At 37.3% G+C, this 57,671-nt stretch carries 54 protein-coding genes, 2 tRNA genes and 1 pseudogene (2 of these 57 only partly in view); 43 read left to right on the plus strand and 14 right to left on the minus strand.

The genetic code is table 11. The annotated features are described in order from the left end of the window. Positions 1-102, plus strand: partial view of a leucine--tRNA ligase gene (gene leuS / locus O0236_RS04310; protein WP_268912886.1) — the final stretch only. Its footprint begins 2,319 nt before the window's first position; 102 of the gene's 2,421 nt are visible here — the last part of the coding sequence; its start codon lies off the left edge, out of view; the stop codon is at positions 100-102. 40 nt (positions 103-142) lie between these two features. Here leuS and O0236_RS04315 read toward each other — a convergent pair whose 3' ends face one another. Then, on the minus strand, positions 143-1,099 hold the full coding sequence (locus O0236_RS04315) for an alpha/beta hydrolase (RefSeq protein ID WP_268912887.1): 957 nt from the start codon (positions 1,097-1,099) through the stop codon (positions 143-145). Position 1,100: 1 nt separating this feature from the next. Next, positions 1,101-2,132, minus strand: a complete 1,032-nt coding sequence (locus O0236_RS04320; protein ID WP_268912888.1) for an acyltransferase family protein — start codon at positions 2,130-2,132, stop codon at positions 1,101-1,103. Positions 2,133-2,340: 208 nt separating this feature from the next. On the opposite strand from O0236_RS04320, the gene O0236_RS04325 reads away from it, so the two are divergent. Then, complete coding sequence (locus O0236_RS04325; RefSeq protein ID WP_268912889.1) at positions 2,341-3,990, plus strand: polysaccharide biosynthesis protein; 1,650 nt, start codon at positions 2,341-2,343, stop codon at positions 3,988-3,990. Positions 3,991-4,033: 43 nt separating this feature from the next. Here the strand turns inward: O0236_RS04325 and O0236_RS04330 are convergent, their stop codons facing one another. After that, the gene (locus tag O0236_RS04330) at positions 4,034-4,861 is read right to left on the minus strand and encodes an NAD(P)H-hydrate dehydratase (protein ID WP_268912890.1); all 828 of its coding nucleotides are present in this window, start codon (positions 4,859-4,861) and stop codon (positions 4,034-4,036) included. Between the two features lie 110 nt (positions 4,862-4,971). On the opposite strand from O0236_RS04330, the gene pepV reads away from it, so the two are divergent. Both pepV and O0236_RS04340 read left to right on the plus strand, forming a co-directional pair. Then, positions 4,972-6,360 carry a dipeptidase PepV gene (gene pepV / locus O0236_RS04335; RefSeq protein WP_268912891.1) on the plus strand — a complete coding sequence of 463 codons (1,389 nt, stop codon included), beginning with the start codon at positions 4,972-4,974 and terminating at the stop codon, positions 6,358-6,360. A 19-nt stretch (positions 6,361-6,379) separates the two neighbouring features. After that, on the plus strand, positions 6,380-6,856 hold the full coding sequence (locus tag O0236_RS04340; protein WP_268912892.1) for a universal stress protein: 477 nt from the start codon (positions 6,380-6,382) through the stop codon (positions 6,854-6,856). 134 nt (positions 6,857-6,990) lie between these two features. On the opposite strand, the gene O0236_RS04345 is transcribed toward O0236_RS04340, so the two are convergent. Next, positions 6,991-7,644, minus strand: a complete 654-nt coding sequence (locus tag O0236_RS04345) for a deoxynucleoside kinase (protein WP_268912893.1) — start codon at positions 7,642-7,644, stop codon at positions 6,991-6,993. A gap of 152 nt (positions 7,645-7,796) precedes the next feature. Between O0236_RS04345 and O0236_RS04350 the strand changes: the two genes are divergently transcribed. Next, a complete protein-coding gene (locus tag O0236_RS04350) occupies positions 7,797-8,567 on the plus strand; it encodes a Cof-type HAD-IIB family hydrolase (RefSeq protein ID WP_268912894.1) in 771 nt (256 codons plus the stop codon). 67 nt (positions 8,568-8,634) lie between these two features. On the opposite strand, the gene pgmB is transcribed toward O0236_RS04350, so the two are convergent. From pgmB to mscL, 3 genes are all read right to left on the minus strand, one after another. Continuing rightward, positions 8,635-9,306 (minus strand): beta-phosphoglucomutase, encoded by a 672-nt coding sequence (gene pgmB / locus O0236_RS04355; RefSeq protein WP_268912895.1) that lies wholly within the window; start codon positions 9,304-9,306, stop codon positions 8,635-8,637. A 15-nt stretch (positions 9,307-9,321) separates the two neighbouring features. Continuing rightward, positions 9,322-12,036: a glycoside hydrolase family 65 protein gene (locus O0236_RS04360; RefSeq protein ID WP_268912896.1), complete on the minus strand. Its 2,715-nt coding sequence runs from the start codon at positions 12,034-12,036 to the stop codon at positions 9,322-9,324. A 102-nt stretch (positions 12,037-12,138) separates the two neighbouring features. Further along, positions 12,139-12,516, minus strand: coding sequence for a large-conductance mechanosensitive channel protein MscL (gene mscL / locus O0236_RS04365; RefSeq protein WP_268912897.1), 378 nt, complete (start codon positions 12,514-12,516; stop codon positions 12,139-12,141). A gap of 149 nt (positions 12,517-12,665) precedes the next feature. Between mscL and O0236_RS04370 the strand changes: the two genes are divergently transcribed. From O0236_RS04370 to O0236_RS04415, 10 genes are all read left to right on the plus strand, one after another. After that, on the plus strand, positions 12,666-12,860 hold the full coding sequence (locus O0236_RS04370; protein WP_268912898.1) for a hypothetical protein: 195 nt from the start codon (positions 12,666-12,668) through the stop codon (positions 12,858-12,860). A gap of 9 nt (positions 12,861-12,869) precedes the next feature. Beyond that, positions 12,870-14,717, plus strand: coding sequence for a protease pro-enzyme activation domain-containing protein (locus tag O0236_RS04375; RefSeq protein WP_268912899.1), 1,848 nt, complete (start codon positions 12,870-12,872; stop codon positions 14,715-14,717). A gap of 12 nt (positions 14,718-14,729) precedes the next feature. Beyond that, on the plus strand, positions 14,730-15,437 hold the full coding sequence (locus O0236_RS04380; protein WP_268912900.1) for a CPBP family intramembrane glutamic endopeptidase: 708 nt from the start codon (positions 14,730-14,732) through the stop codon (positions 15,435-15,437). A 119-nt stretch (positions 15,438-15,556) separates the two neighbouring features. Further along, a complete protein-coding gene (locus O0236_RS04385) occupies positions 15,557-16,666 on the plus strand; it encodes a P1 family peptidase (RefSeq protein WP_268912901.1) in 1,110 nt (369 codons plus the stop codon). Then, entirely contained in the window at positions 16,666-17,211 is a 546-nt protein-coding gene (locus tag O0236_RS04390; RefSeq protein ID WP_268912902.1) for a C39 family peptidase, read from the plus strand. Before O0236_RS04385 ends, O0236_RS04390 begins: the two co-directional genes overlap by 1 nt. Before the next feature lie 96 nt (positions 17,212-17,307). Continuing rightward, entirely contained in the window at positions 17,308-18,933 is a 1,626-nt protein-coding gene (locus tag O0236_RS04395) for a peptide ABC transporter substrate-binding protein (protein WP_268912903.1), read from the plus strand. Between the two features lie 9 nt (positions 18,934-18,942). Continuing rightward, complete coding sequence (locus O0236_RS04400) at positions 18,943-20,013, plus strand: dipeptide epimerase (protein ID WP_268912904.1); 1,071 nt, start codon at positions 18,943-18,945, stop codon at positions 20,011-20,013. Between the two features lie 136 nt (positions 20,014-20,149). After that, positions 20,150-21,034, plus strand: a complete 885-nt coding sequence (locus O0236_RS04405) for a C40 family peptidase (RefSeq protein WP_268912905.1) — start codon at positions 20,150-20,152, stop codon at positions 21,032-21,034. Then, positions 21,034-21,789, plus strand: a complete 756-nt coding sequence (locus O0236_RS04410; RefSeq protein WP_268912906.1) for a serine hydrolase — start codon at positions 21,034-21,036, stop codon at positions 21,787-21,789. The genes O0236_RS04405 and O0236_RS04410 overlap by 1 nt, the downstream gene beginning before the upstream one ends. Before the next feature lie 100 nt (positions 21,790-21,889). After that, the gene (locus O0236_RS04415) at positions 21,890-22,873 is read left to right on the plus strand and encodes a DUF1002 domain-containing protein (protein ID WP_268912907.1); all 984 of its coding nucleotides are present in this window, start codon (positions 21,890-21,892) and stop codon (positions 22,871-22,873) included. Between the two features lie 52 nt (positions 22,874-22,925). Here the strand turns inward: O0236_RS04415 and O0236_RS04420 are convergent, their stop codons facing one another. Further along, positions 22,926-23,381 carry a MarR family winged helix-turn-helix transcriptional regulator gene (locus O0236_RS04420; RefSeq protein ID WP_268912908.1) on the minus strand — a complete coding sequence of 152 codons (456 nt, stop codon included), beginning with the start codon at positions 23,379-23,381 and terminating at the stop codon, positions 22,926-22,928. 113 nt (positions 23,382-23,494) lie between these two features. Between O0236_RS04420 and O0236_RS04425 the strand changes: the two genes are divergently transcribed. Then, entirely contained in the window at positions 23,495-24,193 is a 699-nt protein-coding gene (locus O0236_RS04425; RefSeq protein WP_268912909.1) for a hypothetical protein, read from the plus strand. A 21-nt stretch (positions 24,194-24,214) separates the two neighbouring features. Then, a tRNA-Leu gene (locus O0236_RS04430) sits at positions 24,215-24,298 on the plus strand. Positions 24,299-24,364: 66 nt separating this feature from the next. Here the strand turns inward: O0236_RS04430 and O0236_RS04435 are convergent. Then, the gene (locus O0236_RS04435; protein WP_268912910.1) at positions 24,365-24,490 is read right to left on the minus strand and encodes a hypothetical protein; all 126 of its coding nucleotides are present in this window, start codon (positions 24,488-24,490) and stop codon (positions 24,365-24,367) included. 199 nt (positions 24,491-24,689) lie between these two features. Between O0236_RS04435 and O0236_RS04440 the strand changes: the two genes are divergently transcribed. After that, the gene (locus tag O0236_RS04440) at positions 24,690-25,136 is read left to right on the plus strand and encodes a universal stress protein (RefSeq protein ID WP_268912911.1); all 447 of its coding nucleotides are present in this window, start codon (positions 24,690-24,692) and stop codon (positions 25,134-25,136) included. 54 nt (positions 25,137-25,190) lie between these two features. On the opposite strand, the gene O0236_RS04445 is transcribed toward O0236_RS04440, so the two are convergent. After that, entirely contained in the window at positions 25,191-25,427 is a 237-nt protein-coding gene (locus O0236_RS04445; RefSeq protein ID WP_268912912.1) for a hypothetical protein, read from the minus strand. A 198-nt stretch (positions 25,428-25,625) separates the two neighbouring features. Here O0236_RS04445 and asnB point away from each other — a divergent pair, with 198 nt between their 5' ends. The 4 genes from asnB (at position 25,626) to O0236_RS04465 (ending at position 31,046) form a co-directional block, all read left to right on the plus strand. Continuing rightward, positions 25,626-27,506 (plus strand): asparagine synthase (glutamine-hydrolyzing), encoded by a 1,881-nt coding sequence (gene asnB / locus O0236_RS04450; RefSeq protein ID WP_268912913.1) that lies wholly within the window; start codon positions 25,626-25,628, stop codon positions 27,504-27,506. Between the two features lie 25 nt (positions 27,507-27,531). Continuing rightward, positions 27,532-29,061: a UDP-N-acetylmuramoyl-L-alanyl-D-glutamate--2,6-diaminopimelate ligase gene (locus O0236_RS04455; RefSeq protein ID WP_268912914.1), complete on the plus strand. Its 1,530-nt coding sequence runs from the start codon at positions 27,532-27,534 to the stop codon at positions 29,059-29,061. A gap of 65 nt (positions 29,062-29,126) precedes the next feature. Beyond that, the gene (locus tag O0236_RS04460) at positions 29,127-30,314 is read left to right on the plus strand and encodes a carboxylate--amine ligase (protein WP_268913305.1); all 1,188 of its coding nucleotides are present in this window, start codon (positions 29,127-29,129) and stop codon (positions 30,312-30,314) included. Positions 30,315-30,332: 18 nt separating this feature from the next. After that, on the plus strand, positions 30,333-31,046 hold the full coding sequence (locus O0236_RS04465; RefSeq protein WP_268912915.1) for an aspartate/glutamate racemase family protein: 714 nt from the start codon (positions 30,333-30,335) through the stop codon (positions 31,044-31,046). Here O0236_RS04465 and O0236_RS04470 read toward each other — a convergent pair. Continuing rightward, positions 31,036-31,374 (minus strand): DUF1516 family protein, encoded by a 339-nt coding sequence (locus O0236_RS04470; RefSeq protein WP_268912916.1) that lies wholly within the window; start codon positions 31,372-31,374, stop codon positions 31,036-31,038. The genes O0236_RS04465 and O0236_RS04470 overlap by 11 nt on opposite strands. 110 nt (positions 31,375-31,484) lie before the next feature. Between O0236_RS04470 and O0236_RS04475 the strand changes: the two genes are divergently transcribed. Beyond that, positions 31,485-31,555 (plus strand) — tRNA-Gly (locus O0236_RS04475). Between the two features lie 273 nt (positions 31,556-31,828). On the opposite strand, the gene O0236_RS04480 is transcribed toward O0236_RS04475, so the two are convergent. Then, positions 31,829-33,172, minus strand: a complete 1,344-nt coding sequence (locus O0236_RS04480; RefSeq protein WP_268912917.1) for a dihydrolipoyl dehydrogenase family protein — start codon at positions 33,170-33,172, stop codon at positions 31,829-31,831. 707 nt (positions 33,173-33,879) lie between these two features. On the opposite strand from O0236_RS04480, the gene O0236_RS04485 reads away from it, so the two are divergent. Together O0236_RS04485 and O0236_RS04490 are read left to right on the plus strand one after the other, a co-directional pair. Continuing rightward, entirely contained in the window at positions 33,880-34,443 is a 564-nt protein-coding gene (locus tag O0236_RS04485) for a TetR/AcrR family transcriptional regulator (RefSeq protein WP_268912918.1), read from the plus strand. 89 nt (positions 34,444-34,532) lie between these two features. Then, entirely contained in the window at positions 34,533-35,477 is a 945-nt protein-coding gene (locus tag O0236_RS04490) for an SDR family NAD(P)-dependent oxidoreductase (RefSeq protein ID WP_268912919.1), read from the plus strand. A 99-nt stretch (positions 35,478-35,576) separates the two neighbouring features. Here the strand turns inward: O0236_RS04490 and O0236_RS04495 are convergent, their stop codons facing one another. Next, positions 35,577-36,134: a LysE family transporter gene (locus O0236_RS04495; protein WP_268912920.1), complete on the minus strand. Its 558-nt coding sequence runs from the start codon at positions 36,132-36,134 to the stop codon at positions 35,577-35,579. A gap of 122 nt (positions 36,135-36,256) precedes the next feature. Between O0236_RS04495 and O0236_RS04500 the strand changes: the two genes are divergently transcribed. The 3 genes from O0236_RS04500 (at position 36,257) to O0236_RS04510 (ending at position 38,327) form a co-directional block, all read left to right on the plus strand. After that, positions 36,257-36,658: a MarR family winged helix-turn-helix transcriptional regulator gene (locus O0236_RS04500; protein WP_268912921.1), complete on the plus strand. Its 402-nt coding sequence runs from the start codon at positions 36,257-36,259 to the stop codon at positions 36,656-36,658. A gap of 157 nt (positions 36,659-36,815) precedes the next feature. Beyond that, positions 36,816-37,391, plus strand: a complete 576-nt coding sequence (locus tag O0236_RS04505; RefSeq protein ID WP_268912922.1) for a TetR/AcrR family transcriptional regulator — start codon at positions 36,816-36,818, stop codon at positions 37,389-37,391. 105 nt (positions 37,392-37,496) lie between these two features. Next, positions 37,497-38,327, plus strand: a complete 831-nt coding sequence (locus tag O0236_RS04510) for an SDR family NAD(P)-dependent oxidoreductase (protein ID WP_268912923.1) — start codon at positions 37,497-37,499, stop codon at positions 38,325-38,327. Positions 38,328-38,444: 117 nt separating this feature from the next. On the opposite strand, the gene O0236_RS04515 is transcribed toward O0236_RS04510, so the two are convergent. After that, positions 38,445-39,020 carry a TetR/AcrR family transcriptional regulator gene (locus tag O0236_RS04515; RefSeq protein WP_268912924.1) on the minus strand — a complete coding sequence of 192 codons (576 nt, stop codon included), beginning with the start codon at positions 39,018-39,020 and terminating at the stop codon, positions 38,445-38,447. A gap of 158 nt (positions 39,021-39,178) precedes the next feature. Between O0236_RS04515 and O0236_RS04520 the strand changes: the two genes are divergently transcribed. The 15 genes and pseudogenes from O0236_RS04520 to O0236_RS04590 form a co-directional block, all read left to right on the plus strand. Further along, positions 39,179-39,766: an HXXEE domain-containing protein gene (locus O0236_RS04520; protein WP_268912925.1), complete on the plus strand. Its 588-nt coding sequence runs from the start codon at positions 39,179-39,181 to the stop codon at positions 39,764-39,766. A gap of 1 nt (position 39,767) precedes the next feature. Continuing rightward, on the plus strand, positions 39,768-41,036 hold the full coding sequence (locus tag O0236_RS04525) for a YhgE/Pip domain-containing protein (RefSeq protein WP_268912926.1): 1,269 nt from the start codon (positions 39,768-39,770) through the stop codon (positions 41,034-41,036). 125 nt (positions 41,037-41,161) lie between these two features. Then, entirely contained in the window at positions 41,162-41,785 is a 624-nt protein-coding gene (locus O0236_RS04530) for a GyrI-like domain-containing protein (RefSeq protein WP_268912927.1), read from the plus strand. 287 nt (positions 41,786-42,072) lie between these two features. Next, on the plus strand, positions 42,073-43,245 hold the full coding sequence (locus O0236_RS04535; RefSeq protein WP_268912928.1) for an NADH-dependent flavin oxidoreductase: 1,173 nt from the start codon (positions 42,073-42,075) through the stop codon (positions 43,243-43,245). A gap of 409 nt (positions 43,246-43,654) precedes the next feature. Then, on the plus strand, positions 43,655-44,596 hold the full coding sequence (locus O0236_RS04540) for an ATP-binding cassette domain-containing protein (protein WP_268912929.1): 942 nt from the start codon (positions 43,655-43,657) through the stop codon (positions 44,594-44,596). Continuing rightward, entirely contained in the window at positions 44,586-46,196 is a 1,611-nt protein-coding gene (locus tag O0236_RS04545; protein WP_268912930.1) for an ABC transporter permease, read from the plus strand. Before O0236_RS04540 ends, O0236_RS04545 begins: the two co-directional genes overlap by 11 nt. 12 nt (positions 46,197-46,208) lie before the next feature. Then, positions 46,209-46,850: a TetR/AcrR family transcriptional regulator gene (locus O0236_RS04550; protein ID WP_268912931.1), complete on the plus strand. Its 642-nt coding sequence runs from the start codon at positions 46,209-46,211 to the stop codon at positions 46,848-46,850. Positions 46,851-46,960: 110 nt separating this feature from the next. Beyond that, a pseudogene (locus O0236_RS04555) lies at positions 46,961-47,422 on the plus strand (GNAT family N-acetyltransferase). 184 nt (positions 47,423-47,606) lie between these two features. Continuing rightward, a complete protein-coding gene (locus tag O0236_RS04560) occupies positions 47,607-48,962 on the plus strand; it encodes a threonine/serine ThrE exporter family protein (protein ID WP_268912932.1) in 1,356 nt (451 codons plus the stop codon). Between the two features lie 403 nt (positions 48,963-49,365). Further along, a complete protein-coding gene (gene argS, locus O0236_RS04565; RefSeq protein WP_268912933.1) occupies positions 49,366-51,057 on the plus strand; it encodes an arginine--tRNA ligase in 1,692 nt (563 codons plus the stop codon). A gap of 147 nt (positions 51,058-51,204) precedes the next feature. Then, complete coding sequence (locus O0236_RS04570; RefSeq protein WP_268912934.1) at positions 51,205-53,313, plus strand: PBP1A family penicillin-binding protein; 2,109 nt, start codon at positions 51,205-51,207, stop codon at positions 53,311-53,313. A gap of 66 nt (positions 53,314-53,379) precedes the next feature. Further along, a complete protein-coding gene (locus O0236_RS04575; protein ID WP_268912935.1) occupies positions 53,380-53,724 on the plus strand; it encodes a YlbF family regulator in 345 nt (114 codons plus the stop codon). Between the two features lie 75 nt (positions 53,725-53,799). After that, positions 53,800-55,029 (plus strand): metallophosphoesterase family protein, encoded by a 1,230-nt coding sequence (locus O0236_RS04580; protein WP_268912936.1) that lies wholly within the window; start codon positions 53,800-53,802, stop codon positions 55,027-55,029. Further along, entirely contained in the window at positions 55,026-57,548 is a 2,523-nt protein-coding gene (locus tag O0236_RS04585; RefSeq protein ID WP_268912937.1) for an AAA family ATPase, read from the plus strand. Before O0236_RS04580 ends, O0236_RS04585 begins: the two co-directional genes overlap by 4 nt. A gap of 33 nt (positions 57,549-57,581) precedes the next feature. Then, positions 57,582-57,671, plus strand: the beginning of a protein-coding gene (locus tag O0236_RS04590; RefSeq protein ID WP_268912938.1) for a 3'-5' exoribonuclease YhaM family protein. 861 nt of this gene lie beyond the right edge of the window; only the first 90 of its 951 coding nucleotides appear in the window; its start codon is at positions 57,582-57,584; the stop codon falls past the right edge of the window.

Here is a 57,671-nt window from a genome sequence, read left to right on the forward strand (position 1 = left end):
ATTGCTTTATCTGATGAAAAAGTTAAAGAATTTACTGATGGTAAGACAGTACGTAAAGTAATTGTTGTACCAAACAAAATTGTTAATATCGTTGCTAACTAATAAAAAAGAACCTTGAGAATTCTCTCGAGGTTCTTTTTTTTTATTGCTGTAAGTCGTTAGGCGCTCCAGGTTGATAATTCTTGGCCCAAATAAATTCAGTTAATTGGCGATTAACGGCTAAGTTATTATCATGAAGAGCGGAATGTTGTGACTTGGCACCAAATGATTCAAATGTTTGATAGAAGTTGACTTTGTCTCTCAAAATATATCGTAGTGATAGTGCTGAGGTCGCAGTTACGACACCGTCTGAATTTGAGCCATCACCAATGTTGCCAAAGATATTAAGGACTCGCACTTGATGAGGAAAATTATTGCGTAGCCTGTACAGTTTCTTGTATTCAGGATGAATGATCTTGGGACGGCCATCTGCTAACAACCGGTTTTGGTTGGGCTTATCGTCCCACAAAGTCTTAAGTGGACCCGAAGTCGGTTGATTAGCCTTGTGATTATCGATGATGCCATCATATGGACCAGCGATCAGACACATTTTTTGGGTTCTCGGAAGGTCACTTTGATTGCCGTTTAATAAGTTGTAGTACACGGCAGCGTAAGCACCCATGGAGTGACCAACAAAGTTTAAATTATTCACATGGTATTTTGCCTTTAATAATTTACAGACTTTAGTTAGCCAGTGAGCATATTGAACTTCGCCGGCACGATTATTGTCAAATTGCAACATGATGATTGGATTGCGCATCCATTTTTTGATGTCTCCCGTGACGAGAATCTTACCATTGGAACGAACTCTGATGATCATCCGTTTTCTAGCCACTCCACGCACCTCAGCAGAAGTTACCATATCACGTTCAGCCATTAAACTACTAGACCAACCGTGAATAAATATTGTCGGCGTATTGTTGCTAACAAAACCATTGTCAGGAGCCTTTAATTCCTGAGGACGGGAATGCCAGAGCGCAAAGACGGAGATGACAATTATAATTATTCCAATGATGAAGTATAGGAAACGAAAGCTAATAAAACGGAATTTTTCGAACATATTATTCTCTTGCCACCTTGTTCATTCTTGATAATCTAATTCGATTTAGGAAATACATGTAAATATACGACAGGATAAAGGATACTGCAAGAGCAATTATAGTTCTGATGTATGGAGATGAAACACCTAGATTTCCCGAAACATCAAGGAGAATTTTGTGCAGATACATAATTCCTAGGGTTTGTTGGCCAAGGACTTGTAATCCGTGGACAATAAATTGTGGACAGTATTCTGATAGATAGTAACAGAATCCAAATACTACTAGACATACTAAGATTGGAATGATGGCTACGTAAGAAACCCTGGATAAAGCAATATGATGATATGAAGCATGGATTAACCGTGATTTTAAGAAAAAACCGAAGTTGAATCTATCAGTGTATTGCATGAATACTAACCACAGAGTAATCATTGTTGCAGGAATCAAGAACCATAAATTTTTGACAATTTGTTGGATATTCTTGAAGTATAAATATCCAAACAAGACAAAGAACGTTACAATCAAAACTACATCAAAATCCCATGGAGTATATTTCCAATTGAGAAAATGAATATGCTTATAACTAGTCCCGACGATTAATGATAGAAAACCAACGATAATCAAGAATTCTCTTTTTTGAATGTATGTAATTAGGAATGTGACAAATAATATCGTTAACAGATACACGTTAATATACCAAAATACACTGGTGTAATGGTTTAAAGTCTGACCACCATAAACTAGACGCACGAAATAAAACAAGGTATATTTCCATGATTCGTTACGCAGAAAGTGGGAAACCATAATTACTAACGTTCCACAAAACGCATAAGATATTAATAGGGGATAGATCCGCTTTTTAAAGAATTCAGGCCAGTGTCCAGGCTTGACTGGTTTTAAGAAGAAGCCACCCATGATAAAGAAGATTGGCATATGCCACCAATACAAAGTATGAAAAAGTGTGCCATGATAGGTTAACGAATGACCCAACACCACGGCGATAATTCCAATTGCCTTGGCAACATCGATCCATTCAATCCGTTTCTTGCTCAAGATATTCACCTCAATAAATTTAATGTCAAAAATGACCTATTAATAATATTTTAGAGCATTTACTAATTTTAATACAATACTTTTTTATTACAGATAAAACTTAGTTAATAAAGATTTATAAATACATTCAATGAAAGATTGATAATAATTCATTTCTTGATAAAATAGTACGAGTGTATTAAATCGATGAAAGTGGGATTTTTAAAAAATGAATGAGATTGATAATTCTCAAGGAGATGCTTCTAGAGATAAAATGCTATCTGGTTCAGCATGGATGACAGCCGGCAGTATTTTTTCTAGAATTCTAGGAGCAATTTACATAATACCTTGGCGTCAATGGTTCGGTGAATATTTCTATCGTGGAAATGCTTTGTATGGTTTCGGATATAACATCTATAGTTTTGTGTTGATCGTGGCAATCGCCGGAATCCCTTCAGCAATTGCTAAGCAAGTTTCTCATTACAATGCGATGAACGAATATGGAGTTGGAATTAGAATCTATAAACGTGGATTGATTCTTTCCGCGGCGTTAGGAATAATCTCGGCGTTAGTTCTTTATTTTGGGGCACCGTTATTAGATGGTGGTAATGAGAACGTGGTTCCTGTCCTGCATTCACTAGCATGGGCAGTTTTGATTATTCCGACAATGAGTTTGACTCGTGGCTACTTCCAAGGGTATCAAGAAATGGCTCCTTCAGCGATTTCGCAATTCGTTGAACAACTAGCCAGAGTTTTGTACATGTTGGCAACAGCCTACATTATCATGGAAGTTATGCATGGTAACTGGATCACTGCAGTTTCACAATCAACATTTGCGGCCTTCATTGGTGCATTGTTTGGAACTTTGACTTTAGGGTTCTACTATTTAAAACGTAGAAAACACTTTAGAAGCTTAGTTGCCAATAGTGATAATCAGATTAGAGTATCTCCAAAGCAGTTATATCAAGAGATAATCGCTCAATCCGTTCCGTTCATTATTTTGGGAGCCGGAATTACGATCTTTCAATTAATTGATCAATATACTTTCTTTCCAATTATGACCAGTTTAAAAATCTTTACCGCAACTCAGGTTAGTGACTTATTTGCAATGTTTGCTGCTAACTCAAACAAATTAATTATGATTTCTATTTCGTTGGCATCAGCATTGGCAGTTACTGCTGTGCCACTACTTTCTGAAGCTTTGACCAATAATCGTAAGGAAGAAATCAAGGCGCAAAACACAAATGTATTATCAATGTTTATGTTTACGATGATTCCTGCTGCCTTGGGAATGGCAGCCATTGCTGGACCACTTAATCGAGCCTTTTATGGTATCGAATACCATGGCTTGGCAGCTAACGTCTTAACGGTTTCTTCAATCGTTTCAATTCTGATGGGATTGTTTGTGGTGGCCTCAGCTGTCATGCAAGGACTTTCAGAAAACAAACGCGCGGTGAAGTATTTCTTCATTGGCACAGCTGTTAAATTAATTGTCCAGTGGCCATGTGTTCATTTCCTAGGGGTATTTGGTCCGCTAGTTTCTACGGCAATTGGACTTTTAGTAGCGAACTTCTTAATCATTGGTTTTTTAAAAAATCGATTCGGTTATGATATGCCACAAATTAGAAGAACTTTAGTTAACGTTGGAATTGCGGCATTAGTAATGTACGTTGTGGCACTCGTAATGGTTTATATTGGCAACATGGTGATGTCATTATTCACTGATCCATTTGGTGGCTTGGCCAGCGTGATCGTCGCAGTTATCGCTGCAGTTATTGGTGGTTTTGTCTACGTTTACTTAACGTTAAGAACCAGAACTGCCGACTTAGTTCTTGGGGCTAGAAGTAATAGTTTAAGAGCTAAATTAAGAATAAAATAGTTTTATAAAAACACCGAGGCAGTCTTAGCTACCTCGGTGTTTTTTAATGTTCATGCTTTTTCATGAATTTGGGTAATGCCATTGAGATTTGGTGAGGCAATACCACGTATTGATTTTTAGCGATTTCGTCAGCCATTGCACTGTGAGTATAAACGGCGGCTTCAACAGTCCGCACATCATTACCAAACTGACAGAGAAAGCCCCCGATCATTCCAGCTAATGTATCTCCCATACCTCCAGTTGCTTGAGCAGGGGTCCCAACAGTATTTTCGGCTGGTTCAGTATTTGGACTATAGACTTGTGTCCTGCTAGATTTAACTACTGCGATGGCATTAAGGCGATTGGTAGCTTGCTGATTAAGTTCTGGATTTTGTTGTGCGATGGGGATATTTGAAACTCGTTGCCATTCCATTTGGTGAGGAGTTAAAACATTGGTTGAAGTAGTTGGTAGGGATAAATGTTCCTGTGCCATCAATGTGAGTGCTGAGCCATCCACGACCAATGTTTGTTTATCAGTGACATTTTTAAAAACGGCGGTCAAAACTTGTTTGCTATTTTCTTCAGTCCCTAAGCCAGGGCCAATGACGATGACATTAGCTTGGCTAACTAATGCCAGCACTTGCGGAAGTTCATTAATATCTTGAAACATGGCTTCAGGTACCTGACTATGTAAGCTAACTTGATTAGAATTGTCGGTTACTGTCGTGACTAGACCGGCACCGGAATAAACTGCTGCCATGGTGGCCATGATAATTGCACCACCGAAATTGGCGTTGCCACCAATTAATACAATTTTGCCAAAAGTTCCTTTATAACTGTTTACGGGTCGGCTTTTAATGATGCTTAAAATGTCTTCAGTAATTTTTTTCATAATGATGCCTCCTACATTTAAAGTATATCATTTTCGGATTAGATAAATTTAACGGAACCCGTCTGGATATGATAAAATATTAGCAAACAAGGTAGAAAGAGAGCGCAATTATGACAATTGATTGGAAAGCTTTAGCAAACAATTATAGAGATGCGTATTTAGACGATTTAAAGTCATTAATTGAAATTGAAAGTGTTCGTGATGATGAGCATGCCACAGATGAATATCCTTTAGGTGAAGGCCCTACAAAAGCAATGGAACGATTTCTTGCTATGGGTGATAGAGATGGTTTTAAGACCGTCAAATTGGATAACACAGTTGGATATATTGAATATGGTGAAGGTGATAAGACCTTAGCCATTCAATCACATGCTGACGTTATGCCAGCTGGTGATGGCTGGAAGACTGATCCCTTTGAACTAACTATTAAAGATAATAAAGTTTTTGGTCGTGGAACTTCAGATGATAAGGGACCAGGTTTAGCTGCGTACTATGGTTTGAAGATGCTTAAAGATCAAAAAATCGAACCTAAACTTAAGATCAGATTGATTATTGGTACTGATGAAGAAAGTGATTGGACAGGGATGAAACATTACTTTGAAGTTGAACCTCAACCAACTTTTGGATTCTCACCGGATGCAGAGTTCCCACTGATCAATGGTGAAAAAGGAAATGGTACTTACGAAATCAAGTTTGGTAACCAAAATGGTGAAGAATTTGTTTTGAAGACTTTTGATTCAGGTTTGAGAACTAACATGGTTCCCGGCAAGGCAGTGGCTTTTGTGGAAACTGATGATAATGAAGCCTTTGTTGAGAAATTTACTGATTTCTTGGATAACAATCCTGTTGCTGGAGAAATCGAAGCTACTGACGAAGGTGTAAAAGTCTTAGTGACTGGTAAGCAAGCTCATGCAATGGAACCTAAAAATGGTATCAACGCCGGAACTTATTTAGCCAATTTCTTAAACCAATTTGATTTTGAAAAGGATGCCAAGGCATTCCTTAACTTAGCTGGAGACGTATTACACGACGATTCCAGAGCTCATAAAATTCGTGCTAACTACACTGATGATATCATGGGTGATGTGACCATGAACGTTGGTATCTTGAAGTTTGACCAAGCCAATGGTGGAATGATCAATACTAACTTCAGATATCCTAAGGGTAGTTCAGATGAAATTATTTTAGAGGCCTTGAAGAAGGTCGCAAATAACGTCACTGAACTTTCACACATGGTTCCACATTACGTTGAAAAAGATGATCCAATTGTTTCAACTTTATTGGGAGTCTATGAACGTCAAACTGGTGAAAAGAACGTTGAACCAGAAGTTGTTGGTGGCGGAACTTATGCTCGTCTAATGGATCGTGGAGTTGCTTTTGGCGCTTTGTTCCCAGGAGTTGAAGACACAATGCATCAAGCTAATGAATTCCAACCCATTGATGATTTGATCAAGGCAATGTCAATCTACGGTGAATCAATTTATGAACTGTCTAAGTAAGACGGAAGTGAGGTAGGAGATGGCTAATTTTAATTATTCAAACGTTGTAGTTGGAGTCGATGGCTCTAAAGCGTCTGGTTTGGCTTTTAAGAAGGCTTTACAAATTGCCACTAACAATCACGCACGTTTGGTCATAGTGGCCGTTATCAACGAACGTAACCTGGTTAGGATCAACAAAGAGGCATCTGTCGGTTTTGGGGCCATTAGTCCACGAACTATTGAGACTTTAAAAATCGATGTTGAAGCTAGGGTTAGCAATTATGTTCAAATTGCCAAGGATGCCGGTATTGAAGCAATTGGTACAGTTGACTATGGTGATCCGCGAGACATTTTGACTGATAAAATCGTTGAGGATTATGGTGCAGACCTGTTGGTAGTTGGTGCCACTGGTGCCGGCCCTGTAACTAGATTGATGATGGGTTCAACGGCAACATACGTGGTTAGTCATGCTCCTGTAGATGTGATCGTAGTAAGAACAGAACTAGCAAACAAATAAGTGAATAAAAACGAAGAACCCAATCTATTTTTAGATGGGTTCTTTTTTGAATCAAATTAATTTTGTGGCCAAATAAAAATCCCTAACTTTAAATGAGTTATCAAAGTTAGGGAATGTTTATTAATAAATGTGTTTTAAATGGCTTCTTCTTCTGGTTTTCTGATAGTAGCTAGTTTCTCATCGATTTGGCCAAGAACGATATCTACATTACCAGGAACTGATAAGTCATATTTTTGAAGATCAATTTTCATCTTTGGACTAACATCATATTCATCGAACCACTTTTTGTAAGCAGTCCACATCTTGAAGTAGTATTTCTCTAGATCAGGATTGTCATCAAATTGTTCGTAATCACGACCACGTTTCTTGATCCGATATTTGATGGTGTCGAAATCACTATCAGCATATACCAAAAGGTCTGGTGCCTTTTTAGGCATTTGGTCAAGCTCATTCATCATATTATCAAGCAATGTTAGATAAACTGATAATTCAGTATCAGTAATATTACCTTCAGCGTTATTTTCTCTAGTGAAGAGTGCATCCTCGTAGATTGAACGATCAAGCACGTTGTTATCATCACTAAGCGCTTGTTTGATCATTGAAAAACGCTTGTTAAGGAAGTAGATCTGTAACAAAAAGCCGTATTGTTTCTGGTCTGAATAGTAAAGTGGCAGTACTGGATTATCGCCTACTGGTTCAAAGAACGCCTTTGTTCCTAAATGTTCCGCAATTTTGCCAGTAAGGGTAGTCTTACCAACACCAATCATTCCTGCTGTAATTATCACCATATTAGCCCCTCTTTTGTTAAATTTACAATATATAGTGTACCATAAATTTGGCACCACAATATATCCAATTTCACTGAATTTTTGAATAGGAATCATTTCGGAAACTGGTGTACAATTATAGGTGGAAGAATAATTTACTGGAGGGGATCAATTTGTATAAAGGTGTAGTATTTTTTGACTTAGATGGAACCTTATTTGATGATGATAAAAATGTTTCGCAACAAAATATTGATGCAATTCAAGAATTAAAGCGTAACCAAATTCTACCAATTATTTCGACCGGAAGAAATATCTTCGAGATTAATTACGTACTTGATAGTACTAAGATTAATTCGATTGTCAGTGCCAATGGTAGTTACGTTCAGTATGAGGGTAAAAAACTTGATGCTGAAGTAATTCCACAAAATGTCATTGAAGATCTTTTGGAGTTTGCTCATCGACAAAGAGACGTTGTAGCATTTTATAACCATGAAGAATTGGCATTGACTGCCAATAACGATTTGACTGATGAAAACTACCGAATTTTAAGATTACATACCAAAGTTGATCCTAAATGGTATCTTACACATGACGTTAACTTTATGTGTGTGTTTAACTATGATAAAGATAAAAGATACCAAGATAAATTCGCTGGTGAATTATCACTTGTTAGAAACAATCCGCGTTGTATGGATACAATGAACTGGGGAGTCTCAAAACAAACTGGGATTCAGACTTTAATGAAGCGTGCAGGACTTCAAGGAGTGCCATCATATGCCTTTGGAGATCAATTGAATGATTTACAAATGTTTGCAGAAGTCGATCATCCAATCGCAATGGGTAATGGGCATGACAAGGCTAAGGCGGCGGCTGAATTCGTTACTGATACTAATATGGACGGTGGAATCGTCAAAGGTTTAAGACATTACGGATTGATCAAATAACAAATAATTAGAGATTAAAAGAGGGCTTACTATCATCAACTAGTAAGTCCTCTTTTTTGATTGTTGTTTAGTTCATTTGACTCTTGATGTGATCCAAGGTCATTTCACCAGTATCATTGAATTTGATATCAGCGGCGGCTAAAATCTTAGGATCACCAATTCCGATTGAAGTTTCGTTAGCGGCATTGATTGCTTCAACTCCGGCAGCAGCATCTTCAACCCCAATACATTGTTCTGGTTTTAAATTAATTAATTCGGCACCCTTAAGATAAATTTCTGGATCCGGTTTACCTTTAGTTAATGATTGTGGATCAACGATTTGTGGGAAGTAGTCAGTTAATTGCAACTTACTTAATACCTTGGGAGCATTTTTTGATGCTGAAGCAAGTGAGATCAAATAATTGTGGGCTTTTAAATCATCAAGGAATTTTTTGATTCCAGGAAGAATATTAGCGGGAGTCATTTGATCAACCAGCTTAAGGTAGTTGGTATTTTTTTCAGTGGCTAGGTCGACTTTTTCGTCTTCAGTGTATTTATCACTGAGGTTGCCGGCTTTTAGAATCATTTCCAAAGAATCCATTCGGCTGATTCCCTTTAAACCATCTTCAAGTTCTTGTGACCAAGGTGCACCAACTTTATCGGCAACTTGATGCCATGCTTGACTGTGAAATACTGAGGTATCAGTAATTACTCCATCCAAATCAAAAACGAAACCTTTAATATCTGTAAATTTTGTCATGTTATTCACTCCTAATTAACGATATTTAATTGTTTGTACTTTATTCTTTGTCAAAGAGTAATTCTTCCCTTTAACAGTGATATTGGTATCGGCATTAGCTTTGACACTCACGTTATTGCGATCGATCACGAACGAGTAATTGATGCCTTGGAAAAGCTGACAGAATTCAAGCTTGGTCCATAACTTAGGTAGGTGAGGGTTAATGGAAACTGCTTTACCATCAGTTGAGACACCACCGTAATTTCTAGTTTCGATTTCAAGTGTGGCGCCCATAACTCCTAAGTGAATTCCTTCGGCAGTAGTTCCACCCTGAATATCGTAGTAATCAGATAGTAGGGCAGTTGAGAATAATTGCCAAGATTGATCCATGTTACCATCCAGCTCATTAAGCACTGAGTAGACGATTCTTGAGAGAGTTGAACCATGAGTGGTTCGGTTTAAGTAGTACTGAAGATTCTTAGTGAAGTAGTTTTCTGGTAACTGGTATCCTAAATTGTTCAATACAGTTTGAACTTCACTCATTGGCAAGATGTAATATGCCATCAAAGTATCAGCTTGTTTAGCAACTTGGTAGGCATCAGGTGACTTTCCTTCACCCTTTAAGAGGCGATCGATTCTAGAAATGTCACCGTATTTTCTGCGGTATGAATCAAAGTTAAGCTTGGATAGGTTAAAGTAACCTTCAAATTGACCAATGATACCGTCTTCGTTAACATCCAAACGGAGCTTGTGAGAAATATCAGTCATCTTGTTAAGGTCGTCATTTGAGAAGTCGGCTTTGTGTTCAGCGTCAGTAACCTTATCAGGATATTCATTAATGAAGCTATTTACTTTGTCGAATAGCCAAGAAACCATGATGTTAGTGTAAGCATTGTTGGTCAAACCACGGTCAGTGGAGTTAGGGTACTCTTCGTGGAACTCATCAGGTCCCATAACTTCCTTAATGTCGTATCGGTCTGCTTGTTTATCATATGAAGCCATGCTGATCCAGAATTTGGTAATTGATAATAACATTTCAAATCCATAATCATGCATGAACTGTAAGTCACCCGAAATGTGAACGTAATTAATTATGTCGTAAGCAACGGAGATTGAGACGTGACGTTGTAGGCGACTGTTATCTGGATCCCACTTTCCACTAACTGGATTCAAGTGAAGGAATTGTGATTGTTCATCACCATACATCCCTGATTGCCAAGGATACATGGCACCAGCCTTGCCTTCGCTCTTCGCGTAATCTCTGGCTGGATTAAGACGATTATAGCGATACATCAAACACTGCTTGGCAATTTTAGGGTAATGTGATGCGTAGAATGGTAAATCAAAAGTAACATCCCAGAAGACATGACCACGATAAGCTTCACCATGAAGACCACGAGCCCCAGTCGAGGCGTCAATGTCACCAGTACCTAATGCTGATCCAGATACCATCAAATGAAAAATGTTAACTCTGGTCAATTTTTGTGAGGTGATGTCATTGCTGATCTTAATATCGGAAGTTTTCCAAACGTTGTTAAAGAAAGATTGACTATCTTTTAAAGTGTCTTCAAATGAAGAGGCCGATAGTTCTTTTCTTACGTCATCTTCAACAATTGGATGCTGACCATCACTAGTGAATACGCTAACATTTTTTTCGAACGTGTAAGCCTTATTTGGTTCAACATCTAGACTGAGTGTTTGACTGATAATTTGGTTTTCAGTTGAAGTGTCAACCAAATCATTAATATCAAAATCATCGCTGGTTAACTTCGAGTTGATCATAAATTCAACTTTGGATGTTTTAGTGCGTCCACGCATTGAGATCTGGTTGTCATTAGCTGACATGCCAATAATCTCAATATGCTTTTGATCAAAGTCTTTATAACGATCAACGTTTAGGTTTTGGACACTGCCATCGATCTTGGTGTATATCTGCAAACTACCAGAGAAGTTGATTGGTTTAACTTCATAGCTAACAGCAAATCGATGGTAGTTGGTCATGTTAGCAACTTTCTTAGTACAAATCTCCAAGACTTGTCCAGTGGCCAATTGAACATGCATGGTAATAGTTAAAAGGCCGGTTCTTAAATCAAGACTTCTATAGATGTCTTGGATATCTTCTTTTTTGATCTTAAATGGTTCCTGATGATCAACACCAAAAGTGATGTATTGACTGTTTGGTAGGTTGACCAGGTCTTCATTGACCACATCATGGTCGTTGATATTAGTAGTTAATTGATTGAATACGCCAGCTACGTACATTCCAGGATAATTGTCTTTGTCGGCATCGGCTTCGACGAATGAGCCACGTAAGCCAAAGTAACCATTACCAATGGTTAACATTGCTTCTTGACCATAATTTCGCTTGCCACTGTATTCACCATAATAATCTAGATGCCACTTTAAATACTCGGCTTTTTGTTGGACGGCATTTTCCAAGCCGATTTCATTGGCAGTTTTCATGTTAACAACTGGAACATTTAACAGGTTGGCAATTGCTAACCCTATATCAATTTTTTGATGGTTGATTCCGATAATGGTATCTGAAAAATCGTAATTTAATGAATTTTCGATGATTCCAGCATCAATTGGTAAACCAGTTAAGACTGATTTTATGTTCTCTAAATTCTCACCAATTGAGAGATCTGAGTTGTACGTAATAACGAATTTTCTGAAGGGCGGTTGATTGGAATTTTCTGAGTAATTGATTTCCAACATGCCTTCACGAGCTTGTATCGCAAACGTTCTCATATGATTTCCCCCTAAAAATAACTGTTTACAAGATAATCTTAGTTCAATGGGTCACAAAACTCAATTAACTGCTATAAAAAAGCACTGTCTGACGCAGTGCCATTAATTATTTGAAGATTCTTTTTTAAGCAAATCTCTGATTTCTGAAAGTAAAATAGTTTGTTGATCAGGAGCATCGTCAGATTCTGGTTTGGGTTTACTAAACCGATTAATTAATTTGATGAGCAAGAATACTACGAAAGCAATAATTATGAAGTTGATGACTGAGTTTATGAATGCTCCATATTTAAATGTGGCTTGGCCAACTGTGACACTTAGATTGGATAGATCAAGCTTTCCTAAGAAGACTCCAATTAATGGATTAATCAGGTTGTCAGTAAGTGATGTAACAATGGCAGTAAATGCACCACCAATAATTACCCCAACAGCAAGATCCACAACGTTGCCACGACTAATAAAGTCTTTAAATTCTTTTAACATTAGTGAATGTTCCTTCCTTTCATTGTTATAATTAGTATCATTATACAGAACGGATAAAGTTGGTCCCAATTTAAAAACTATCATATCAACGAGACTACTTCAAACGTGTGCTAAAATTAAGCCAAACCATGATGGGAATAGGATTAATTATGAAATATATTTATTTAACAGCTGCAATTATAATTACTGGATTGATGGTATTGGCCATTACCATGATTTCAATAACATTCTTTGGTGATCCTGCTAAGATGGTCTTGTTTTTGGTGTTGACCGTCATTATTTATCAAGTGCTATTTACACCAGTAGTGGTTTTGTATTTAAGAAAGAAGCGATCTAAGTCATAAACTTTGGGGGTGAACAAGATCATTAAAATAACGAATTCAAAAGCAAAGATGATCGCAGCTTTGACTGTTTTGACTGTGGCAGTGGTTTGTCAGTTACAGTTTACGATCAACGTATCAGCGGCTACTAAAAGTAATCCCGAGACCGTCAGTGTGGTTTTAAAACCTCGGAGTCAAGGAAAACTTTCACAATTGGTTTACGCTACTGGCAATCCAAATTCTAAGCAATACCATAATTACATAGAACCAAGAGAATTTGCGAACAGATTTGGTGCCAAGAAGACGACTGTTAAACAAGTGCAAAATTACTTTAAAAAACATCATTTGGAAGTAAAGGTTCAGTCAGGCAACACGGTACTTTTGGTTACCGGTTCTAAACAAAATTTGGCCAAAGCCTTTCATGTTACTTTAGTTAAGTCTTGGAACGATGGGGCTACTTATCGAAGAATGATTGGAACCCCAAAATTATCAAGGAAATTAACACCAAAAATGCTAATGGTGAGCGGTTTATCAAGATACTATGCTGTGAGTGCCCGAGCTACTCAACAACAACCCTCCTCAATGCATGTTCGGGCAAAGAGCACTCATGCTGACGATGGCTACGAACCTAATAAATTCGTTCGGCACTATGGAGTTCAATCACTTTATAACAATGGTAATACTGGTCGCAGCAAAACAATTGGTATTATTTCGTTTGCTAATTATCACTATGCTGATGCTTACCACTTTTGGAATTCGATTGGTCTAAATGTCAAACAAAATCGATTAAGTGTTAAACGTGCTAATGGAACTAAAGATAACTGGGCCAACGCCGAAGAGACGACGATGGATGTCGAGCAGGCTGGGGCAATCGCACCGGACGCATATATTAGAACATATATTGGTGAACCAGATGTAACTGGCATGATAACTTCTCTTTCAAATGCAGTCGGTGAGAATCGTGCTAGCGTTCTATCGATCAGTTGGGGGCAAAGTGAGGCCACATTATCTAATGAAATTAAGCTAGGCATCACGCCCGCAAAATATAATACGGCACTGAATATCTTATTTGAACAGGCTGCTGTTCAAGGAATCAGTGTGTTGACTGCTAGCGGTGACAATGGGGCTTATGACGGAGTGTTAGAAGGCAATCAGAGTGGGTTGTCTGTTGATTTTCCATCGAGCTCACCTTATGTAACAGCCGTGGGTGGCACAACCTTGCCCAGTCACCAATGGATCGACCATAATCGAGTGACCACCAAGAAGGAACGTGCTTGGGGTTCGGATGTCGTTAATCCCACGAGTAACGTTCAGATTCCGTATAAAAACATTTCCAAATTGACGAAGTACTTTGCAGGTGGTGGTGGCGGTTTTAGTAAGTTCAACAAAACACCTAAATATCAATTAGGCGTCAGTGGTGTAAATACTTTTGAAGCTATTAAGGCATGGTCCTTTAAGGATAATCGGGTTGTCAGAATTTTTAATGACCCAGAAGTATCTGGCAAGGAAACGGGTCGAAATTTACCTGATATTTCTGCAAATGCTGATCCAGTTACTGGCTACAGTATGTATGTTTCTGGATCAAAAGATGGGTCTGATGGTTCTTGGTATGTAGTAGGGGGGACTAGTTTAGTTGCTCCACAAATGGCAGGTAGTTTGCTATTAGTTGGTGATGACGTTGGTAATAGATTAGGATTTATTAATCCTTTAATGTATCGATTAGCAAGATTAACTGACTCTCCATTTACAACACTAGACAGTGCTAAAGATAATAATAATTTATATTACACTGGCCAACCAGGTAAACTTTATAATCAAGCAACCGGCTTGGGAACAGTTAATTTTGGCAAATTATCACAAGCTATCAAAGATAAAAAATAGTGGAGGCAGCGCATGAATGAACAGAGATCAAAATTAGGCCCTGGAGATTTTTTTGAACGAATTGGTATTCTAATTTTCTTAGTTATTTTAGTTTTATCAGTACAAATTCCATTGGGAGTGATTGCTAGAACTCGACAAATTAAGACTGCAACGATTTTATTGGGAATTGCCTACTTGGCGATTTTTATAGTAGTAATTTTGATTGCGAGATTCTTCTATCGCAGATACGGAAAGGTCACTCCCAAGCCATTCACATGGGCTGACTTACGATTAGTATTAATCGGTTTTGTCGTGATGCTGGCTGCTGAAGTGATCTTAGGTATGGTTAATCAACAGGTGTACGGTGTGCAACAAACGTCAAATAATGAAGTGATCGCTCAGTTGCTAAGTTCAAATCGACTAACTTTGGTATTGTTGATGATTTCATCAGTATGCCTATCACCGATTCTAGAAGAATTAGTTTTTAGAGGATTTTTGATCAGCTCATTTTTTGATGCTAGTTCACGAGTGTGGCCCGTGGTTGTTAGTGCAGTTTTGTTTGCCATTCCTCATATGGAAGATTTAAACATCATTAGCTTTTTAACTTATGCCTCAATGGGAGCTGTGTTAGCATACCTGTACAATCACACTAAAAATATCAAAGTTTCGATTGCGCTTCATTTTTTGAATAATTTATACGCCATGCTTGGGATGGTCACCTTGTTACTCACCCAGCATTAATATTGCAATCATTTCGCACCAGTAAACCATTGTCAGGTTTGCTGGTGCTTTTTAGTTTGACTAGTAATTTGGTTTCAGGCATTATTTAAATAATTAAAAATGAATTGGATGATGATGAGATGGGACTAACAAAAGCATTATTTAATGATTTATCTGAAGGTGTCAAAGGGTCTAAAAACTTAATCACGGATGTGCCGGGAGTTCAAGTTGGCCACGTCACGGTCGACGATGATAAAGTACATTCAGGAGTCACTGCAGTTATTCCAGCTAATGGAAATTTGTTTCGGAATAAGTTACCAGCAGGAGTCTGTGTGTTAAACGGTTTTGGTAAAAGCGTCGGCCTGGTTCAAATTGAAGAATTAGGTACTTTGGAAACACCAATTGTATTAACCAATACGTTTTCTGTCGGGACTGCCGTGAATGCGTTGACTAAGAAAATGCTGGCTGAAAATCCAGAAATTGGTGATACAACCAGTACTGTTAATCCGGTAGTTGCAGAATGTAATGACGGTGATGTTTCAGACATTCGCGCAATGAAAATTTCAGAAGATGACGTTAATCAAGCGTTTGCTAATGTTAGTCAAGATTTTGAAGAAGGGGCAGTTGGTGCTGGCCGGGGGATGATGTGCTACGACCTTAAGGGTGGAATCGGTTCGTCATCTAGAGTAGTTAGTGTTGATGATGAACATCAATATACTGTTGGCACACTGACCATGACCAATTACGGGTACTTACAAGATTTCATTGTGAACGGTTTGCCAATTGGTAAACCGTTGTCTGAGATGATCAAAGCTGACAAAAACAAAGAAGAAAAGGGCTCGATCATTACCGTGATTGCCACGGATGCACCACTTGATGCTCGCCAATTAAAGCGACTTGCTAAACGGGCCACGGTTGGTATTAATAGATCGGGTGGCTATATTGGCAATGGTAGTGGAGAAATCGTATTTGCGTTTTCGACACAGAATCGAGTCGCTCATTTTGCTGACTCGGATTTTGATACAATTACCAGATTTAATGATAACCATATCGACAAATTTTTCAGAGCAGTAGCTGCTAGTGTTGACGAGTCTATTTTGAGTTCAATGGTTCATGCTGATTCCGTAATTGACCGCAAAAATCGTCATCGTTTAGGATTGATTGATGCCTGTCTGAAGCTACAGAACCAAGACACAAAATATTCAGGATTGGTTGAAGAGACTTTGAATTTTTTAGGAGTGAAGCAGTAATGGATATTTTATTTGATGCTCCCAACATTGATCAAAATGCTTGGGGAGCAATTAACGGTTGCGAAGCGGCTAGTCTTTTAGAAGGTTTGCACTATCAAAATAAATTAACTGAAGTCAATTATGGTGAATTTTTAAAAATGATGCCTATCGATCAATCTGGAAACCCATATCGGGGTTTTGGTGGCTCACCTTATCGCAACCAATCAGGCAAATTTGAAGCGATTTTCGTGAAACCTTTAAGTGATTGGGCAGCTCAATACACAACTTTTCGTGATATAAGTGACTTAGGAATTGAAGCTATTTATGATTCGATTCGTAAAGGTGAACCGGTGGTTGCTTATGTTACAGTTCATTTTGAAGAACCGGAGATTCAAAGATATCCTTTTGGTGATGTCGCAATTAATAATCATGCAGTTTTAGTGGATGGATTGACTGATTCTCAAGTGCACGTGAGCGATCCAATTGATGGTAGTTATTTCCTTGATAAAGAAAAGTTTGCACATATTCAACAAAGTCGGAAAATGGCATTATCTCTCTTAAAATGAAAAAATAATTAAAAAACGCAATGCATAATTCTCATTTTTATGATAAATTAAACTATAATCTTATTTTTAAATCAAAATTCGGGGGAGTGAATTTTTATGGGCTTATCTCATAAGGTAGCGGTAGCATCCATTTTTGCAACAACGGCATTAATACTAGTTGGTTGTGGTAAATCAGATAATAGTTCTCAAAAACAAACGATTACCACGTCGACAGATACTGAATTATCAACAGTTGATTTGTCAAAGACAACTTCTGTTTCAGCATTCAATGTTCTAAATAACGTTGATGAAGGATTATTTCGGTTAGGTAAAAACAGTAAAGTCGAACCTGGTATCGCAACTGATACTAAAGTTTTTAATAATGGTAAAACCTATACTTTCAATCTAAGAAAAAATGCTAAGTGGAGCAATGGAGATCCGGTAACAGCACAAGATTTTGTTTATTCTTGGCGCAGAACTTTAAACCCTAAAACCGCTTCTCAATATGGATACCTATTCTCCGGAATTAAGAATGCAGATAAGATTCAAAATAAAAAGGTTGCACCTAACACTTTAGGTGTTAAAGCGGTAGGCAAATATAAACTAGTCGTTAACTTAGAACAAAAAATTCCATATTTCAAACTCTTGTTAGGTTTTCCGGTGTTCTTCCCACAAGATTCAAAAGCGGTCGATAAGTATGGTAGTCGATACGGAACTACTGCCAAAGAAATGGTTTACAACGGACCATTTACTTTGACTGGTTGGAACGGAACAAACTTGAACTGGACTTTGAAGAAAAATCCTAATTATTGGGACAAGAAGAATGTTAAGTTAGACGATATTAAATTTAATGTGGTTAAGGATCCATCAACTAGCTTGAATTTATATGATCAAAAGAAACTTGATATGGCCCAATTATCAGCTACCCAAGCAAAACAAATGGGCAATAACAAAAATATGGTTTCTCGTAAGCAGTCATCTTCGTACTACATTGCGTTTAACCAAAAAATCAAGGCCTTTAAAAACCAGAAAATCAGACAAGCAATCTCTATGTCAATTAACCGCTCAACTTTAGCTAATAAGGTTATTGCGGGAGGGGCAGTTGAAACAGATAATTTTGTTTCCAAAGGATTAGCTTATTCACCAAAGAACGGCAGTGATTTCACTTCTGACACCACTGCACCTGCTTCAATGAAGTACAATCCTACTGAAGCTAAGAAATTAATGACCGAAGGATTACGCGAAGTTGGTCAAAAACAATTGAAGTTCACTTTATTGAACGTTGATACGTATGATCAAAAACAATTGAGTGAATATCTACAAAGTGCGATTGAGAAAACTTTGCCACAGGTTAAAGTTTCATTGAATAACATTCCTGGCCAAACTGTTTTGAGTCGTCAAGCTGATCAAAACTTCCAAGTCACAGTTGCTAATTGGTTCGCTGATTTTTCAGATCCAGTTACCTTCTTAAATATTTTAACTTCAAAGAACCCAAGTAACATTTCTAAGTGGTCTAATAGTGCTTATGATGCGTTACTAAATAAGACTAACGGTGTGAATGGAAATAATCCCGAAGCTAGATGGCAAGATATGATTGATGCACAAAACTTGGCACTGCAGAAGCAAGCCATTGTTCCGCTATATCAATCTGGAGAAAAATGGTTGGTTAACAGTAAAGTCAAGGAAATCATCTATAATACAGCTGGTGCCAATTACAACTATAAAGAAGCATACGTTAAATAGGAGGCAGTTTTGAGTACAGTAATTAAAAGTATTAAAACTCAAGTTGTAGATGTGCCACTAAAACAACCATTTGTGACTGCTTTAAGAACGGTCACCACGGCTGAAACTGTAATCGTAGAGGTACAAGATTCAGATGGCAAAATCGGTTATGGAGAAGCTGCGCCAACAGCCGTCATAACCGGTGATACTACTAAAAGTATTGTGTCGGCCATCGAGGATTTTATTAGCCCCAAAATAATCGGGATGCCATTGGATAAACCTGATTTAATTAAAGAAACAATCGACGATGTGTTGGAACATAATTCAAGTCCAAAGGCTGCCGTGAATATTGCAGTCAATGACCTGATCGCACAAGGGTATGGTGTCCCACTGTACGTTCTACTGGGTGGCACGAGCAATGAAGTGGTTACTGATTATACCGTTAGTGTCGGTAGTACTGATGACATGATCAATCAATCTCAGCAATACGTGGCAGCTGGGTTTGATACCTTGAAAATCAAGGTTGGAGCGGATGATGAGCTAACGGATCTGAAAAAGGTCACGGCAATCAGAAAAGCAGTGGGTTCTGATGTGAAGATTCGGTTAGATGCTAATCAAGGATGGCATGCCAAGCAAGCAGTGGTCGCGATTAATCGAATGGAAGATGCAGGTTTAAACATTGAACTAGTAGAACAACCGGTAAAATCCTCAGACTTTGAAGGTATGAAATATGTCACGGAGCATGTGGATACTATGATCATGGCTGACGAAAGTATTTTTTCAGTTGAAGATGCTTTAAGGCTGATTTCAATGCGTGGATGTGATTTGATCAACTTAAAATTGATGAAGGCTGGCGGAATTGATAATGCTTTAAAAATCAATACATTAGCCGAAGCAGCCGGCATTAACTGTATGGTTGGTAGCATGATTGAATCTTCTGTATCAGTGTCAGCTGCTGCTCATTTGGCAGCGGCTAAGCGAAACATTAAGTACGTGGATTTAGATGCCGCACTAATGTTTTCAAAAAATCCAGTCTCTGGTGGTTATGTGAGTGACCAAAATAGAATAGAGTTGTTAAACAAACCTGGATTGGGATTTTAAATGTGAAAAAGAGTGTCGATGATGTCATTTCAACACTCTTTTTTGTTGGTTTTTCGGTTGGCGATTGTCTGGAGGATAAACTCATGACAATTTAGTGGAAAGTGGTAATATATGAAGAAATAGGAGGGGTGACAGTATGAAAACAATGAGAATTAACGTCCCTGTTGCAACGATTTGGACGTCAAAAGATTCGATTAGGCCAGTTGATAAGCTAGCTGTGGCAGGTAATACAAAGCAGTGGACGGACCAAATGACTGATCAAGAAACGATTGATTTGGGCGATAATGATCGGGTTGTCACTCAGGCGTTATTCAATGATGAAGTTATTATTGATCGAAAAGAAAATGACTGGTTAAAAGTTGTGATACCGAGTCAAACTGATGATTCAGATAAACGTGGCTATCCTGGTTGGGTACCCAGCGCATTAGTATCTGAAGTTGAGAGCAGTCCAGTTACTAGTCAGGTGAGAATTGCGACTAAGTTTGCTGATCTATATGATGAAAATAAGCAAAAAGTAATGGAATTGAGCCAGGGAACAGTCTTTGAGGAGACCAGCCGTGATGATGAATGGATCGGTGTGAATACACCCAAAGGCGCAGGATTCATCAAAGCTTCTGCGACTATGATTCCAGTTGATGCCGATAATTCAGGCCAAATCATGGTTGAGTTGGCTCAACAATTTATGGGATTACGCTACATTTGGAGTGGAATTTCGTCATATGGCTTTGACTGCTCAGGATTGGTATATAGTTTGCACCGAGTTCTCGGTATTTTGATACCAAGGGATGCTGATGATCAACATGCTAATGGCAATCCAATTTCACCAGAAAATGCTTTACCTGGTGACTTAGTATTCTTTGCTTATGATCACGGTAAGGGTTATGTCCATCACGTTGGTATGTACATTGGTAATGGTAAGATGATTGAATCAAGAACTTTAGGTAAGACAGTGGATATTGCTGAGTTGACTGAGCCTAAATTTGCTGAAGAATTTGCTGGATTCAGGAGATATTGGCATTAATGAAAATTCCGGTGAAGCAAATTGAAACTATGATTAATCAATTTGATGGCAAGACTGGATGTGTCATTTCAGTTAATGATGAGATTGGTTATTCTTTTCGAGCAGATGAATCATTCAAGTCTGCATCATTAATTAAATTAGCGGTTTTAAATGCTCTGGTCGATCAACAAGTGCCTTTCGACAACTTGGTTCCAATTGATGATCAGGATTTTGTTGGTGGTTCAGGTGTAATTTCTTTATTACAGCCAAGTGAAATGACGGTCCGCGGGTTATTAAATATGATGATCAGTGTTTCGGATAACACCGCTACTAATATCTTAATTGCATATCTGGGTGGATTGGAATCTGTGAACCAGTGGTTAAGAGACCATGGATTTGTGAAAACTAGTTTGAATCGTTTAATGATGGATCAAGAAGCAATTAAGTCAGGTCATGATAATGTCATTTCAGCTAAAGAGGCACTGAAATTATTGCAGATGGCATTATCTAGAAGTTCAGAAATTACCGATTGGTTTGTTGACCAGCAATTTCGATATAAACTGCCAGGTAATTTTGATGAGTTAGGTTTACCAATCACAGTTGCTAATAAGACTGGTGAGGGTAAGTCATTGGATCATGATGCGGCTCGTTTTATGTTTGGAGACCAAGTTATTGATATCGTTCTGTTAACTAGCGACTTCTCAAATCGCAGTGATTCCATCCAATTATTTAATCAAATTGGTGAGCTAATCGCTCAAACAATCCTAAATAAATAGTTAATTTTATCTTGAGAAACATTAAATAAAAGCCGATTCAATTTAGAATCGACTTTTTTGTTGTAAACTTTAGTTGTAAATAAATTCTAAGGAGTCTGCTATGAAGACACATTTTAAGACTAAAGTAACTTTCATTGCGATGGCATTATTGGCCATTGTTGGAATATTTTCTATCGGAAGCCAGTCAGTTAAAGCTGATGAAAATGTTCAAAGTAAAGCATTGTCACAACCATATGTAGTGTATGGATCTGGATTAGCTTCTGAAGATAAGGACAACATCAGTAATACTTTAGGTGTTAAGTCTAACTATCAATCACTAACCGTTGATGGTTCTGATTATGCTACCTATATCAATTCCGCTGGAACTAGCGATGCTAGCATGATCAGTTCAGTGTCATTGGCTCCCGCTGATCCAGGCACAGGGGTCAAAGTTAACATTGAACCATACAATGGAGAAAACAACATTACTCAAGTAACTTCTCAACAATATGCGATGGTTGCCACTATGGCTGGGGTAAATGATGTGATTATCACAGTTACAGCTGACAAACCAGTTTCTGGTGAATCTGCATTGACTGGTGTTTACAAGGCGCTTGCCAACGATGGAATTACCTTGAATCAACAAAATACTCAAGCAGCTAACGGTGTTTTGGATGCTACTCAACCAGCAATCAATAAAAACAGTGATGATAAGAGTTATCCTGGTAAGTTGATGGCCGCAGTTGGTCAAGTGTCATCTGATTTAGCTAAGCAACGTCAAAAGAATGATCAATTAGCAACTAAGGATGATATCCAACAAATGCTACAAGATGCTTTACAAAAACAAGGTATCTCTAACAACACTTCACAAACCACAATTAACAACATTGTTGTGGCGTTAGGAAATGTTCAAAAGGCACCCATCTCTGAATCAAATACGTATATTGATAATGCCAAGGGAATGGCCAGTGGTTTGGCTAACTCAGTTGGTGACAAGATGGCTGATTTAAAGGATTTTGCTAATAGTGCGGATGCTAAAAAGGCCGAAGGATTACTTGCAAGAATCTGGCAAGCAGTTGTTGATTTCTTCAGTAACTTATTTTAAATAAATAATTAGTCAAAAAAAGAGTAGCCAATAATTTGGCTACTCTTTTTAGTTAAATTGTAGATTGCTCATCAAAACGATCAAGCTTGTCTTCAACTTTTTGAATTTTTTGAATGTATTCAGCTCTTTCACCATCAGCGAAGCCGAGTGATGTCATGCAACCAGATACGTGTTCATAAATATCATCACGCTTTTCTTTGGCCATATCAGTCAATCTGATTGTCACTGATCGTTCATCGACTGAACTGCGTTCACGATTGATCCAACCGCTACTTTCTAATCGTTTTAACAATGGAGTCAAAGTACCACTGTCCAATTCTAGATATTTACCTAACTCTTTAACAGATAGTGGAGCATACTCCCAAAGAGTTAACATAGCAATATATTGAGGATATGTTAACTTGTATGGTTTTAATGCGATTTGATAGAAATGGTTGAATTTTTTATTAGCTGTATAAAGTTTAAAACATAGCTGGTCTTCTAATAAGACAGGTTCAACATTTGACATGGTTTCAACCTCACTCCTTGTATTATAATAACATTGTAAAGGAGTTTTAATAAAAAGCCAAACAAAAGAGAAAGCAATTTAACTTTACACAATATATTTCATGGGGTGATTTAATGCAGAAACATCGAATTAGATTTAGCACGTGGTTAGCAATAATTAATATTGTCTCAATTCTTATTTATCTGGGTTATTATGGGTATTGGTATTTTCAAAAACAACCTAAATTTGGCGGTCAGAAGTTACTTTTGATTGAAGTGGCAGCGGGGATAATCTTAGTTGCTTTGCCATTTTTGATTGAATGGATCGGTAAATTTTATTTCCCACAAATTGAATTGGTATTTTATTTTGTATTTCTATATTTATCGATTTTACTCGGATCAGGACTACAAATGTATGGAGTGCCATACTGGGATAAGTATGAACACATTTTAGCTGGAATTATGTTAGCAGGCATTGGTTATCCGATCTTTAACAGCTTGGCTAACGTTCGTTCAAGTGCTAGAACTCATCCAGGACTAATGAGCTTATTTTCTTTCACCTTTGGAATTACATGTGGTGTCTTCTGGGAGTTTTATGAATTCACCGCTGACGGTTTAGCTAATTTGAACTTACAACGGTATGAAGTTGGCTCCCATTTACTTCTTGGTAGAGCTGCATTAATGGACACCATGGGTGATTTGTTCGCTGATGTTGCTGGTGCCTTGATAATGGCAGTTATCGGCTACCTAATGATCAAAAACAATCCAAGCAGTAGTAGATATTTAGTTTTTCAATTCAAACGTAAGCAAGGCTTTTCAACAATCCATTTTTAGTGTAAACTTGTGATTGTTGTTGCCCCGATGGCGGAACTGGCAGACGCGCAGCGTTCAGGTCGCTGTTCGAGCAATCGAGTACAGGTTCGAATCCTGCTCGGGGCAGAAAATTCAAAAAAGCACCAGATTTACTTATCTAAAGTAAATCTGGTGCTTTTTATTTTACGTTAACTATCTTCTATTAGGTGTCTTCTGATCTCTGCGATATTGTTTGATCATTGCATATAGTGACCATAAAAGTTGCGCAGCACCAATAATTAATGAAAATTTTGACCAAAATCCAGTTGTTCGTTTCATAATATCATCCTCCTGACGTTAAATTCCGGGGAGACTTTACACTTTGTATTGTATCAAATGTAGGGCGAATCATAAATTTTAGTGCCTACATAAAAATATTAAGCGTAAGATTTGATTGTAAGCGTTTTATTATGCATTATATAGGTGGATACATTAATAATTGAGAAAACTTTTTAGTACGCGATAAGGAGGTAATTATATGTTTAAGAATATTGTGGTAACTTTAGATGGCAGTGACAACTCAAATGACGCTTTAGTTCAAGCTGTTGATGTTGCTAAAACCAATAACGCTAATTTAACACTAGTATCAATCGTTAATGAAACTAGCTATTACTACATGGGTAGTACAGTAACGGTGGGCACAACTCCGTTGCCAACTGACATGAAAGAAGTTCAGAGAAACGCTGCTCAAAAGACGTTGGATGCAGCTGAAGCTTACTGTAGTTCTCAAGGAGTATCTGTTAAAACTCAAATAGAGGAGGGTATTCCTAAACGAGTTATTGTTGATTCATACACTAGAGAAAAGGGCTATGACCTGTTAGTAATTGGTAAATCTGGTACTGATGCTGTTAGTCGAGTATTATTAGGATCAACAACAGCGTATGTTGTCCGTAATGCAGACACAACAGTCATGGTTGTTGGCTAATGAAATATAAAAAGGCCTTGAAGCTGAGATTGCTTCAAGGTCTTTTTATTATGTTTAGAACTTACCAGAAACCTTGTATGGTTTGGTTAGGGTATCTGATTCGTTGTCGTGTGAAACCTTGTCGCCTTCAAAGAAGACATCAAAAGTTTCATTGTCGGGTCCATGGACTACTAAGAAATTTTTATCGTTAGTATCTTTTTCCTTATAAATTTGAGCAGTTTTCACTGCCTCGTTGTAATCGTGAAAATTACCAATTGAGTCTCCTGGATTAAAAAATACGATATCGTCCATAAACACCATTCCCTTCTGATATATCTTAACTTAAGTATAATCTACATTGAGAATAATTGAAAACATCCGGCCCTAAAAATAGATATTGATACCAGTTCTTAAGAAAACGTTATTCTACTGGTAGGACAGGCGCTTATCTGCTAAAATAATAACGTTATGTTTTAGGATTTAATGTAAAGAGAAAAAGGGGAAAGACTTATGTGTGGATTTGTTGGTTTTGTAAACCAAAAAGATGTCCCAACCGACACAATTAATAATATGGCCGATCGTATCAAACATCGTGGCCCAGACGACGAAGCATATTTTACTGATAATAATGTTTCAATGGGATTCAGACGACTTTCAATCATTGACTTGGCCCATGGTGCTCAACCAATGAAGAATCGTGATGGGTCAAAAGTCCTTACTTTTAATGGTGAAATTTATAATTACAAAGATATTAGAAAAGAACTTCAAGACCTTGGTTATGAATTCAAAACTGATGTAGACTCAGAAGTATTGATTCATGGTTACGATGCTTGGGGTCCGGATTTACTACAAAGACTTCGTGGAATGTTTGCCTTCGTTATCTATGATAGCAAGACTAACGAAGTATTTGGTGCCCGTGATCATTTCGGAATTAAACCACTTTATTACTATGATGATGGTAAGACTTTCCTTTGGGCATCTGAAATCAAAGCATTTTTGGAACATCCAAACTTTAACAAACGTTTGAATGTTGAATTATTGCCAATTCACTTGAGTTTCGAATTTATTCCTTCAAGAGAAACTATGTTTAAGGATGTCTACAAGCTTCTCCCTGGACAATATTTCTTACACAAAGATGGTAAAACTGAAACTCATCACTACTTCAAGTTTAATTACGATCACATTGATAATACTCAGACTGTTGAGGAAGATTCAAAGAAGATCGAACAACTTGTTGATGACTCAGTTAAGGCTCATATGATTGCCGACGTTGAGGTTGGTAGTTTCCTTTCTAGTGGTATTGATTCTAGCTATGTTTTGAATGAAGCTTCAAAACTTAAGCCAATTCAATCATTCTCACTTGGATTCCATAACTCTAAATATAGTGAATTAGGTTGGTCAACTGAATTCGCTAAGGCAATCAAGCAAAAGAATACACAAATCTACATGGATGGTGACGATTACTTCGATATCTTGCCAACTATGATGTATTACATGGATGAACCACTTTCAAATCCTGCTGCTGTTCAATTGTATTACTTGACTAAGCGGACTTCTGAAAGTGTTAAGGTTGCTCTTTCTGGAGAAGGTGCTGATGAATTCTTCGGTGGATACAACACTTATCTAGAAGCTCTTCCATTCGAAAGATACCAAAAATTTGTTCCAAGTCCAGTTCGTAAGGGACTTGCTTCAATCGCTCGTAAGATGCCTAGATTCCATGGTAAGCGTTTTTTGATTCGTGGTGCTCAACCATTAAGCGAACGTTACTACCGAGTAAACTATGTTTACAACTATGACGATCGTGATCGCGTTCTTAAAGATCCTAGCATCAACAGAGATTCTGGTGATTACACTAAGCATATCTTTGATGATGTTAAAGGTAAGGACGAAATGACCCAAATGCAATACTTCGATATCAACACTTGGTTACCATATGATATCTTGCATAAGGCCGATCGAATGAGTATGGCTAATTCACTTGAAGTTCGTGTACCTCTGGTTGATAAGGAAGTTGCTGCTTTTGCTGCTACTATGCCTGTTAATACTAGAATTACTCCTGAAGAAACTAAGATTTCTTTGAGAACTGCTGCTGAACGTCATATGCCAAAAGAAAATGCACTGAAAGAAAAGCTTGGTTTCCCATCACCAATCGCTAGCTGGATCAATGATCCTAAGTATCACGAAAGAATTGTCCGTGCATTCCATTCTGATACTGCTCAAAAGTACTTCAATGTGCAAGAATTGGATCGCTTACTAGAAGAACATGCTGGTGGAAAATCTAACATGCAAAAAATCTTCACAGTTTACACATTTATTCTCTGGTACCAAATCTACTTCCCAGAAGATACTAGTGAAAAGACTGTTGAACTAGTAAGAAGAACACAGATTTAATAAATTTTAACGGAGGGTACGACTGTTGGCGAATTTAATAAACGGTGAAATACTGCAATTACTCTCTGAACATAATTTACTTGTTAAAACTTCAAATCTTGATTTAACAGCCAGCTATACGGGAATTACTTACAATTCTAGAACAGCTGAGTCAGGTTCTTTATTCTTTTGTAAAGGGAACTTTAAACCTGAGTATTTGAAGGATGCCAAGAATCACGGCGCAAGTGCTTATGTTTCAGAAGTTGAATACGCTGACGTTGAGTTACCCGCAATTATCGTGAATAATGTCCAAAAAACAATGTCGCTCATTAGTGCGGCATTTTTTGGCTTTCCACAGAATAAATTAACGACAATTGCGTATACGGGAACTAAGGGTAAGACAACGTCATCATATTTCACAAAAAACATTTTGGATCATCAATATTCAGTAGGATTATTTTCAACAATTGATACGATTGTTGGTAAGTCCGCTGATGATAAATTTAAATCAAGTTTGACAACTCCTGAATCATTGGATTTATTTACTAATATGAATCAAGTAGTTAATAACGGATTAGATCATCTTGTTATGGAAGTTTCGTCACAAGCATACAAAAAGAATCGAGTATATGGTCTGCATTATGATGTTGGTGTGTTCTTGAATATCTCTCCGGATCACATTGGTAGAAATGAACATCCAACGTTCGCTGATTATTTACATTGCAAGGAACAATTGTTAGTCAACTCTAGCAAAGTGGTTATTAACGCAGATGGTTCTCATCTGCTTGATACATATATGACTGCCAAGGCAACGACACAACCTGAAGATATTTACTTGTTCGCAAAAAAAGGCTCCGAGCAAATCAATGATTTTCCAATTGATTTTGTTTACGAAACCCTATCAGATACTCTGGAACAAAATAAAATTAATTTGAATGCAGTAAGTGATAAAGCTAATGCATTATCAATCGCTGGTGAATACGAAATTGGTTTGCCGGGTGATTATAATGAATCAAATGCAGTCGCCACAGCCATTGCATCAGCCTTAGTTGGTGCAACTCAAGAAAATATTAAACTTGGCTTGAGTCGAATCGTTATTCCAGGAAGAATGGAACACTTTGCCACTAAAGGTCATGGTACGGTCTATGTTGATTACGCACATAACTACGCAAGTATGGATTCTGTTTTGTCATTTTTGAAATCACAAAATCCAGACAGCAAGGTATTCGTTGTCACGGGTAGTGCCGGTGATAAAGGAATTGATCGTCGTCCAGGATTGGGGAAAGCCATTGGCGCTTCAGCCGATGTGGCCATCTTGACTTCAGATGATCCAGGATATGAAAATCCTAAGGATATTGCAGATACTATTGCTGATAACATTAATAATGATGCGGTCAATGTCCGTTATATCGAAGATCGTAAAGAAGCTATTTTGACAGCAATCAACGAAAGTAATGTGGGTGACGTTGTCTTGATAGCGGGTAAGGGAAGAGATCCTTATCAAAAAATAAACGGTGTGGACACATCTTACGATGGTGATGCTCAAATCGTTGCAACATATTCTAAGGAGGTATAAAAGTGCAAAATAATACAAAAAAATTCACACCGGTACTTTTAGGTAGTGACTTTAATGCTTATGGAATGGCCAGAAGTCTATACGAAATCTATGGCCAACCAGTTAAGGCTTTTGCTCAAGCGCAACTTGCTCCAACTAGATTTACTAAAATCGTTGATTTGGAATTGATCGATGGTTTTTCTGAAGATCCAATTTGGATCAACGAAATGATGAAAATCAAAGACCGTTATTCTGACCATGAAGAACCAGTGATTTTAATTGGTTGTGGGGATGGCTATGCTGAATTGATTTCTAAGCACAAAGCTGAATTGGAAGATGTTTTTGTTTGTCCATACATTGATTACGATTTAATCAAACAACTTAATGACAAAGAAAACTTTTACAAGATGTGTGATAAATATGATTTGCCTTATCCAAAGACAAAGATTATCACTAAAGATGAATACGAATCTGGTCAAAAAGTTGAGCAACCATTTAATTATCCGGTTGCTTTAAAACCAGCTAACAGTGTGGAATGGTTAGATATTCATTTTGAAGGCCGTAAAAAGGCATTTATCATTAAATCTGCTGATGAATTCTATGATATCGTTGGTAAAATTTATGATAATGGTTACACTTCTGATTTAATTTTGCAGGACTTTATTCCAGGTGACGATAGCAACATGCGTGTTTTGAATGCCTACGTTGATAAAAATCACCAAGTTAAGTTTATGTGTTTAGGTCATCCATTATTGGAAGATCCAGCACCAGCTGCGATTGGAAATTACGTGGCAATTATTCCTGAATTTAATCAAGACATTTACGACAAGGTGAAGTCATTCCTTGAAAAAATTGAATTTACAGGTTACGCTAACTTTGACTTGAAGTTTGATACCCGTGATAATTCATATAAGCTTTTCGAAATTAACTTGCGAACTGGTCGAAGCAGTTTCTTCGTTACTTTAAACGGTTATCGTTTAGCTGATTGGGTTGTTCAAGATTACGCATTTGATTCATTAAAGGATCAAGAAACAGTCTTTGCTAACCAAGATCCTAGCAAGTATTTCTTATGGTTAGGAGTATCTCCTAAAGTATTTAAGGAATACGCAAAAGATAACGAGGTTAAGGACCATGCATTGCAACTATTGGATGAGGGTCGGTACGGTGATACTTTCTGGTATGACAAAGACCGAAGTGTCAAGCGTTACGCATTGTACAAATGGATGATGCATAACTACACTAAAAACTTCAAACGTTACTTTACGGCTAAATAGCCAGTGGGAGATGGGTTCATGAATCATTTCTTTACAATCATTGGCGGAATGGGTACTGAAGCCACTGAGACGTTTATTCATATTTTAAATGATAAAACTGATGCTCAAAAAGATCAGGATTACTTGAACTATATTTTGGTAAACCATGCCACGGTTCCTGATCGAACAGATTATATTTTGGATCATAGTAAGCCAAATCCATTTATTCCATTGAAAGAAGATATTTTGACTCAAGCAAAATTTGAACCAGACTTCTTCTCAATTCCATGTAACACGGCTCACTATTTCTATGATGATTTGCAAGCATTGACAGACATTCCAATTTTACACATGCCAAGGTTAACGGTTCAACAAATTAAAACCGATTTTCCTAATGCAAAGAAAGTTGGTTTAATTGCCACTCGTGGTACTCTTCATGATGGCATTTATGATCAAGAAATCTTGGATGCAGGGTATGAACTAGTTAAGCCAACTGAGAAGATCGCCAATGAAACGATGGAGTTAATCTACGATAATATCAAGGAACAAAATCACGTTGACGGTGACTTATATCACAAGATTCTGAGTGAAATGGTCGATGAATTAGATAGTGATGTAGTCATTCTTGGCTGTACAGAATTATCTGTTGCTGAAGAGCGTGCTGGAGATCATGATTATCCAGTACTTGATGCCCAGACAGTTTTAGCAGAAAAAACAATTGAATATGCAAGAAAAAATCAGCCTAAAAATTAACGGCTGATTGACAAATGATTGTGATGACGGCGGCTACGATAAAAGTAACCGTCGTTTTTATTTTTAAAATTCCATCTTGTTTTCTACCTAAGATAGTTTCAGTTAGTGTAATGATCAATAGAGTTAATATAGCTGAGACCCCAATTAGAGCAGGGTGCCGATCAAATGATCTAATGTCTATGACTACTTGGGAAATGATGATACCTAAGTAGAATCCCCGAGAATAGATGAGTGATTGGATAACCCGTTTTTTAGTATGTCTAGTCACACCTATCAAAACTCCCAGAATGGTCCCCAGCCAACAAATGTAATTAATGGCAATCCACACAATATTTCACCCCTTTACTTTAATAGTATTAGGTATTTGGCGTCAAAAATCAATTGTGAAAAATTTGCATAGTCAATGAATTGGTCTAGTGATATAATATTTATTGTATTGCGGGTATAGTTTAGTGGTAAAACGTAAGCTTCCCAAGCTTGTGTCGCGGGTCCGATTCCCGTTACCCGCTTATGTGTATAAACGTAGTGCTTAAACCATTCGTGCAAGAATGTTAAGAGAATTCAAATATAATTGATGTTGCAAGCAACTTTTGGCGCATCAAAGAAAAACACCCCAGATTATGGGTATAAAGTGTTTGAATGATAACTAATGCAAAAGACAGAAAGACGCTGGTCTCAAGAAATGAGATCAGCGTCTTTTGTATACTTAATATTTATGATAATCAAGATATATTTAATAGTGACCAGTTGATGTTGCATGTAATTTAACTGAATGTTATCAATTATTGCCAAAAACCAAATATATCATCGGCCATAGAAGGATAAGCAAACATCATCTCATTTAGCTTCGATGAGGTTACATTCAGATTGATTAGAATTGCCATGTAATTCACTAATAAATCTGCATCATCACTGAGTACTTCAGCTCCAACGACGTGATCATCGCTTCGTCTTATTATTAATTCTAAGTCAGCGATTGGTTGCCGTTTTCTGCGATAGGATTGCCATTGGTGCATGTCGATTAATTTAACTTCATACTTTTCAGGTTGATTACGTGCAATGCTACCAGAGATACCAACTAAACCTAGTTTTGGGAGACTGAAAACTGTCATGGCAGGTACTGGATACTTAATAGGGTAAGTGTCAGAACTGCAAATCATATTACCTAGATACTTTGCTTGGAAAGTTGCGTAATTACTTAGTTTCGGAACGGGAGCATCGCAACAATCTCCCAATGCATAAATGTTTGGGACAGAAGTTTGTAATTGATCATTTACTTTGATTCCAGTTGTAGATGTGTCAACGCCAATGGATGCTAGCTTCAAATTATCAACATTTGCTATGCGTCCCGCCACCACAAATACTGAATCAGCTTCAATGGTTTGCTGATGAGTAAATTGAACATGTAATCCATTAGTAGTTTTTGAGACATTAGTTAATTCGGAATCGAAATAGAATTCAACCCCTTCGTTCTGTAAGTGATTAATCAGTTTATTGACCAAATTTTCGTCAAATTCACGTAACGCACGATTGTTATGTTGAATGATCGATACTTTTACTCCGGCTTCACAGAGAAGGCTAGCCAAAGCAAAACCGATGATGCCCGCTCCTATAAGTACTGTTTGATTGGGTAAGATAGGTAAATTCAAAAGTTCATTGCTTGTTTGAACGTATTCTTTACCGGGAACGCTGAGTAAACGAGGCTTTGATCCAGATGCAATTACAAATGTATCCGCGGTATATAACATTTCATTGACTTTAACAGAATTTTTATCCACAAATGATGCGGTACCACTAATAATGGTCACATCGTTATTTAACAATTCTTGACGAACGTGAATTGCTCCTGAACTAACTATTTCATCTCGATTTAAACCTATGGTATCCCAGTCAATTGCTGGAATCTTTGCTAAACCATAATTTTGAAATAAACGGGCTTGATAGTGAGCCTCAGCCACTGCTAAGAGGGATTTTTTGCCCGTACTTCCAGAGTTAATAGTTGTCCCGCCTAAATGACTCCTTGATTCCACGACTGCAACTTGTTTATGATGCTGAGCCAAATTTAGTGCAACAGTCATTCCTGCAACTCCACTACCAATCACAATTACATCAAATTTCGTTTTCATAGGCATTACTCGAAAAGCTTTGCCGCCAGATTAATACCTGGGGTACTATTTTTACTTGCATTATCACTATTTCGAATCGGTTCAATTTCTGTCATAATCAATTCCTCCAAATATTTTATTTACCGTTAGTATAGATTTCCTGTAATTGTTAGTCCATCATTTTAATGCTGGGGATATACGGAAAGAATCGCTTAATTTTACTTCCTTTTATATTTTCGATAGGTGAGAAAACCAGTCAAGATGACTGATACGGCAGAAATTCCGTACGCTAACCAAACAATTGGCGAGACCCGATGTTGCACTAGAATCGTTGATGTTCCTTTTGGAACTGACACACCAACTGTTCCGCGATTAGTTTGATGCGTGGAAACAACTTTTCCATTTATTCTGGCAATTTCGGATTTATAACTTAAGAAAGGTAATTCGACTTTTTCTTTTTTTCGGCTTTGGGAATTCTATTTAGTTTTGAGAAAATCCTTGTATGATTTATGATTAAATTGGAATAATAGATTAGCTAAATTTTATGAATGTCAGATTTAAGAAAAGAACAGTTCAAGGTCTAAATGCAATCTTAGAATGTCTTAAATGCATTGCTATAGGTATATTTTTTGGTGTAGATCCAAAAAATAAGATTGGTTAGGAAACTGTTTTGTTGATTTTAGTTTCCATGGATGATACACTACTAGGTGTTAAAAGGAGATTGATTAATGCCTAAAGAATATTCATCAGATCAAAGACGAATACTAACCGACCAAATCTATAGTCAGATTAGTTCGCACGGAATAAAATCGTACTCTATGGATCAGTTAGCCAAAGACTTACAAGTATCAAAGAAGACGGTTTATAAATATTATGAAAACAAAGAAACGTTGATCAAAGAAATGATGGATCAATTTACTGATGAACTTTTAAATGTTAGTTTGCCAAAACCTGAATCCTTCGAAGACGTCAGACGAATAATTCATTTAGCGATTGAACAGGCTATGAAGATCAGTAAGACATTCGCAGACGGTTTTGTTGATGATCTACATGATGTCTACCCAAATGTGTATGATGACTATCAACAAAATCTTGATCAATTTTATGGACTGATTCTCAACTGGTTAAATGAAACTGCCAAATTGGGTATTATAGCCAAAGTTGATAACGAGGTATTGGTTTTGATTACGCCAACGATGATGCCGGTACTTCGTCAATCGTTTTCAGACAAAGAATTTGATGAACATGTAGATAACTTTGAAAAATTAGTTGTGAAGATGTTGAAACCATGAATTGGAGATGAAAAAATCTCCAATTATTTTTGAAATCGTGGAAACTAATTCAAAATAAATAGTTTCCTAAACGAAAGGAATTATTAAATATGAACTACAAACAGCCAAAGAAGAATTGGACATTAAATGATATGCCAGATCAAACAGGCAAAATTGTTGTAATTACTGGAGGAACAAGTGGGGTCGGGTATGAAGATGCGAAAGCATTCGCAATGAAAAATGCCATGATCCATATTCTGGCTCATAATCTTGAAAAGGGGCAAAAGGCGATTGCGGAGTTAAAACATGAGACAGGCAATCAAAACATCTTTTTCCACTCAGTTAATTTGATGTCTATTACAGCGATTAAAGAATTCGCAAAAAAACTGCTTGAAACCACTCCAAAGATTGACGTTTTAATTAACAATGCCGGAATTATGATGCCGGCTCAAGCAAGATTAAGTGAAGACGGATTAGAGTCGATGTGGGCAACCAATTATTTTGGAGGTTTTACGCTGACAATGTCACTATTACCTGCCCTTAAGAAGTCGACACATGCACGAGTTGTCAATTTGACGTCGTTAGCGACTGGTAAACCCGAAATAGATTTGGATAATTTAGATGGTCATGATTATAATGCTTGGAAAGTTTATATTGCGACTAAAATGGCGCAAGCAATGATATCTAGAAAGCTAAATTCAATTTTTCAGGAACAAAATATTTCCGTTACTGTTTTAGCTGCCAGCCCTGGATTAGCAGCAACTAATCTGGTGACCAAGAAAGCGGGAGCAACTTCAATAATGATGCGCGTAGGCGCAATTTTGTTTAAAGTGTTTCCAAATATTCGCCAAAGTGCTTCGCAGGCCGCCTTACCAACTTTGTATGCTGCGACGGATTCCAATGCTGAGGGCGGTGCAGTATATGCACCTAATAACAAGCAAGGTACGAAAGGGTATCCGGCATTATGGGGATGGAATGAGAGCAAGTATATGGACATGGAAACTGCCAGCAAGCTGTTAGATAAATCGTTAGAAATCGTTGATGATAAGTTATAAAAATTGAACAAGTAAGTTTTTATCGGTAAAAAAACGCCTGATCTCAAGATAATGAGGTCGGGCGTTTTTGATTTTAAGATTTAAGACTACTGGGAATTACTAGTGCCACAAATCGGCCGCGGAAAAGATTAATAAACATGCCACAAGAACGTTAATAATTCGAAAATGTTGGTGATAGAATTTATTTATCAGTTGACCTCCAACAGTCCAAAGAAATGTACCGGCAGACCCGATGGCCACCATGAGCAATAATCTAAGTGGGATTTGATTCAATAGACCTGACAAAGAGAAAGCCCCCAATCCGGTAATAAAATATAGATATAGTTTGATGTTGCTCAATTGAAGTAAAAATCCAGTATTGAAAGTGGAAGAACCATTATTGGTATCATCTGGAACACTGATGGCAGTGTGATAAGCGAGGTATAGAAGATATAAACAACCGATTAATTTCATTATTTCAATAACCAGTGGAGTATTTTGCAACCATGATGAAAATATCGCAGCGAAGGCGCCAGTGACAAACATGCCCGTGGCCATCCCCCAATTAAGATTCAAACTTTTCTTAAAGCCGATTGTTTGGCCGGATGCCATGGCCATGATGGTGTTGGGGCCAGGTGTGATGGACATAGTGATTGTGAAGATTACGAAGGCTAGCATATATGGTTTTCCTTTCTCGAAAATTCATTGCAAATGCAATTAGTTTATAAAGGACATTCTAACTTAAAGTCATTGCATTTGCAATATGTTTTTGATATGCTGAAGAAAAAGGAGGCGGAGCCATGTTTGATGTAATTCGAGAAATTGGGGCAATGACTCGGAAAATTCAGATACTTAGTAATGCAGAATTTCGCGAGATCGGATTAGATAATAATGCCTTTCTTTATATTATTAGGATCTGTGAGCAACCGGGAATGTTTTTGGGTGCTCTGGCAGACTCGATACAAATAGATCGAACAACTGCATTTCGGACCATTAAAAAATTGGCAGCATCAGGTTGGCTTGAAATAATTCAAGACAAGGATGATAAGCGTCTCCGAAGGGTGTATCCGACACAAAAAGCAACCGACATTTATCCTAGATTGCATGCTTTTGAAAAACAGTGTTCTGATGAACTGCTGAAGAATTTGAATGAAGATGAGCGGGATGAGTTGAGAATTTTGATTAAGAAGCTTAGCTTTTAAATTTTATATTATCAATATTTTTGACGATTAAAAATTCTGGGTTATGGAAACTTGGATTGTAATGTAAATCAATGCTTCTGCTACCTAAATTTTTCTAGATCAAGAAAAATTTAGGTAATGTGTTGACTTTAACTAAACGTTCATTTAATATTATCGCATGCGAAAAATTGATGAACAGAAAAAACAAGCAATTGAACACACTGTATTAGTTATTATTAAGGAAGAAGGAATACAAGGATTATCGTTTGGGAAAATTGCCAAACGAGCACGAGTTAGTTCAGGGGCACCCTATGTCTACTTTAAAGATAAGACTGATATGCTTTCTAGCCTATATCTGAAGGCTAAAAATTTATTTGATCAGGGCATTCAGTACGACATAGATCAAGGTAAAACATTGCAAGAAAAAATATTTTTTAGTGTTAATCATTTTGCTAGAATGGCAGTTGATTATCCACTAGAGGCAAATTTGCTTAATGCCCTAAGAGACAATCCCAAAATGATTTCAGAGGAGGCAAGGATTGAAGGTAGTTCATTAGCATTTCCACTCGTTAGCATGTATGAAGAAGCGGTTAAGGATAATAGATTTGTGTCGGACAACTTGGAGTTAATATATGCTCAGCTATTTGGACCTTTTATCATGCTTTTGGTGGACAGACAGGCTGTAGGAAAGTTTGCGACTATTGAAGAATTGAACGAAATTATTAAAATGTCAGTAAAAGGCGTTTTAAGATAATTTTTTTTGAATCATAACTAAACGATTGTTTAATAAAAGCTAAGTATAAATGAATTAATTTAAAAGGAAATTGAAAATATATTTGTTTTCGAAAGGAATATTAATATGAAAAAAATTGTTGTAATTACGGGTGCAAGTAATGGTATGGGCGAAGCAGCAACCAAGTTATTCGCTAAGAGAGGCTGGGTAGTGTATGGAGGAGCTCGTCGAGTTGAAAAAATTCCAACTGGCGATAATATTCACGCCTTAAAGTTAGATGTCACAGATTCTGAATCTAACCATGTGTTTATCAATAAAATTCTTGAAGAACAACATCAGATTGATGTTTTAATTAATAACGCTGGTTATGGTGAATTTGGTCCGATTGAAGAAATTCCACTTCAGAATGCAAAAAAACAATTTGACACAAACTTTTTTGGAGCTGTTGAGTTGACTCAACTCGTTTTACCAATTATGCGCAAACAAGGAAGAGGAAGAATTGTTAATATTTCTTCTGTTGGAGGAGATCTTTACACGCCACTTGGTGCATATTATCATGCTACTAAAGCGGCAATTCAGCAATGGAGTGATGTTTTAGACTTAGAAGTTTCAGAATTTGGCATTCGTTCAGTTGTTGTCCAACCAGGTGGTACTCAATCATCATGGGGAGATATTGCCATGCAAACGGCTAAGAAAAACCTTAAGTCCAATAGCTCATATGTGGATTTAGTAGAAAACGTGACTGAAATGCTAACAAATAACAATTCAGTCAGCAGATATCCAACAGCTGATGAGTTGGCAGAAACATTTTACAAAGCTGCTACTGATGAAAGACCAAAATGGCGTTACTTTAATTCATTGAGGGACCGTCTAGTCGTTCGATTTGTTCGGTCACATCCAAGAATTTTAAAAACAGGTTTTAAAATGTTTATGCGGCGTGAGAGCAATAAAAAATAAATCATTGAATTCTAAATGGTTTTTAAACATCAAAAGCGCCTGATCTCAATTGTTTGAGATCAGGCGCTTTTGATTATTCATTGTGATCCCAAATAAGGCAATTAATACATTAGAAAATCATAGTAATTCGCTATTTTTCAACGATGGAATGACATTTTCTGACATCAATTGAATTAGTTGTGCAGGTGTTTCTTTTTTACCTTGGTGAATCCATTCTTCTAAAATTCCAAAGAATGCTCCACTGAGCATTGCGGTTAGATAGCAATTTTCTATATCAGTGCCTGATTTAAGATTATATTTCGGAAATATATTTTGTTGAGCATTATTTCTAAAATGATCTTTAATCTGGGATTGAATTTCAATTGATCCACGATTTGATAATAGAATCGCTAAAATTTCACCATCCGTATTTAAATAATCCAATACGTTTTCAAAAATAATCTGGATGCCTAGGTGTTTCTTTTCCTTCATGATTTGCATTCCATGCTCAATAAATTCACGTTGGTATTTTTGTACCAAATCATATTTATCTTCAAAATGAAGATAAAAGCCACTTCTGCTTGTATTTGCTTGAGCACAAATATCGCGGACGGAAATTTCGTCAAAACTTTTTTTCCGCAAGAGTTCTTCAAAAGCTGAATATAGTCGTTGCTGTGATTTGACAAATCTTAGGTCTCGCTTGTTTTTTACCATAATGAACCTCACTAACTAATCAATTTATGCAAACTGTCTATTAACTAAGATTGAAGATTGATAACTTAAAGTAGCTGACATATACTTCGAATGTAAATAGATATTGAACATATTGTCTATTATAAAGCGAACAATTACAAGTGAGAGGAAGATAATTTATGAATTGGTTACTTAAGCATTGGTATAATGCTACTATGTTTTTAGCAATTTATACGACGATTTTGTTATTTATATACGTATCAAAACAAAACTTTGCATTGTTTTTAATTTGGTTGCAGACGCCCGTCTACTTCATGCACGAGTTTGAAGAATATATCTTACCAGGAGGATTCCAGAAGTTCTTCAATACAAAAATCATGGGTTCCGTGGATCCTTCATTTCCATTAAATGATAAAGTTTCCTTTTGGATTAATGTCCCTGTAATTTTTATTGCAATGCCATTGTCCGCAATCTTAGCAAACTATTTTGGTTTGGGTTGGGGAATTTGGACTGCGGCATTTTCAGTTCTTAACGCTGCCGCTCATGTGGTTTGGATGTTCAAATTTAAATATAATCCAGGACTAGTGGTTAGTGTCTTATTGAATATTCCAGTGGGATGTTATGCAATTTGGTACTTTATTCAAAACCAGTTAGTATCAACGCAAACTTGGGTTATATCCGTTATATTCGGAATTTTAGTTCAAGTTGTCATGACTGCTTATGGATTTGTTGTTTTAAAACCTAAAGTAAGCAAAGAGGGTAAATAAAATGAATAAATGGTTTAGAAATCCTATTGTGTATGTTGCGATGGTAGTAGCAATTTTTTGTGGATTAGCATTTGTTGGAGCAGGATTACCAGGTTTTGGCAACATGCCAGACGGCACTAAACAAATGAAAATTGTAGTTGTGGATCATGACCAATCAACTGGTAGTAAGGCTATTACTGAAAGTCTGAAGGAGAACATGCCTTTTAAGGTTAAACGAACCGATGCTAGGATATCTTCAATTAAATCTCAATTAAATGATCGTTCCGCTGCATTGGCAGTAGAAATTCCCCAAGACTTTATTAAAGATATTCGTCAACAAAGAACACCAAACATCAAATTTTATGTAAACGATTCAAATGGAATGTTGCAAAATTCACTAAACCGTAGCATCATCTCTCAAATGGAAAGTAAGATTAAAGATAATATCACTTCTAAAAAAACGGTTGGAATGGTTGCTGGAATGATTGCACCAGAAATTGCTAAACAAGCTAGTACTCAAGCTCAAAAGCAAGCTGAAGGAATCAAAAATCCTGCTCAATTAGTGGCTTTAAAGAAGAATATTCAAAGGCAAACGAAGGCTCGAATTAAAAAGCAAGCCAGCCAGATTACACAAAAGCTAACTGGTGGTGTCACCACATCAACTGTTCATTTGAATAAGATTCCTAAGAATTATCAATACCAATTGGCACCAATGTTCCTTAACTTAGGAAGTTACTTAGGCGTAATGATTATGGCTTTAATCTTAACTATGACATTTATGAGTGCTCGTTTTAAGATTGGTAAAACCAAAGCTTATCTTTCATATCAAATTAGCGGTTTCATAGCATCGGTTATCTTACCATTCTTTACTGTTGGTTTACTTCGCTGTGAAATCAGTTTTTCTGGGTCAGCTTTTTGGAGTTTAGTTGGCTCGCAAATACTATTTGTGCTGGCAGTCTTCGAGTTTACTAGTATTTTCACTTTTCTATGCGGTAGCTTACCAGGAATGTTACTTCTATTACCAATGATGACCATGCAGGTTGTCGCAGGTGGTGGAATTCTGCCAAGGGTAGTCTTGAGTGGGTTCTATCAATGGTTTAGTAGAGTCACACCAATGTACCAAGGTATCACGAATGCGTTTAACGCCTTGTATGGTGGAAGCTTTTCTCCATATAACCAATCGTTGTTGTGGATTGCACTAACAGGAGTGGTTTGCTCAACATTATTTGCTTTGATTGGTTATCGTCAAAAAACACAAGGCACATTATCAAGCATAATTAAATTCAATTAAAAGTCTGATATAAATGACGAAGATATTCGTTTCATCAAGTAAATGTCAGCAGTATTTGTAAATCTGTAAATCAATCTACAGATTGCATGCAATTAATGTTTTTTAGTGAAAAAAGGGTGAAAGCTATGACTTTTGATGTTAAAAAAGAAGAAAAACAATTCTATAGTGCGAAGGGCCCAGAATTAATTAAGATACCCAGTATGGATTTTATGGCGATTCGAGGAACCGGAAATCCAAACGATGAGGGTGGCGCTTATCAACGCGCTGTTCAGACCTTATATGCTGTGGCGTATACGATACGGATGAGTGAGAAAGCAGGAATTTCGTTACCTGGCTATGAACCTTATGTCGTGTCTCCGTTGGAAGGATTATGGTGGCAGGATGGTTATGCTGGTGTAGATTTGAATAAAAAATCTGATTTTCAGTGGTGGTCAATGATACGTTTGCCTCGTTTTGCAAGTCATGAGATTTTAGATTGGGCTAAAAACACTGCTGCTGAGAAGAAAAAAATTGATACTTCGGATATTCAATGGTTTACGTATGACGAAGGCTTAGTTGTTCAAGCTATGCATCACGGACCTTATGCCACGGAGCCCGAAACCGTTTCTGAGATGAATGATTTTGTGTCTGATCATGAATTGAAGGAGGATTTTTCTACTCGATATCATCATGAGGTTTATTTAAGTGATCCACGAAAGATTGCGCCAGAAAAAATGAAAACCATTTTACGACATCCAGTCAAAAAATGATAAATTATGGATTGTATCGGATGTTAAGAATGATAGACGGTTTGAACATAAATAAAATTAAATAGCTTGTTAGTAAAAACGGCTGATTCCAAGTTTTGGGATTAGGTGTTTTATTTTTTAAAAGACAGATTATGAAAAATAATTCACTATTCAAGCGCCAGTATAGTAATTTATTACTTATAAGTAACTAAGGAAAATTAAAGTGCCTACTTCACTGATTACTTACTTTTAGTTAGAATTAATGAGCACGTCAAGTTACCAAATAATTTATCAGAGGAGATGGCACGATGCCTAAGTATAAATTTTTGCAACCTTATACATTTCAGAATGGGGTTCAGATTAAGAATAGAATTGTGATTCCACCAATGACTGAAGCGTCAGCTTTACAGGATGGCACGATATCAATGGATGAATTGCATTACTTTGATCTTCATACAGGTGGTGCTGGGATGTTTATTATTCCAGTTGCTAATGTATCTGCAAATGGTAAGGGATTTGAGGGAGAATTTTCCGTTGCTGACGACAAGTTCTTGCCAGGTTTGAAGAAGCTATCTTCAACAGTTAAACGTAATGGTACCAAAGCTATTTTGCAGATTTTCCATGCTGGTAGAATGAGTAATTCAAAAATTCTTCGAGGCGAGCCAATCGTTAGTGCCAGCGCCGTTGCGGCCAAACGTCCTAACGCAGAGACTCCTGAAGAGTTAACCAATGAGGAAATCGAACAAATTATCGAGGACTTTGGTCAGGCAACTCGTCGAGCAATCGTTGCGGGATTTGATGGCATTGAATTACATGGTGCCAACACTTATTTGATGCAACAGTTCTTTTCGCCACACTCAAATCGCAGAACTGATAAGTGGGGCGGCACGGTTGATAAGCGAATGACATTCGCACTTGAAATTATCAAAAAAGTTAACCAAGTAATTAAGGAAAACGCTTCTTCACCATTTATTGTTGGTTACCGGATTTCTCCAGAGGAGATTGAGGAACCAGGAATTCGCATTGAAGATACTTTGAAGTTTGTTGAGGTGCTTGCAGATCAAGGGATTGACTATTTGCATATCTCAATGGGTAACGCCTGGAGAACTTCATTGAACAACAAAGACGATAACGAGCCACTTATTGAGAAAATCAAACGACAAATCAACGGTCGTTTACCACTGATTTCAGTTGGTTCCGTTGAGACACCTCAGGATGCTGAGAAGGTTATGGATGCTGGCATCGACTTCGTGGCATTAGGTCGTGAAAGTCTACGTGAGCCACATTGGGTGCAAAAGGTTGAGTCTGGACAAGAAGATGCTATTCGATACACAGTTGCTCTTCAAGATTATCCAGAATTAGGGATCAATCCGTCGTTTAAAGAGTTTTTGGATATGTTGCATACAGATATGCATATCGTCGGTCAAGACGTGGCAAAGGATGATTTTAAAGGACACCTTGGATCACTGGAAGGAAACTAAAGAACAATTTGCAGATTTTCATTAAGCATTAGACGAATTAAAGTGATACACAACTCAATTAAAATGTGTTAATAAATATTGGTTTTGGTTCAATCTCAGGTAATTGTGGTCGGGAACTCTAGTGACCAGATTATATTTTGCGAGGTTCAGATGATAATTCGTTGACATTAACTGAACACTAAATGGTCTCAGAGTCGATTATCTGAGTTGAATTAGAATATATAAAAGTAAATATCTAAAAATGATACCTGACCTCAAGTAATTGAGGTCAGGTATTTTTTTAGGTAAATATCTTGAGAAATTAAGATTTCTTGCCGTATTTACTGAATGTAAATTATATTGACTGCTAAGTCATTGACTCGTCGGTCAATAAGAAATATAATCTAGACAAATATAAGGAGGCACTATTATGGCAACCGATAATGTGGTTTTACACTTAGATCATTTACAAAAGACATTTGGAAAATTTCAGGCACTGAAAAATATTACTTTTGATGTAAATAAAGGCGAAGTCTTTGGATTTATTGGCCCAAATGGTGCCGGTAAGTCGACTACGATTCGAACTTTATTGGGAATTCTGAAGCGCACTGACGGCGAAGCTACTATCTTCGGCGAAGACGTGTGGGCCAACCGAGTTTCTATCCATAAAAGAATTGCGTATGTGCCAGGAGACGTTTATTTGTGGCCCAATTTAACTGGTGGCGAGATTATCGATTTATTCTTGAAGATGAATGATAACCGCCACACCAAACGAACCGATGAATTAATCGGTAAATTTGATTTAGATATTACCAAAAAGGCGCGAACCTATTCCAAAGGTAATCGCCAAAAAGTGGCTTTAGTGGCGGCTTTCTCAACGGATGCTGATTTGTACATTTTTGATGAGCCCACCTCAGGGTTAGATCCCTTGATGGAAGAAATTTTTCAACAAGAAGTGCTGCAATTAAAGCAAGAAGGAAAAAGTATTTTACTTTCCAGTCACATCCTTTCAGAAGTTGAGCGGATGTGTGATCGAATTGGCATTATTCGAGATGGTGAAATCATTGAGACCGGAACTTTAGACGATATGCGCCATTTAACCAGAACTCAGATTACTGTCACAACTAAGGAAAATATTGATGATTTGGATGAAAATCCAGCGGTGCAAAATCTCAGTCAAAGTCCACAAATAGCAAACAAAGTGACATTTGCAGTGGATTCTGACAATATCGAAACCATAATGCAGTATTTAACGACCAAAGGCATTCTGGCATTACAAAGTACGCCACCTACTTTAGAAGATTTGTTCTTACGTTATTACAAGCAAAGCTCTGATCAGGATAGCTCCGGGGTGAGTGATCATGAAAAATAATTTTGATAAAACTGTTTTTTTGACACGATTTGGACTTCGTCGAGATAGGTGGAGTCTAGTTGCTTGGATTCTTGTTTTGGCAGGATTGATGGCCTCAGTGGCCTACAAGTTTGAAGGAATCTATGGTACTTCGAGTTCGATAGCGGCCATTGAAAATACGTTAAAATCGCCAGCGATGATTGCCTTATTTGGTAAATTCAATACCCCAATGAAACAAAGTGCTGATGTTTTCGGCACCGAAATGCTTATTTTCATGGCATTGATGATGGTCATCATGAATATTTACTTCGCAATTCGGGGTTCCAGAAATGAAGAGGATAGTGGTTTAACTGAATTGCTAGCCTCCCATTCAATTGGACGGATGGCAAATATTTTAGCCGTTTCACTTGAGCTACTATTAATAAACGTTGTAGTGGGGATTCTATTTAGTATCGGAATTCAATTCAGTGGGATGCAAGGCATTGATACCAATGGGTCTTGGCTATTGGGAATGGTTTTAGCTTCAGTAGGATTGTTTTTTGGTATGGTGGGATTGTTAAGCGCACAAATTGCAGATAATAGTCGCAATGCGACGACAATCAGCTATGGAATTTTCGGTTTATTCTATATTTTGAGAATGTACACTGATTTAAAGAAACCAAGCGCCACGTGGCTCAATCCGTTTGGAATTATTGAAAAAATTTCTGCTTTTCATAATAATGACTGGCGGCCAGTTTGGATATTAGGTGTTGTGAGTCTTGTAGTTTGGGCGCTAGTGTTGTTTGCCAATCAACATAGAGACATTGGTTCTGGTCTCATAGCTACTAGGCCAGGACGGGCAAACGCGAGTTCCTTCTTGAGAGGACCGATTACTTTGGTTATGCAACTTCATCGGACCAGCATTATTGTTTGGATCATCGGCTTATTCATTCTGGGCACTACTTATGGATCAATTTTTAATACGATTGGCAATATTTTAAAAACGAATCCGACTATGCAAACGGTATTCGGCAAAGCTGCGGTAAATGCTGCAAATCACCAAATATTGCTTAACTTTGTTTCAGTGATTACAATTGTTTGCGTTGGATTAGCTGCAATCCCAGCGATTCAAGCGATGAATAGCCTAAAAAAAGACCAAACAAAAGGTTATCTTGAAAATATTTTTGCTAAGCAAGTTTCGAGAGTCCATGTCTTTGGTAGTTATTTAATTACAGCCATTATTGCTGGTGAACTGAGTTTTATCGCATCTTTAATGGGACTGTATCTGGCTGGAAATGCTGTTTTAAATCATGGTAAGTTAGGCTTTCAAATTTATTTGAATGCGTTTATTGCTTACAGTCCAACAATTTTGACGGCAGTGGCAATTTCAGCATTTTTCGTTGGTATGTGGCCTAAAGGAGCACTTGCATCATGGATATATGTCTTTTATGGAATCTATTCTATGTATTTAGGTAGCCTATTAAAATTACCAGAATGGGCGAAGAAATTTACTGCATTTGGCTGGGCAAACAAGGTCCCAGTGCATCAAGTTGATTATGGTTATTTCGGTGTGTTGATATTAATAACAGTTGTTTTAATTGCAGTAGGTATCTGGAGATATCAACGAAGAGACTTAAGTTAAGGGGTTTAAAGTATGGAATCTACAAAACAGGTGCCTAAAGATCCACAAAAAGTTGAAAGAATATTGACTAATTCGCTCAAAGTGTTTGCGGATAAACGATATCAGAGGACAAAAGTTGATCAAATCGCTGAAATGGCGAAAGTGTCAAAGGGTATCATTTTTAGATATTATGATAGTAAGTTTGGCTTGTATAAAAGTACATTACAATTTGCGGTTGATAATATTATGCGTTATGCAGATCTTTCTGTTTGGAAAGATTCTCATGACCTGACAGAGATGATCGTCAGAGCAACTAAGTACAAAATGCAGTTACAAATTAAGTTTCCTGACGAGTTTAAAATTTTGCTGGATGCGTATAGCGATGTCAATGATTTTAATGATGAAAATCGTGAATCGGTGCATCAAGTTGTTGGTGTGAATTTGAACCAAGCCATGGAACTTAGTGGGCCTGTTCTTGATCGTCTTGATATCCGTGATGATGTGGATATGAAAGTTGTGCAGGGTATGTTTAATGCAATCATGCTTCAGATTGGTGAAGAAACTAAAGCGTATATGGAACAGCATCCTGATGGTGACTTGAGTCAAATGACTGATATTATTGAACATGCAAAAGGTTACATGGGGATATTTGAGCGAGGAATTAGTTCAAAGTAAATGTTAGTTTTTTTTAGATTGTAAACACCTGATCTCAGAGTATTGAGGTTGGGTGTTTTTTTATACTTTGAGGTAATGGATAACGAAGACATCGTTAAGGAGCGACCACAATGGATATAAAAATAACACCTTTAAAAAATATCACGGATCAACATTATCAATTGTTGTTAGAAGCAGATCCTAACAAGCAGTTAATTGAAAGATATGTTCAGAGAGCATTTTGTTTTGAAGCTAGGGATGAAAGTGATTTAGTAGGAATATTGGTTCTATTACCCACACGACCTGACACATTGGAAGTCGTTAATATCGCTGTGATAGCAGAATTTAGAAACCAAGGGATTGGTCGTCAACTTCTGATGTTTGCTGAGGAATATGCTAGAAGTAATCACTATATCTCACTTGAAATTGGAACGGGCACGACTAGTTTAGCCCAACATTATTTGTATTAAAAATCAGGTTTTCGTGTGACGGGAATAGATTATGATTTTTTCACTATTCATTATGAAAAACCAATCATTGAAAACAATCTAAAATTGCGAGATATGGTTCGTTTGAGGAAAGTTATCAAGTAAGTCAGTTGCCGGTGAATTTCACAAGTAAATCGTTGATGTCCGCTAGAATGCTGTCTAATTAGCCTTTAACTGTCTTTTGCATGTTGCGCATTGTCAAAAATAATCCTATGATTAATAGTGTTGTGACAAAGAGAATAACCTGATGTTTCAAGTCATTAGGTTAGTTGGGAGAGTCAGATGGTCAATGGATAATTCAAAAAAGATTACATCGAATGGAACCTATCATTTATCAAATAAGCATCACATGACGATTCAGTGGGGCAAAATAATCGGTGGTGAAGATGTCCCATCGACTAAGGCCTCAGTGAAGGATAAATCTTCAATTGTTGGTCGGGTTGGTATTCAAATGTTATCATGTGGAACAGGGGCATGGCGGGTTCGTGATGGAATGAATAAGATCGCTAGAGCACTTGGCATAACTTGTTCAGCAGATATTGGTTTGACTTCGATCGAATATACTTGTTTTGACCAGGAACATAGCTATTCACAAACATTGGCATTACCAAGTACAGGTGTTAATACCGATAAACTAAATACTATGGAGCATTTTGTGAATGATTTTGAGAGCAAATTCTCACAATTATCAATTCAAGAAATTCATAGATTTTTAGATAAAATTCAAAAAAAGCCTGGTAATTATTCTGCGTTGGTTGCAGGTGGAGCAGCTGCAATGGCGTGTGCAGCCTTCATTTTTCTTCTTGGAGGCGGACCAATTGAAATGCTATGTTGTTTCTTCGGTGCGGGAATCGGTAATTACGTCCGTCGTAAGATGATCGATCACCATTTAACTACGGTCGCTGACACTGCAATCGGTGTTGCGGTTGCTTGTCTGGCATATTTCATAATCTTCAAAGGATTAGAGTACGGTTTACATATTGGTGGCCATCATGAAGCTGGCTACATTGGTTCGATGCTTTTCGTGATTCCTGGTTTTCCGTTTATCACTAGTATTTTAGATATTACTAAGTTAGATATGCGGTCGGGCTTGGAACGTTTGGCTTATGCGACGATGATTACAGTTATTGCCAGTCTAGTTGGCTGGTTGGTCGCCATGATGGTTGATTTTCAGCCTGAAAATTTTGCACCGTTAGGCTTAGGTGTGCTGCCATTGATGTTATTAAGAATTCCGGCTAGTTTCTGTGGGGTCTATGGTTTCTCAATGATGTTTAATAGCAGTCAAAGGATGGCCATTACTGCTGGATTGATTGGAGCAGTTGCTAATACTTTACGTTTGGAATTGGTTGACTTAACCAACATTCCAGCCAGTGCAGCAGCATTTATTGGCGCTTTACTAGCTGGACTATTGGCCTCATTTATCAACAAATACAATGGTTATCCAAGGATTTCATTGACCGTCCCATCAATTGTTATTATGGTTCCCGGTCTTTACATTTACCGAGGAATTTACTACATCGGATTGAACACGATTGGTTTAGGGGCATTGTGGTTAACCAAAGCCATCTTGATAATTATGTTTTTACCACTTGGATTATTCGTTGCTAGATTCTTGCTGGATCGTGATTGGCGGCATTTTGATTAATATCCTGAATGAAGCTAAGCAAAAAGAAATAATTTGTTGCTGACATCGAGAAGCGGATATGATATGATGTTGTCTGTTCTGTATTAGTAATACGGGACAATCACTTAAGTCATTGAACTAAAACATTGACATTCAATGGGTCAATTGGTTATGATTCAGTTGTGACATAAAAGTGATTCAATGATAAGAGAAGAGTAACTAAATTACTTATTTGTAGCGAATTCGGGTTGATGGGAGCCGGATAGTAAGATTTAGTGAAGCGCGCTCTTTAGAATTTTAAAGTTAATAATTAAGCGGATATATTTATATCAATTAGAGTGGTACCGCGGGTTTATCTCGTCTCTTGCAATCTGGTTTATGTTGCAAGGGACTTTTTTTATACAATTTTTTTGGAGGTTATGATATGGATTATAAAGCGCAAGTTACAAATTCAATTTTAGGTGCATTAGACGGTGAATTAACTTCAGCTGAAGTTTACCAAAAGTTAGAAACACCCAAAGATCTTGCTATGGGAGACTTAGCATTCCCAGCATTTACTTTGGCAAAAGTGCTACACAAGGCACCCAACATGATTGCTGAAGAATTGGTTTCCAAAATCGATACTTCATCATATGACAATGTTGAAGTTAAGGGAGCCTACATTAACTTCTTCCTTAACAAAGCCCACATGAGTAATGAAGTCATTACAGATGTCCTTGAAGAAGGCGCTGCATATGGCCAAAATGATTTAGGAAAAGGTGGCAACGTTCCTATTGATATGTCATCACCTAATATCGCAAAGCCAATCTCAATGGGTCACTTGCGTTCAACAGTTATTGGTAACTCAATTGCTAAAATCTTGGTTAAGAATGGTTACCATCCAATCAAAGATAATCACTTGGGTGACTGGGGAACTCAATTCGGTAAATTAATCGTTGCCTATAAAAAATGGGGTAACGAAGATGATGTTAAAGCTGACCCAATCAACAACTTAGTTAAGTATTACGTTAAATTCCATAAAGAAGACAAAGAGCATCCTGAATTAGATGATGAAGCTCGTGAATGGTTCAAGAAGCTTGAAGACGGTGATGAGGAAGCCACATACCTATGGCAATGGTTCCGTGACGAATCATTGAAGGCATTCAATCAAATCTATGACAAGTTGGGTGTTGATTTCGATACTTACAATGGTGAAGCATTCTACAACGACAAGATGCAAGCTGGTATCGATATCTTAAAGGACAAAGGTCTTCTTGAAGAATCACAAGGTGCCCAAGTTGTTAAGCTTGATAAGTACGACTTGAACCCTGCTTTGATTCTTAAGAGTGATGGTGCAACTCTTTACATCACTCGTGATATTGCAACTGCAATTTACCGTGATCACACTTACAAACCAGCAATGAACTTATACGTCGTTGGTTCAGAACAAACTTACTACTTCCAACAATTAAAAGCAGTCTTGCTTGAAATGGGCTTGCCATCTGCAGAAAATCTTCACCATATTCCATTTGGTTTGATTACTGTTAATGGAAAGAAGCTTTCAACTCGTTCAGGAAGAATTATTCTTTTGGATGAAGTATTGGATGAAGCAATTGATTTGGCTCAAAAACAAATCGAATCTAAGAACCCAGATCTTCCTAACAAAGAAGAAGTTGCTAAAGAAGTCGGAGTTGGTGCCATTATCTTTGGTGATTTGAAGAACGAACGTACAAATAACATTGACTTCGTCCTTGAAGACCAACTTAGATTTGAAGGTGAGACTGGACCTTACGTTCAATACTCACACGCCCGTGCTGAAAGTATCTTGAAAAAGGCCGGCGAAGTTGATTTCCACACTGCTGACAAATCAATTACAGATGAAAATGCTTGGGAAACTATCAGAACTCTACAAGACTTCCCAGAAGTTGTTAAGAGTGCTTGCGTTGATTTCGAACCATCAGAAATCGCTAAGTATTCATTGAGACTTGCTAAAGCATTTAACAAGTATTACGCTCACTCAACCATTTTGGGTGACGACGAAGGATTAGCCGGCAGATTATCATTAGTTAAAGCCGTTTCAATCGTTCTAAAAGAATCACTTAACTTGCTTGGTGTTAAAGCACCTGATGAAATGTAATTTTTTAAAGCCTGCCATTTGGCAGGCTTTTTTATTTGTTAACGGATTACTTAAATTTTTTAAAAAGTAATTTAACTTTTTTACTGGAATGAGGCCGAATGAACTCGTTGTGATACAATATCCAAGTAATATAAAAGGAGATCATGTATGAATAACAATTCTTCAGGCTTTTTTCAAAGATTTAAAGCCAAGATAAAGCCGATTCATCAACGTGTACGACGAGTGAATAAGAAGTTTCATTTACTCAAATGGATGACGGTTGTTGTTTTAATGCTTATTCTTTGTTTAAGTTCATATTTAACTTATATGGCGAAAACTGCCCATGTTGATAATCTTGAGTCTTCATTATCAAAAACAACTGAGATTTTTGATGTCAATAATAAAAAGGCGGGGGAACTATACGCTCAAAAAGGGACTTATGTGAATCTTAACCGGATTTCAAGCAATATTCCTAAGGCGGTTTTATCAACCGAGGATCGTAATTTTTATCACGAATATGGTTTCTCAGTGAAAGGTATGGCTCGTGCGGTATTGCTCTTAATAAAGAACAAGATATTAGGACGAGATTATATCAGTGGTGGTGGTAGTACTTTAACGCAACAACTGGTGAAGAATGCCTATCTTTCACAAGAGCAGACCTTCACGAGAAAATTAAAGGAACTATTCCTATCGATTCAAGTAGAAAATGATTACACGAAACACCAAATTTTGACTATGTACTTGAACAACGCGTACTTTGGTAACGGGGTTTGGGGAGTGCAAGATGCTTCTCAAAAATACTTTGGTAAGAATGCATCACAACTTAACCCAGCAGACTCGGCTGTGTTAGCGGGGATGTTAACTTCTCCTAGTGCGTTTAATCCGATTGATCATCCTGTTGCGGCTAGAGATCGGCGGAATGTAGTTTTGCAATTAATGGTTGAAAACAAAAAAATAACTCAGAGTCAGGCGAATTACTATAAATCAACGCCAATTGAGTTAAATGATACTTATGTTCGAAAAGACGGTTACAAGTACCCATATTACTTTGATTCAGTTATTGATGAAGCAATTGATAAGTACGGCTTAACAGAGTCTGAAATCATGAATAAGGGTTACAGAATCTATACTAATTTAAATCAAAACCAACAAGCTGCAATGCAACAAAACTTTGATAATAATCTTTTGTTCCCAGCCAATGCAGCTGACGGTATTCAAGTGCAAGCAGCTTCTGTTGCTGTATCACCAACAACTGGTGGAGTTAGTGCTGTTGTTGGTGGTCGTGGGCAACATGTTTTTAGAGGATTTAACCGTGCTAATCAGATCAAGCGACAACCTGGATCGACGATGAAACCATTAGCTGTCTATACACCCGCTTTGCAAGCAGGGTACAAGTATGATTCTAGTCTAGTAGACAAGAAGAAATCATATGGTTCAAATCATTACACCCCCAAGAATTATGACAATCAGTATCAAGGTAGCGTGCCAATGTATGAGGCTCTTGCACAATCAATGAATGCGCCAGCCGTTTGGTTGTTAAACCAAATTGGGGTCAACAAAGGGTATGACTCAGTTAAGAACTTCAACATTCCGGTTACTAAGAACGACAAGAACTTAGCCTTAGCCCTTGGTGGATTATCGACTGGTGTTTCACCACAACAAATGGCGGGAGCATACACAGCCTTTGCCAATGGTGGTAAGGTGATGAAGCCGTTTTATATCAGAAAAATTGTTGATTCAACTGGTAAGGTCATTGTCGATAATACTCAGACCCAAAGTGGTCGCCAGATTATGTCTTCTGGAATTGCCAAGGAAATGACTAGTATGATGTTAGGAGTCTTTAACAATGGTACCGGTGTCGATGCCAAACCTTATGGCTACTCAGTGGCCGGAAAGACTGGTAGTACTGAAGCTGATAATACTGGCTCTAGCGATGCCACTAAGGATAAATGGATTATCGGATACACTCCTGACTTAGTTGTTGCCACATGGGAAGGATTTGATAGCACAAATTCCACTCACCATTTGGAAAACTTAAGTGGGACTGGTGTTGGAGCATTATTTAGAAATGAAATGCAGACGATGCTTCCATACACTAAGAATTCTAGTTTTGATACAGAAGATGCATCGACATTAGCTAAAGAGAAGAATAACAACTCGAATAATTCCGTTTGGAATACAATTCAGGATAAAGCTAATCAAGTTGGTAGCGCCTTAGAAGACAAAGCGAAAGATTTGATTGACGGCGCTAAGAGCTTGTTTGGTGGCGGTAATTAAAAATCTCTGAGTGAGATGGTCAATATATGTTAAACTATTACTAACTAATAATTAAGGTGGATATTTATGACTGACGATATTAAAAATGCTGCAAGTGCATTACAAGCTCAAGTAACAGAAGCACCAGAATTCAAAGAATTAAGTGAAGCTTACGCCACATTAAAAGCTGATAAAGACACCTTTGAATTGTTTGAAAATTTCCAAAACATGCAAATGTCTTTACAACAAAAACAAGCTTCTGGCCAACAACCATCTGAAGATGAATTGACTCAAGCTCAAACTATGGCTCAACAAATGAGCACTAATGGTAAAATTACTGATCTCATGAATAAAGAGCAAGCACTCAACAACTTATTGAACGATATCAACAAAATCGTGACTCAACCAATCGTTGATTTATATCGTAATTAAAGAAGAGCACCAAAGTTAGTGAGCGATTCGCTAATTGCGGTGTTTTTTTGTACATATATTAAAAAGGAGATAACAATGAAGTTTATTCATGCAGCTGATATTCACCTAGACAGTCCTTTCTCTGGACTGATTCAAAAGAGTAACTTGCCGGCTAAACTTGAAACGGCAATCAAAGAGTCAACTTTCAACTCATTTAAACAAATTGTGGCGGATGCTATCTCAAACGAAGTAGATTTCGTGATTATTGCTGGAGATTTATTTGATAGAAATGAACGAAGTATTGCTGCCGATGCATTTATTAACGACCAATTTAAATTACTAGATGAACGTAATATCCCCGTATTTTTGATTTTTGGAAATCATGATTTCTTTAATTTTGACAACAAAACATTAAGTTATCCGGATAATGTTCACGTATTTAGTAATGAAGTAACCACTAAAGAGATTACGTTAGATAATGGTCAAACTGTAGACTTATCAGGATTTAGCTTTAAAAATCAGTGGATTCATGAAAGCTATGCTGACAGTTTTCCAGTTAAGGGCAATAGTGATTGGGCAATTGGAATCATGCATGGTAGTGCCGATTCAATTGATTCTCCAGAGGCCAATTATGCGCCATTTTCAGTTGGCCAATTAGAAAGCAAACACTACGATTACTGGGCATTAGGTCATATTCATAAGCGACAATCTTTAAATGATGCCAAGACTATCAATTACTCTGGCAATAGTCAGGGAAGAAGTATCAATGAAAGTGGAGATAAGGGGTATTTGCTAGTTTCTAGTCAAGGAGACAAGTTAGTCCCTGAATTTAAGAAAACCGCAGTAATTGATTGGCAATTGCTTACCATTGATGTGGACAATCTTGATACCAATCAAATTGTTGAGACTACCATGTCTCGATTAGCTGAATTGCAATTAACGACTACCACATTAGTCAGAGTTGTTTTTAAAACAGAACGGCCAAACGCAGAAATCAGCATGAACATTAACAATGGAGACCTTTTAGCGGTTATTCAATCGGCTAACTCAAAGGAACTTTCATCATTGTATGCCTTCGTGGTGTCACTTAAGTATCAGGTAAATGATTCTAAGATTGATACTCCACTGGATCAAGAATTTTTTGATCAGGCAACGACAGATGTGCTGAATGGTCAAACTATTGATGAGTACAAGAATTTGTTCGGCAACTATGATTTTATTTTGGATGATTTAAATAATTCAGAATCAGTTGATGAAATTCTGCAAACTAGTCAACAATTAATCAGTGAGAAGGTTAACTATGGCCAGGAGGACACAGAGAATTGATAATTCAGAAGTTAGAAATTTACGGTTATGGTAAGTGGTCAGATCAAACCATTGAATTAAATGCACCGATTCAAATGATTATTGGCGCAAATGAGGCCGGCAAATCAACAATCGTCGATTTTATCAAGTCAATATTATTCGGTTTTCAAACCAGCCGACAGGCCGTTCATGGAAAATACATTCCAAAGGATGGTAGCAAATATGGTGGCGAAATCTACTTTGAAGAATCTAATCAGCAATATCGAGTAATCAGAACTAAGGGAACTCATGGTGGTAAAGTGCGATTCTTTAATCTCAGCAAAGATATTGAACTGACCAAAGAAGATTTTGAAGAAATGATCGCACCCATCGACAGAGATATTTACGATAATCTGTTTTATTTTGGTGAATATGCTCAAAGTGATTTATACAAGATGGATATCACGGAACTCCGTCAACGGATTCAAGAACTCGGGGTTACCGGTGCAAATAAACTATTTGATTTAAGCGCTGATTTTGATAGTCAAGCTTCTGCTATGTTTGCTAAAAAAGGAACCAAGCGACAAATAAATCAGAAGTTGCGAGACTATGATCAATTAAGCAAACAAGTGGATGAAGCGAAGGAAAACTTTGCTGAATACCAGCAATTAACTAATGATATTCAGATTCAGAGCCAAAAGAATGGCGACTTGCAATCAAAATTGAAGACAGAGCAATCAAGACTAAGTAAGTTAGAATCTCAAGCCAGAACCATTCCATTATTGACAGAATTACAACAGTTACCTGAAGTAAATCAGTCAGATTTAAAGGATGGTTTTTCAGATAAGGACAAGAACCAATTCGCAGCTTATCTGGCAGAAAAAAATCAGAGTGAAAAAGAGTTCGTTAAAATCAAAGACCAGCTGACTGATCCGCAACTGGCAGTTACATTGTCACCAGCTGCAACTTTTTATAGACAAAATGAAGGACAAATTACAGACCTCTTGTTAGACGCGGTTTCTATTCAGGATAAAGTATCGCACTTAACGTATAATCAAGAGAGTAAAAACAGCAACCAAGAAAAAATTAACTCGCTTATGTCCGAGCATAATTTGGTCGATCCGTTACCTGCACCATTTGATGAGGAAACAAAACAAAAGGTTTCTGGTTTGTTGGACGATAAGGCACAGGCAGAAAATTATCAACAAAGTCGCAGTACTAACAAGCAAACGTTGACTATCACTAATCCAATGATGTTGGGGATAGGTGTGTTAATTGCAATTATCGGCTTGTTTATGAGTTCGGTGTTGGTTAAGTTAATTGGCATTGTTGCTGGGGCTGCATTCGCTTATTACTTTGGAATCGGTCATTCAAAGGCTGCTCCAGATAAAATGATCGACGAAGCTTCTGTGCAAGCTCGTTTGGACGATATTGGACGAAAATTTGAATTGGGTAACATTCCAGAAGATGAATGGTTGCCAATCCAAAATGTTTTATCACAAATCAATGACTTACAAAACGAAATTGAGCAACTAACAACTGCTTCAAAACAAATTGACGCTGATGTAAAAAATTACTTCAACCAATGGCAATTTGCCAACGATTGGTTGGCAATGTCAGCTGGTGCTCCATATTCTGAACGACTAGAAGTTATTAGAACAAGTGTCAGTCGTTGGCAAAAAGAATCGAATGAATCTCTAGCGACCGAAAATAAGCTCACTATGTTGCAAAATATGTTGACAGAACAACAAGCTGGCTTAGACAAGATCAATGCTACAATCAATCATTTCTTAACTGAACGACAGTTAACCAAGAGCGCTGATTTTGATGCAGAATACGCTAGACAACAAGTTATTGAGAAACAATTGGCCAAGCGTCAACAATTAACTGAACAGATTCAGTCTGCTAAAGTAACGATTAGTGCCGATAATGATTTGGACGCGTTACAAAATCAAGTTGAAACTGCCAGAAAAGATATTTCAGAATTACAAGCATCTTTGAATGAAAACGAACGAGCAGTCACAGAGAAACAAATTAGACTCGATCATTTAGTAAGGGATGGCGAGTACCAGCAGTTAAATCAACAACTGGAAAACATGAAGGCAGAGATTGTTGCTGATGTGCATAGCTTTGTTGCCTTATCAACTAGTGCTCAGTTTATTGGTAGAGTATTAGATATAGCATCCAAAGGGCGGTTACCTAAAATTTTGAATCAAGCTACGGAATACTTTGGCCTCTTAACGAATGGGAAGTATAAAAAAATTGATTTCGATGATTCGATTACCGTAACTTCAATTAATGACTACAATTTTGAAATTAATGAATTGTCCCGAGGAACTTTGGAGCAACTCTACTTGTCATTAGTACTCTCAATGGCGGTCAATTTTGCTGATACTTATCCAATGCCAATTGTGATTGACGATGGTTTTGTCAATTTTGATTCTCAAAGAAGACAAAATGCTTATCAATTGTTAAATAAGGTCGCAGAACGCACCCAAGTTATTTATTTAACTGCCAATGAACCGGTTGAAGATGTTAATATTGCTCAATTAAAAATTTAGTTTAACTAAGATTCTTTATAAAGGAGCGTAACTATGGCAAAACAATTAATGGATTTAACTGAAAATGAAGAATTTGAAATGTTTGTGATTTTAAAGAAGGCCGAAAAGCGAGTGGCCAAAAAC

It is taken from the genome of Lentilactobacillus sp. SPB1-3 (assembly GCF_026913205.2).
Classification (GTDB): domain Bacteria; phylum Bacillota; class Bacilli; order Lactobacillales; family Lactobacillaceae; genus Lentilactobacillus; species Lentilactobacillus terminaliae.

What these genes read in the sequence shown, in the direction of transcription:
- O0236_RS04385 (WP_268912901.1), top strand. Translation starts at nt 15,557, where the DNA reads ATGGGACTAACAAAAGCATTATTTAATGATTTATCTGAAGGTGTCAAA.
- mscL (WP_268912897.1), bottom strand. Translation starts at nt 12,516, where the DNA reads ATGTTAAAAGAATTTAAAGACTTTATTAGTCGTGGCAACGTTGTGGAT.
- O0236_RS04535 (WP_268912928.1), top strand. Translation starts at nt 42,073, where the DNA reads ATGCCTAAGTATAAATTTTTGCAACCTTATACATTTCAGAATGGGGTT.
- O0236_RS04510 (WP_268912923.1), top strand. Translation starts at nt 37,497, where the DNA reads ATGAAAAAAATTGTTGTAATTACGGGTGCAAGTAATGGTATGGGCGAA.
- O0236_RS04415 (WP_268912907.1), top strand. Translation starts at nt 21,890, where the DNA reads ATGAAGACACATTTTAAGACTAAAGTAACTTTCATTGCGATGGCATTA.
- O0236_RS04315 (WP_268912887.1), bottom strand. Translation starts at nt 1,099, where the DNA reads ATGTTCGAAAAATTCCGTTTTATTAGCTTTCGTTTCCTATACTTCATC.
- O0236_RS04420 (WP_268912908.1), bottom strand. Translation starts at nt 23,381, where the DNA reads ATGTCAAATGTTGAACCTGTCTTATTAGAAGACCAGCTATGTTTTAAA.
- O0236_RS04545 (WP_268912930.1), top strand. Translation starts at nt 44,586, where the DNA reads ATGAAAAATAATTTTGATAAAACTGTTTTTTTGACACGATTTGGACTT.
- O0236_RS04380 (WP_268912900.1), top strand. Translation starts at nt 14,730, where the DNA reads ATGAATGAACAGAGATCAAAATTAGGCCCTGGAGATTTTTTTGAACGA.
- O0236_RS04370 (WP_268912898.1), top strand. Translation starts at nt 12,666, where the DNA reads ATGAAATATATTTATTTAACAGCTGCAATTATAATTACTGGATTGATG.
- O0236_RS04490 (WP_268912919.1), top strand. Translation starts at nt 34,533, where the DNA reads ATGAACTACAAACAGCCAAAGAAGAATTGGACATTAAATGATATGCCA.
- O0236_RS04410 (WP_268912906.1), top strand. Translation starts at nt 21,034, where the DNA reads ATGAAAATTCCGGTGAAGCAAATTGAAACTATGATTAATCAATTTGAT.
- pepV (WP_268912891.1), top strand. Translation starts at nt 4,972, where the DNA reads ATGACAATTGATTGGAAAGCTTTAGCAAACAATTATAGAGATGCGTAT.
- O0236_RS04495 (WP_268912920.1), bottom strand. Translation starts at nt 36,134, where the DNA reads ATGCTAGCCTTCGTAATCTTCACAATCACTATGTCCATCACACCTGGC.
- O0236_RS04550 (WP_268912931.1), top strand. Translation starts at nt 46,209, where the DNA reads ATGGAATCTACAAAACAGGTGCCTAAAGATCCACAAAAAGTTGAAAGA.
- O0236_RS04560 (WP_268912932.1), top strand. Translation starts at nt 47,607, where the DNA reads ATGGATAATTCAAAAAAGATTACATCGAATGGAACCTATCATTTATCA.
- O0236_RS04530 (WP_268912927.1), top strand. Translation starts at nt 41,162, where the DNA reads ATGACTTTTGATGTTAAAAAAGAAGAAAAACAATTCTATAGTGCGAAG.
- O0236_RS04580 (WP_268912936.1), top strand. Translation starts at nt 53,800, where the DNA reads ATGAAGTTTATTCATGCAGCTGATATTCACCTAGACAGTCCTTTCTCT.
- O0236_RS04395 (WP_268912903.1), top strand. Translation starts at nt 17,308, where the DNA reads ATGGGCTTATCTCATAAGGTAGCGGTAGCATCCATTTTTGCAACAACG.
- O0236_RS04505 (WP_268912922.1), top strand. Translation starts at nt 36,816, where the DNA reads ATGCGAAAAATTGATGAACAGAAAAAACAAGCAATTGAACACACTGTA.
- O0236_RS04460 (WP_268913305.1), top strand. Translation starts at nt 29,127, where the DNA reads ATGGCCAGAAGTCTATACGAAATCTATGGCCAACCAGTTAAGGCTTTT.
- O0236_RS04435 (WP_268912910.1), bottom strand. Translation starts at nt 24,490, where the DNA reads ATGAAACGAACAACTGGATTTTGGTCAAAATTTTCATTAATTATTGGT.
- O0236_RS04405 (WP_268912905.1), top strand. Translation starts at nt 20,150, where the DNA reads ATGAAAACAATGAGAATTAACGTCCCTGTTGCAACGATTTGGACGTCA.
- O0236_RS04570 (WP_268912934.1), top strand. Translation starts at nt 51,205, where the DNA reads ATGAATAACAATTCTTCAGGCTTTTTTCAAAGATTTAAAGCCAAGATA.
- O0236_RS04440 (WP_268912911.1), top strand. Translation starts at nt 24,690, where the DNA reads ATGTTTAAGAATATTGTGGTAACTTTAGATGGCAGTGACAACTCAAAT.
- O0236_RS04540 (WP_268912929.1), top strand. Translation starts at nt 43,655, where the DNA reads ATGGCAACCGATAATGTGGTTTTACACTTAGATCATTTACAAAAGACA.
- argS (WP_268912933.1), top strand. Translation starts at nt 49,366, where the DNA reads ATGGATTATAAAGCGCAAGTTACAAATTCAATTTTAGGTGCATTAGAC.
- O0236_RS04390 (WP_268912902.1), top strand. Translation starts at nt 16,666, where the DNA reads ATGGATATTTTATTTGATGCTCCCAACATTGATCAAAATGCTTGGGGA.
- pgmB (WP_268912895.1), bottom strand. Translation starts at nt 9,306, where the DNA reads ATGACAAAATTTACAGATATTAAAGGTTTCGTTTTTGATTTGGATGGA.
- O0236_RS04325 (WP_268912889.1), top strand. Translation starts at nt 2,341, where the DNA reads ATGAATGAGATTGATAATTCTCAAGGAGATGCTTCTAGAGATAAAATG.
- O0236_RS04575 (WP_268912935.1), top strand. Translation starts at nt 53,380, where the DNA reads ATGACTGACGATATTAAAAATGCTGCAAGTGCATTACAAGCTCAAGTA.
- asnB (WP_268912913.1), top strand. Translation starts at nt 25,626, where the DNA reads ATGTGTGGATTTGTTGGTTTTGTAAACCAAAAAGATGTCCCAACCGAC.
- O0236_RS04485 (WP_268912918.1), top strand. Translation starts at nt 33,880, where the DNA reads ATGCCTAAAGAATATTCATCAGATCAAAGACGAATACTAACCGACCAA.
- O0236_RS04345 (WP_268912893.1), bottom strand. Translation starts at nt 7,644, where the DNA reads ATGGTGATAATTACAGCAGGAATGATTGGTGTTGGTAAGACTACCCTT.
- O0236_RS04425 (WP_268912909.1), top strand. Translation starts at nt 23,495, where the DNA reads ATGCAGAAACATCGAATTAGATTTAGCACGTGGTTAGCAATAATTAAT.
- O0236_RS04500 (WP_268912921.1), top strand. Translation starts at nt 36,257, where the DNA reads ATGTTTGATGTAATTCGAGAAATTGGGGCAATGACTCGGAAAATTCAG.
- O0236_RS04330 (WP_268912890.1), bottom strand. Translation starts at nt 4,861, where the DNA reads ATGAAAAAAATTACTGAAGACATTTTAAGCATCATTAAAAGCCGACCC.
- O0236_RS04515 (WP_268912924.1), bottom strand. Translation starts at nt 39,020, where the DNA reads ATGGTAAAAAACAAGCGAGACCTAAGATTTGTCAAATCACAGCAACGA.
- O0236_RS04340 (WP_268912892.1), top strand. Translation starts at nt 6,380, where the DNA reads ATGGCTAATTTTAATTATTCAAACGTTGTAGTTGGAGTCGATGGCTCT.
- O0236_RS04445 (WP_268912912.1), bottom strand. Translation starts at nt 25,427, where the DNA reads ATGGACGATATCGTATTTTTTAATCCAGGAGACTCAATTGGTAATTTT.
- O0236_RS04525 (WP_268912926.1), top strand. Translation starts at nt 39,768, where the DNA reads ATGAATAAATGGTTTAGAAATCCTATTGTGTATGTTGCGATGGTAGTA.
- O0236_RS04465 (WP_268912915.1), top strand. Translation starts at nt 30,333, where the DNA reads ATGAATCATTTCTTTACAATCATTGGCGGAATGGGTACTGAAGCCACT.
- O0236_RS04520 (WP_268912925.1), top strand. Translation starts at nt 39,179, where the DNA reads ATGAATTGGTTACTTAAGCATTGGTATAATGCTACTATGTTTTTAGCA.
- O0236_RS04480 (WP_268912917.1), bottom strand. Translation starts at nt 33,172, where the DNA reads ATGAAAACGAAATTTGATGTAATTGTGATTGGTAGTGGAGTTGCAGGA.
- O0236_RS04360 (WP_268912896.1), bottom strand. Translation starts at nt 12,036, where the DNA reads ATGAGAACGTTTGCGATACAAGCTCGTGAAGGCATGTTGGAAATCAAT.